We start from the raw sequence: 55,210 nt of genomic DNA on the forward strand, positions 1-55,210 counted from the left end.
GGCTTTTTCTTTCTTCCTTTCCCTTCGGGGGGKTAAAGGGCGAGACCAAGACGTCGATGCGCGCGTTGGCTCCGGCTTGGCTGGTCTCGATGGCCGTTTGCGCCTGCGCCCCGGCCAGGCCCAGCACCATCACCGAAACCCCGGCGGCCAGCGCCCGAGCAACACGCCCCGCGCACGCGCGCCAAGCAAGTGGCCAGGAAGTCAAAGCCAAAGCGATCTGAGACAAAGGGGCAAGGGGTTTCGAAATCATGGAAATAGGGGTGCTTTTTGGCTCAAAAAATGACGGCGAATTTGTAAAACATAGTACCCAATAAGTCCACAAAACGCCACTCGCCAATTGGAGTATTCTGTTGGTTTTGGTGTATTTATTTGTAAAATACAGCACATTTAAGAACTCACGATTTGCGATTCAAGGCAAACCGGCAGGGATTGTGATGAATTTGAGAATTTGAAACAGGCGCAGCTGGGCGCGTGATGAATCGGATTGGGTTTAATGAATTTGGTGATTTGAGGGGTGGGGGCCGTTCCCTGTCCCCTGTGGGAGCACCGCCCTCGGTGCGATGGGGGGTGGTGGTGTGCGGGGCTTGATCGCGGCGGGGGCGCCGCTCCTACAGGGGGGAGAGCAACGCGGCCTGGGCGGTGGCGGTGGTCTGAGGGGCGCTATCGCTGTCCCTTGTGGGAGCACCGCCCTCGGTGCGATGAGGGCGATGGTGGTTTGCGGGGCTTGATCGCGGCGGGGGCGCCGCTCCTACAGGGGGGAGAGCAACGCGGCCTGGGCGGTGGGGGTGGTCTGCGGGGCGCTATCGCTGTCCCCTGTGGGAGCACCGCCCTCGGTGCGATGGGTGGTGGTGTGCGGGGCTTGATCGCGGCGGGGGCGCCGCTCCTACAGGGGGGAGAGCAACGCTGCCTGGGCGATGGGGGGTGGTCTGCGGGGCTTGATCGCGGCGAGGGCGACGCTCCTACAAAGAAAGCACGAGACGCCATCGGGCTGGGTCAATAATCGGATGGCAGAACAACGCCACGAACTTGCGCAAACCGATGCCGTCACCGATTCAAAAAACAGCCCAATTGGGTGCCTTGGCCATTGCCGACGTCTGGTTGGCGGTGGCGGGGGTGTTGTATTTGGTGTTTGATCGCATCGAACACAACAGACAAGCCAGCCTGAAGCCCTATGCGCTTGACTCGGGTGATCTGGTCATTCCGCGCCAGCGGGATGGGCATTTTCATGTGGAGGGCGAGGTCAATCGCCAGCCTGTGCGCTTTTTGGTGGACACCGGGGCCAGCCATGTGAGCGTGAGCCAAGCGTTGGCCACTCAGGCCGGATTGCCTGCGGGCCAGAGCATCACCCTGCACACCGCCAACGGCCCCCGCCAGGGTCAGTTGGTGCGCAGCGTGCCGGTGCGTGTGGGAAATTTGGTGCTCAACGACACCAGCGTGGCGGTGGGTCTGAGTGGTCTGGAGCCACAGCAGGCGCTATTGGGGCAGGCCTTTTTGAGGCACTTTGATGTCGAGATTCGGCGTGACGAGATGGTGCTGCGCCAAAGGCTGTGAACTTGGGCGTCAGATCAGACCGCTTAACGACGCCATGGCTCGCGTTCGCGTTCGTCACGACCATGGCCACGCTCACCCTCTCGGCGTTCTCGCCCATCCCGAGCTTCACGGTGCCCGCCCTTGCCCACTTCGACAGGGTGTTTTGAACCCCACTGTGGTGCAGGCCGATGGACAGGACTGACATGAACAGGTGGCCTGTACAGCACCTGCGGGGGCGCTGGGTGGTACACCACCCGTGGGGGAGCAGACGGATAGACCACACGCGGTGGCGGTGACGGCAAATAAACAGGCCGTGGGGGCGGCACGATGAAGTGCGGTTGGGGGGCATGCGCGTGGACATGGCTGTATACCGGGCCATAAACAGGCGGGGGGCCTGTGCGCGAAGAGACCACCACATGAGGCTCCATCAACACCGGGTGGGCGCACCCCACTTGCGCCAAGCCCACAGCCAAACTGCCCCACACCGCCAGCTTGCGGCCCCCCGTGTTGAACCAATGATTGGACATGCGAATTTCTCCAAAATTGTGGGTGCAACGGTTACACCTGCATCTTTAGCGTTTTAAAGACCCCTTCGGTGCACAGCGGCGACTTCACAATCGTGTCTATTCGTAAGTTCAGTCCAAAGGGAATGGACTTTGGCAAGCCCTAAAATCGATCGCTATGAACGCCCCCACCCCCAAAGCTCCCGACACCAACGCCACCGCCGACCACAAAGTCAGCAACTTCCTGCGCCAAATCATCGAAAACGACCTGGACAAAGGCACCTATGCCACCCGCCGCTGGGCAGGCAGCCCGGGCGACGCCACTCACCATGCGGCGGGCCAACCCGACCCGGCCAAGATCCGCACCCGCTTCCCGCCCGAGCCCAACGGCTACTTGCACGTGGGCCACGCCAAAAGCATTTGCATCAACTTCGGGCTGGCCAAGGAATACGGCGGCGTGTGCCACCTGCGCTTTGACGACACCAACCCCGAAAAAGAAGACACCGAATACGTCAACAGCATCATCGACGCCGTGAAATGGCTCGGCTTTGACTGGGCGCAATTGGGCCAGGCCGCCGGAAGCGCCGCGCCCTACCAAGCCAGCGACTACTTCGACTTCATGTACCGCGCTGCCGAGGCGCTGATCGAAGCTGGCTACGCCTATGTGGACGAACAAAGCGCAGAAGACATGCGCGCCAACCGGGGCGACTTTGGCAAACCCGGCGTGGACAGCCCTTTCCGCAGCCGCACCGTGACAGAAAACCTGACGCGATTCCGCGAAATGCGTGACGGCAAGCTCGATGACGGCGCGGCCGTGCTCCGCGCCAAGATCGACATGGCGTCGCCCAACATCAACCTGCGCGACCCGGCCATCTACCGCATCCGCCGCGCCACCCACCACCACACGGGCGACACCTGGTGCATCTACCCGATGTACACCTTTGCCCACCCCATCGAAGACGCGCTGGAGCAAATCACCCACAGCATCTGCACGCTGGAGTTTGAAGACCAGCGCCCGTTTTACGACTGGCTGATGGAGCGCCTGTGCGAGTGCAAGCTGCTGGCCGCGCCCAGCCCCAAACAATACGAATTTGCCCGCCTGAACCTGACCTATGTGATCACCAGCAAACGCAAGCTGGCGCAACTGGTCAATGAAAGCAAAGTCAGCGGCTGGGACGACCCGCGCATGCCCACCATCGTCGGCCTGCGCCGCCGGGGCTACACGCCCGAGAGCCTGCGCCTGTTTGCCGACCGCATTGGCGTGACCAAAAGCGACAGCTGGATCGACTACAGCACCCTTGAGGGCTGCCTGCGCGAAGACCTGGAAAACAAAGCCCACCGCGGCATGGCCGTGCTCGACCCCGTCAAGCTCGTGCTGACCAACTGGGCCGAAGCCTTTGGCAGCGACGGCCACACCGAGGCCTGCAGCCAACCCGCCCTGCCCCACAGTGCGATAGCCGAGGGCCAAACACCCCCAGCCGACCGCACATTCCTGATCGGCAAAGAAGTGTGGATCGAGCGCGAAGACTTTGAAGAAGTGCCGCCCAAGGGCTACAAACGATTGTTCCCCGGCAACGTGGTGCGTCTGAAAGGCGGCTACGTGATCGAATGCACAGGCTGCGCACGCGACGCGGCGGGCAACGTGACCGAAGTGCACGCCAAAGTGATCCCCGGCACCAAGAGCGGCACACCCGGTGCCGACAGCGTCAAAGCCAAAGCCGCCATCACCTGGGTGAGCGTGGCCGACGGCGTGCAAGCCGAAGTTCGCCTGTACGACCGCCTGTTTGCCGAAGCGCACCCCGATGCAGGCGGCAAAGACTTCTTGCAGTCGCTCAACCCGGACAGCTTGAAGGTGGTCACCGCCTATGTGGAGCCGTCACTGGCCGGGGCGCAGCCAGACCAGAAGTTCCAGTTTGAGCGGTTTGGATACTTTGTGGCGGACCGCCTGGATCATGTGGCGGGGGCGAAGCCGGTGTTTAACCGGGTGACGGGGTTGAAGGACAGTTGGGGCAAGTGAATTGAGCTCACGCCCTCAAACCATCCAAATCTTCCTCCCGTCCGGCGACCCACGTGGTATGCGCGTGGCCGAGATCACGACTCGCATTGTTCGCGTGATCGAGGTGCCGCGCAGCCAACTGGCCGACTTCCTGAAGATGCCAGAGGCCCAGCAAGTGGGCGTGTACTTTTTGATGGGCGAATTGTCTGAGGCGGGTTTACCTCGCACTTACATCGGACAGTCAGGCAGTGTGGGCAAGCGCTTGGAGCAACACCATCAGAACAAAGATTTTTGGAACCGCGCTTTCGTGGTCATCTCGCTGACCAACAGCTTGACGCAAACGCACGCATTGTTTTTGGAATGGCTTGCCATTGCAGAAGCCACAAAGGCAGGACGTTATGGTCTAGAGAATGGCAACACCGGTTCGCAGCCCTACACACCTGCTCCTTTGCAAGCGGATTGTCATGAGATTCACGAAACCGCAGCCACTTTGTTGGCCACGTTGGGTCAGCCCATTTTTGAACCCTTGACCAGTGCCCCAACCGCCAAAGGCATCGTCGAATTGTTCTACTGCAAGGGCTCGGGGGCCGACGGCGTGGGCGAATACACCACCGAAGGTTTTGTGGTGCACAAAGGTTCGAAGGGACGAGCAGAGATTGTTCCTTCAATTCAAGGGACTTCTCACGAGCGCATGCGCAGCCAATTGATGACGGAAGACGTTCTGACCGAAATCGCTGGCAGTTCTGGATCTCTGCTGGTTTTCACACGCGATCACCTGTTTTCAAGCCCCAGTACCGCCGCCATGGCAGTCATGGGCCGATCAGCCAATGGCTGGGTCGAATGGAAAACAGCAGCAGGCAAGACTTTAGACGAGGTCAAGAGGCAAGGCGTCATCGGCACAGATGTCAACTGAACGCGCAACAACTGCCCCTGAAACGAACCCGTACTGAATAGCCACGCTGGTGCGTAAATCCACAAAGTGATGCAGCCCCACTACATCCTCCACTTTTGATTGACCGAACTCACCCCCAAGCACCACTTCGCCAAAGACGCCGCCCTGGACGAAGCCATCCGCGCCCGCTTCGGGGCCACGCTGGTAGCGACGGCGCGGTGTGAGTTGTTTGCCTGGCGTGCCACGCCCGAGGGGCGCTTGGCCGAGGTCTTGGTGCTCGACCAGTTCTCGCGCAACGTGTACCGCGACACCCCCCAAGCCTTTGCGCAAGACGCGCTGGCCTTGGCGTTGGCGTAAGAGCTGGTGGCAAGTGGGCAAGACCGCAGCTTGCCCTTGGCGCAGCGCAGCTTTGCCTACATGCCCTATATGCACAGCGAGTCCGCCCTGGTGCACACCCAAGCCGCCCTCCTGTTTGCGCAGCCGGGCCTGGAAGACACCCTGCGCTTCGAGCAGCGCCACCAAGCCATCATCGACCGCTTTGGCCGCTACCCCCACCGCAATGCCATCCTCGGCCGCCCCTCCACGCTCGAGGAGCTGGCGTTTTTGAAGGAGCCGGGGTCAGGGTTTTAGGTCGTCCGGTCAAACGAACTTTACGAAATTTTCAAATCATCCTAAAATAACGGGGCTGACTTCTTAAAGTAAGCCTCGTTTTTTTTGGAGAAGTCATGTCGACTTTGGATGAATCCGCTTCCTCAAGACCTAGAAGCACAAGCGTTAACAAGGTAATCATCGTGCCCCCTATAGAACGGAACGCGATGGTGGTCCCCTTTGATCGGGTCAAGATGCTTGAAGTCATGAAAAGCCTGTATGAGTCGTTGGTTAGACGATGCGTTGCAGAACCTGTTTACGTGACCGTTGGATGTGCCTATGAGTGGCTCCTGAACTTGTTCATTGAACATACAAAGCCACAACAGTCGATCTCACCAGAACACAAGACCAAAAAGGCAGGGAGCCTTGAACGCCCAAGGCATTTTTTCAGCGCCCAAAAGCTGAACATGCGCAACGCGCCATGAGCGTGGAACTTTGCAGAAACACACCATGAACACCCTCACCTTCCCTCTCTCTGCCATCCCAGATTTACCCCGTGACAAAGCCAGCGGCCAAGACCCTTACGCATCAGAAGCGCAAACCAATGCGCTGCTGCGCTTTGGCGCGCAGTACCGGCTGCAACGCATTCAGGCCGCTGACATGATCACCACCGACGAAGCGGCCACCCTGTCGGGCACCACCCGCGTGACCATGAACGCCTGGATCAAAAGCGGCCGCTGCATTGGTGTGTCGCACCTGCGCCGGGGCTACAAACTGCCCCGCTGGCAGTTCGAGCCGTTCATCTTTCCGGTCATCGCGCCCATGGCTGCAGCCTTGGGTTCGACCGACGGCTGGCAATTGCTGGCTTTCTTGGAAAGCCCGCACCCGGCACTGGACGGCCAGTCACCCCGCACCGCGTTGGAGCAAGGCACACCCGCCCAGCGCGTGATCAATCTGGCGACGGCAGAGGGGCATTAACCGCCTCTTTCCATGAAACTCAAAGACCTGCATCCACCCATCCTTGAACTGGCCCCAGGCCAGACCTTTCACCGCGTGCAGCTGACGCGTGCGCGTAAAACAAATATCCGCATCAACGGCTTTCTGTTGCCGCCCGTTGGCTTACTTGCAGACCGTTTTGATTTAACTGCTGAATCGACGGCCTACCTGGCTGACAGTGCCCATACCGCGCTCTATGAATCACGTTTCCGCCGCGAGGTTAAAAGCCGCTCCTTATCGGAGTTGATTCATCTGTCAATGGTTCAATTCGTAACTCGGGGGACTTTGCGTTTGGCTGACCTTCGCAGCTTGGCTGAGGCCTACCCGGTACTACAAGCACAGCGGTTCACCATCACTCAAGCCTTTGCTCTGGATTGTCGCCAACATAAGCTGGACGGTATCCTGTATGAGTCTGCTCAACATCCACACCATACTTGTGTTGTCCTCTTTGAGGCAGGCATTGCGAAGATGAAAAAAGTTGCATCCGAGTCTTTGGTTACACCAGACACATACAAATTGCGCACATACGTGACGGATGCAGCACGGCGTTCTGCAGTCCCATTATTGGATTTTCCTGATCAGGATACGTAAATGCATCGCAACCTCCGTATAACCAACATCGACTGGCAAGCCGGTTTGCGTGCCGCAGCCCAAGCGCCACGGCAAAGCACTTACAAAGGCGAGGTGCTCAACTTTGAAAGCCCCGGCCATTTCTTTGGTCAGCTGACCGAAAAGCGCTGGACGCTGGTGCGTACCGCACAAAGCAAAGGCGAGCTGTCGGTGCGAGAGCTGGCTAGGCTGGTGGAGCGCGATGTCAAGCGCGTGCAAGAAGACGTGGTGGTGCTGGCCGACCTGGGCCTGCTGGAGCGCACCGAATCTGGCGGTGTGCTCTGCCCTTACTCGTCCATGCACATTGACATGGTCCTCAAGGCGGCTTGAATGACCTCGGTCAATCGTGTTTCGGACCCATCTAACGAACGCAACCTCTCGCTGGACGAGCAATGGGCACAAGAAGCAGATAGCCGTCTGGCCGCTTACCACCGGGGTGAGGTTCAAGCCATCCCGCTGAACGAGGTCATGGCCCAATACCTAGTCAAATTGGCATGGGTTAAAATACCCAAATAAGGTATGATCAAACCCATTATGGGTATGAATGCCGCTTCAATCACCACTTCCATCGCCGACGCGCTGTTTTCAAAGGTACGTCAGCGCGTGCTGGCCGTGCTGTTTGTTGCGCCGGACCGCAGCTTCTACACCAACGAAGTCATTGGCCTGGCTCAGTCGGGCGCAGGGGCTGTCCAGCGCGAGTTGGCCGATCTGGCTGCAGCAGGTTTGCTCACGGTGCGCAAACAGGGCAACCAAAAACACTTTCAGGCCAACGCAGCTTCGCCCGTGTTTGCCGAGTTGCGCGCTCTGGTGCTGAAAACCATGGGGCTGGCCGATGTGCTGCGTACGGCACTTTTGCCGATTGCGCCGCAAATTTCGCTGGCGTTTGTGTTTGGCTCCATGGCCAAGCAGCAAGACACCAGCGCCAGCGATATCGACGTGCTGCTGGTCAGCGACACGCTGGGCTATGGCGATGTGTTTGGCGCGCTCGAAGCCGCCAGCCAAACATTGGGCCGCACAATCAACCCGGCGCTTTACACAGTGGCCGACTTCAAAGCCCGCCAACTGGGTGACAATGCCTTCATCAACCGCGTGATGCAACAGCCAAAGATATGGCTGATCGGCCAGGAGGAGTCACCGCAACATGAGCCCACCCACCCCACTTGAAAACCTGAGCGGCCCCAGCGGCTCGCTCAAAGCTGAGCCACCCGACGCCGCCGAAATCGCGGGTTTGCTCCGAACGGGCAACACCCGCTTGACCGATGCCACCAACGCCACACTGGCATTGGAAAGCCGCTTTGATCTGGCCTACAACGCGGCTCACGCCTTGTGTTTGGCCGCATTGCGAAAGAAAGGCTTTCGCCCGAGCAACCGCTACATCGTCTTTCAGGCATTGCCACACACACTGGGGCTGGGGCCTGAGGTTTGGCGCGTGCTGGACTTGTGTCACAACAAGCGCAACCTGGGCGAGTACGAAGGCATGATGGATGTCGATACACGCCTTGTCACCGATCTGATCGCCGCCGCCCAACGCGTTTTGATGGCCCTTCAATCCCCTGACTGAACAGCCATGCCCGTGACAGCGCTGGCGTTCTCGACAGCGCCGCCTGCAGCTGGAGACATTTTTCACATGCAACCCTAATCCATCCTCCACTTCTGGTTCAACGAACTCACCCCCAAGGACCACTTTGCCAAAGACGCCGAATTGGACGAAGCCATCCGCGCCCGCTTCGGCGCCACACTGGAGGCAGCGGCGCGGTGTGAGTTGTTTGCCTGGCGTGCCACACCCGATGGGCGTTTGGCCGAGGTCTTGGTCCTCGACCAGTTCTCGCGCAACGTCTACCGCGATACCCCCCAAGCCTTTGCGCAAGACGCGCTGGCCTTGGCGCTGGCGCAAGAGCTGGTGGCCAGTGGGCAAGACCGCAGCCTGCCCTTGGCGCAGCGCAGCTTTGCCTACATGCCCTACATGCACAGCGAGTCCGCCCTGGTGCACACCCAAGCCGTCGCCCTGTTTGCGCAGCCGGGCATGGAAGACACCCTGCGCTTCGAGCAGCGCCACCAAGCCATCACCCTGCGCTTTGGCCGCTACCCCCACCCTTTCATTCCAAATCTTTGCCATCTTGGGCCGCCCGTCCACGCCCGAGGAGCTGGCGTTTTTGAAGGAGCCGGGGTCGGGGTTTTGACATCGGCCTGAATACCCTTGGCCGCAGAACCTCGCTAAACTTGCCCGATGCATCCCGCCATTGCCCAACACCCCGAGTCGATTGATGCGGCGTGCCTCCCGCGCTTAGGAGTGTGATCCATGCCAACGATTGCCATCTTCTTCGGACATCGTGCGCATGTGGCACGACGATCACCAGCCACCGCATATCCATGTGGAGTACCAAGGGTTTGAAGCTTTGGTCGCGATTTAAACCGGCTTGGTCTCGCAAGGCGAGCTTCCACGAAAAGTCGCCAGCATTGTGAAAGACTGGTGCCTACTTCACCAAACGGAACTGCTCAATAATTGGGAAAAAGCCCAACACTTCGAACCTCTAGACCGCATACAAGGAGCCGACCGTGATTAAGTTGCTTGATGTAAAGACCATTGCAGCCCATCAATTGGAACTGACCTTCAGCGACCATAGGCAGGGCGTTTTTGATGGAGCCCGTTACTTGGCCGACCGCCAAGGTCCATTATTGGAGGCGTTGCGTGACCCGGCTTATTTTTCGAGATGCTTTGTAGATGCCGGTGCACTCTGCTGGCCCAACGGGCTGGAGCTTTCAGCCGCTCGACTGTATGAGCTGTCTCATGCCGTCAAAGCCGCTGCTTGATCAGAAACGATCTCAACTAGATAACGAACTTGGCGAGTTTTCCTAAAATCACGGGGCCGGCATCTAAGGTGCTGGCCCCGTTTTTTTGGTCAAGCGGGTGCACCAGGAAGAACATCATTAACACGCTAACTTCCCCCCTTTCGGCCGCCCCGGAAATGCCCCGCGACAAAGCCAGCGGCCAAGACCCTTATGCCTCAGAAGCGCAAACCAATGCGCTGCTGCGCTTTGGCGCGCAGTTCCGGCTGCAACGCATTCAAGCCGCTGACATGATCACCACCGACGAAGCGGCCACCCTGTCGGGCACCACCCGCGTGACCATGAACGCCTGGATCAAAAGCGGCCGCTGCATTGGCGTGTCACACCTGCGCCGGGGCTACAAGCTGCCCCGCTGGCAGTTCGAGCCGTTCATCTTTCCAGTCATCGCGCCCATGGCTGCCGCCTTGGGCTCGACCGACGGCTGGCAACTGCTGGCTTTCCTGGAAAGCCCACACCCGCCACTGGACGGACAGTCACCCGGCACCGCGTTGGAGCAAGGCACACCCGCCCAGCGCGTGATCAATCTGGCGATGGCGCAGGGGCATTGACCGCCTCTTTCCATGAAATTCAAAGACCTGCATCCAACCATCCTTGAGCTGGCCCCGGGCCAGACCTTTCACCGTGTGCAGCTGACGCGTGCGCGAAAAACGAGCGTGCGTTCAACGGCTTGTTGTTGGCACCCACCGGTTTGCAATCGGGGCGTTTTTGCTTGCCGTCCGAGCCCACGGCCTATCTGACCGACAGCGAGCACACCGCGCTTTATGAGTCGATTTTTCGGCGCGATGTGCACAGCCGCTCTCTCGACGAATTGGCCCGCAAGTCGCTGGTGACGTTCGCCAGCAAAGGCCGTTTGCGTTTGGCCGATGTGTGGGCGCTGGCCGAGCCCTACCCTGTGCTTCAAGCCCAACGTATCGCCATCACCCAAGCGTTTGCCCAAGAGTTCCGTGCTTTTTCCACTCGTCGGTCAGCTCCTTGCGAATCTCAATAATCTTGAGCCGCTGAGCCGCAAGATTTGCTCGGTGTCCGCCACATCGGTCGGGTATTTTTTGTCGACGGCGGGCAATTTCAATTGGTTAGTGGCACTAACCAACTGACTGCCTTCGGCGATCAGCAAGCGCTGGTGGCCAGTGGGCAAGACCGCAGCCTGCCCTTGGCGCAGCGCAACTTTGCCTACATGCCCTACATGCCCTACATGCCCTACATGCACAGCGAGTCCGCCCTGGTGCACGCGCAAGCGGTGGTCCTGTTTGCGCAGCCGGGCATGGAAGACACCCTGCGCTTCGAGCAGCGCCACCAAGCCATCATCCTGACGTGCCACCCGTCGTCAAGGCCAGGCTGAAATCCGGCCTCTCTCAAAGCCAATTCGCCAGCCTGCTCGGCGTTTCTGTGCGCACCTTGCAAGACTGGGAGCAAGGCCGCAGACAACCCAGCGGCGCAGCGCAGACCCTGATCACGATTGCAGAGCAACAGCCCAAAGTGCTCATGCAAGTGCTCAAAGCGCAAACACTTTGAAGACCTTGACCGCATACAAGGAGCCAACCGTGATGAAGTTGCTGGTCAGCGACAGGCTGGGCTATGACGATGTGTTCGCAGCGCTGGCGCCTGCCAGCCAAACGCTGGGCCGCCCGATGCCGCCGAAATCGCAGGCTTGCTGCGAACGGGCAGCACCCATCGCCCCGAGAGCGGGGCTCCCACAAAGCCCCCATCGTTGATCACTGTACCCAAGGCAAGCCTTCCACTTCAAACTTCTCAGGGCCGGATCAATCACTTAAGCCACCCAGCAAGTGTGGCAAGCTTGACAGAAGCCCTAAGGTCCAATCTCACTCACTGAATGCAAGCGTCCCTCCGATGACAAGCCCACACATCACCACCCTCCCCGCCCTGCGCCAGCTCTATGGTCCCGCCCGTGAGCGTGCGCTCAAAAAAGAAATCCCGTCACTCGACGCGCATGCGGTGCAGTTCATTGGTTTGTCGCCGTTTGTGGTGCTGGCCAGCAGTGATGCCCATGGGCAGATGGACGCGTCGCCGCGCGGGGGCGAGCCGGGTTTTGTCAAAGTGCTGGACGCGCAGACCATCTTGCTGCCCGATGCGCCGGGCAACAACCGACTGGACACGCTGGAGAACATCATTGCCACCGGCCGTGTGGGCACTTTGTTCATGGTGCCGGGTTTTGACGAGACTTTACGCGTGAATGGCCGCGCTGTGCTGTCCACCGACCCGGCCGATCTGGCGCTGTGTGCCGATGCACGGCGCACGCCCACGCTGGTGATCCGCCTGACGGTGGAGTCGGTGTACCTGCATTGCGCCAAGGCCTTCATGCGCTCGCAGCTGTGGGACGCTTCGCGCCAGACGGACCGGGCGCAACTGCCCAGCATGGCCGAAATGCTGCGCGACCAAATTCGCACCTTCAAGGGCGAAGAGATCGAGGTCGAAACCCAGGCCCAGATGCTGGCGCGTTATCAACAGAGCTTGTGAACACCCAAGTTGTCCCGCCCTCCTGTGCATGAAGCTGTGGACAAGCGCGGGGACATCCGTGCAAACCCTTATTCCATGCGGGCTGGAACGCGGTGCTTATTCAACAGGCAGTGGGCTCATGTGCCTTTGGATGTGATGGCTCGGCAAGGATGTCCAGGCCGTTTGCCTTCCCCATGTCTCAACGGAGTTTCAATGCGCCTGTTCCCAATTCGGACCAAAGCCCACTTCGGCCAGCAGCGGCACTTTCAGGTCGGCCACCCCCGCCATGATGCGCGGCACCTCGGTGCGCACCCACTCGACTTCTGACTCGGGCACTTCAAACACCAGTTCGTCGTGCACCTGCATGATGACCTTGGTGGCCTTGCCTTGTTCGTCCAGCGCTTTTTGCACGGCGACCATGCTCAGCTTGATCAAATCGGCCGCCGTGCCCTGCATGGGCGCGTTGATGGCGGCACGCTCGGCCCCAGCGCGGCGCGGGCCGTTAGGACTCTTGATCTCGGGCAGCATCAGGCGGCGACCAAACACGGTCTCCACATAGCCCAGCGCCTTGGCCTGCTCGCGGGTGGCGTCCATGTAGTGTTTGACACCCGCAAAACGCTCGAAGTATCGCGTGATGTAGTTTTTGGCGGCGGTGTTGTCGATGCCCAAGGCCTTGGCCAGACCAAAGGCGCTCATGCCGTAAATCAGGCCAAAGTTGATGGTCTTGGCGTAGCGGCGCTGCTCACTGGTCACGGTGTCGGGCGTTCCGCCAAACACCTCGGCCGCCGTGGCCTTGTGCACGTCCAGCCCTTCGTGAAAGGCCTTGAGCAAGGCCGCGTCGTCGCTCAGGTGCGCCATGATGCGCAGCTCGATCTGGCTGTAGTCGGCGCTGGCAATCACACAGCCTGCGGGGGCCACAAAGGCCTCGCGGACCTTGCGGCCCTCGGCGGTGCGCACCGGGATGTTTTGCAAATTGGGCTCGTTGCTCGACAGGCGGCCTGTCACGGCCACGGCCTGCGCGTAATGCGTGTGCACACGGCCCGTGCGCGGCAAAGCCAGCTGCGCCAGCTTGTCGGTGTAAGTGCCCTTGAGCTTGGCCAAACTGCGGTGCTCCAAGATGCGGGCGGGCAGCGGGTAGTCCTCGGCCAGTTTTTCGAGCACCTCTTCATCGGTGCTGCGGGCCCCGGTGGCAGTTTTCTTGACAACGGGCAGGCCCAGCTTGTCAAAAAAGATCTCGCCCAGTTGCTTGGGGCTGGACAGGTTGAAGGGCTGGCCTGCGATTTCATAGGCCTCGGTTTCGAGTTGCACGATGCGCTCGCCCAGCGCCTGGCTTTGCGCGGCCAGGGTCGGCGCGTCGATCAGCACGCCGTTGCGCTCGATGCGGTAGAGCGCTTCGCTGGTGGCGATTTCCAGGTCGTACACGTACTTGAGCCCCGCATGCGCCTCGATCTGCGGCCACAGCGCCAAATGCACGTCCAAGCACTGGTCTGAGTCTTCACACGAATAGTTTGCAGCTTTGTCCACATCGACCTGCGCAAACGGAATCTGGTGCGCACCCTTGCCGCACAGGTCTTCGTAGGTCACGCCTTTGCGGCCCACATGGCGCTCGGCAAGACTTGAAAGGCCATGCGGTTTGTGCACTTCGAGCACATAGCTTTCCAGCATCGTGTCGTGGGCGTAGCCCTGCACCTCGATGCCATGGTTGGCAAACACATGGCGGTCGTATTTGATGTTTTGGCCCAGTTTCAGGCGAGCCGGGTTTTCCAGCCAGGGCTTCAATTTGGCCAGCACTTCGGCCAAAGGCAGCTGCTCGGGGGCAGCCGGGCCGTTGTGGGCCAGCGGAATGTAGGCCGCCTCGCCGGGCTTGACGCTCAGGGAAATGCCCACGATCTCGGCACGCATGGCGTCCAGCGAGGTCGTTTCGGTGTCGATGGCGGTGAGCGGCGCTTGCTCGATGCGGGTCAGCCAAGTGTCGAATGCGACCCAGTCGAGCACCGTGTCGTATTTCAACTCGCCTTGCACCGAGCTGGCGGCGGTGTCGAGCTCGGGGGCTGCTGGTGGCTCGTCGTCAGCTGCCGATCCAAACAAATCCCCAGTGCCCGTGTCTTTGGGCTTGGCGGTTTTGGCTTTGGCCACAGGCGCAGGCACGGCCCCACCCAGCGACTGCACCAGCCCTTTGAAGCCATAGGTTTGGTAGAAGTTGAGCAATTTGTCTTTGTCAGGCTCGTGCAGGTGCAAGCTGGCCAGCGAGGGCAAATCGGGCACCCAGCCGTTCAGGTCGCAATCGGTTTTCATGGATACCAGGGCGCGGCCCTTGGGCAGCCAGTCCACCGCCTGGCGCAGGTTCTCGCCTGCCACACCTTTGATCTCGTGGGCGTGCACCATCAAATTGTCGAGCGAGCCGTATTCCATCAGCCACTTGGCCGCCGTCTTGGGGCCGACCTTGGCCACACCCGGCACATTGTCCACCGTGTCGCCCACCAGGGTTTGGTAGTCGATCATGAGCGACGGCGGCACGCCAAACTCGGCGGTCACACCCGCCACATCGCGCACCTTGCCGTTCATGGTGTCGATGATGGTGATGTGCTCGTTGACCAGCTGGCTCAGGTCCTTGTCGCCGCTGGACACGGTCACGGTGATGCCTTGCTGCGCGGCCACATGCGCCAGTGTGGCGATCACGTCGTCGGCTTCCACGCCCGGCACGTCAAGCACCGTCCAGCCCATGAGGCGCACCAGTTCGTGGATGGGCTCGATTTGGCTGCGCAAGTCGTCGGGCATGGGGCTGCGGTTGGCTTTGTATTCGGGGTACAGCTCATCGCGAAAAGTCGGGCCTTTGGCGTCGAACACACAAGCGGCATAGACGGTGGGCACGTCCTTGCGCAGGCGCTCCATCATGTTGATCATGCCGCGAATGGCGCCCGTGGCGGCACTCGTCGGGTCGCCGGGCACGGCCCGCAGGTCGGGCATGGCGTGGAAGGCGCGGTACAGGTAGCTGGAGCCATCGACGAGCAGCAAGCTCGGGGGCGTGGGGGCGGTGGCTGGGGCAGTGTCAGGGGTGTTTTCGCTCATCCCCCGATTGTGCACGGACCCACCCGACTGCAGCTGGCCGCTGCGGGCCAAAGCCGCTGATCAGCCTGGAATGTCGGGCTCCACCAAATGGGCCAGCTGCGCCAGCGACTCCTGCCAGCCCAGGACACACATCTCCAGAGGAATCATGTCCGGAATGCCCGATTGCGAGAGGCTCAGCTCGGTGCCGCACAGCACAGGCTTGAAGCGCACGGTCACCTCCAGCACGCCGGGCAGGCCGGGATCATCAAACTGGTCTGTGTAGCGGATCAGTTCGTGGGGGACCAATTCGAGGTACTCGCCCCCAAACGAATGACCGTCGCCTGTCGAAAAATTGTGAAACGACATGCGAAACGTTCCGCCCACACGCGGCTCCATGTGGTGCACCTTGCAGGTGAAACCAAAGGGCGGAAGCCATTTGCTGACCGCGTCGGCTTCGACAAAGGCGCGGTAAGCCTTCTCGGGTGTGGTTTTGAGCACCCGATGAAGGTGAATCGTTCGGTCGGACGGTTGGTCAGACATGGGTCACTCCTGTTGACGTTGGGCATGAAGTTTGAGAACTTAACACGCTCACACCCCACCCTTGTGCGGACTTGCCGGGCCTGTTGCTTGAATTTTGTGCCTGCTGCAAACACCAAGGACCGCCCTGGCCTGCAAAAGCGCCTGCCTGCCCCCGCCTACAATCACCGCTTTCATCCACCTTCCGGCCAGCCTACAGGCCCACCGATTGCAACCATGGCGGTATTCACCGAAGTCACCAAAGCCCAGGCCAATGTCCTGATGAAGTCCCTGAACCTCGGTCCTTTGACCGCTTTGCGTGGCATTGAGGGGGGGATTGAAAACACCAACTATTTCGCCACCACCGCACAGGGCGAGTACGTGCTGACTTTGTTTGAGCGCCTGACGCACGAACAACTGCCTTTTTATCTGCACCTGATGAAGCATTTGGCCAGTCGGGGCATTCCGGTGCCCGACCCCGCAGCCAACCGCGACGGCGACATCCTCTTCACGCTGAAAGGCAAACCCGCTGCGGTGGTGAACAAGTTGGCGGGCAAAAGCCAGTTGCAACCCCAAGCCGTGCATTGCGCCGCCGTGGGCGACATGTTGGCACGCATGCACCTGGCGGGGGCCGATTTCAACCGCAGCCAACCCAACCTGCGTGGCCTGCCCTGGTGGAATGAGACCGTGCCCGTGGTCTTGCCTTATATGGACGAATCGCAGGCTGCTTTGCTGCGCAGCGAGTTGGCGTATCAAAACCACATTTCCGAAAGTGCAGCCTACGCCGCCCTGCCCCGTGGCCCCGTGCATGCCGACCTGTTCCGGGACAACGTCATGTTCGACGGGGAGCAGCTGACCGGTTTTTTTGATTTTTACTTCGCAGGCGTGGACACCTGGTTGTTTGACTTGTCCGTTTGCTTGAACGACTGGTGCATCGACTTGCCCAGTGGTGAGCACGATGCCCACCGCGCCCAAGCCATGCTGCAGGCCTACAACCAAGTGCGGCCCCTGAGCGCCGCTGAGAGGGACTTGCTGCCTGCCCTTTTGCGTGCAGGGGCTTTGCGCTTTTGGATTTCACGCCTGTGGGACTACCATCTCCCCCGCGAAGCGTCCATGCTCAAACCGCACGACCCCACACATTTCGAGCGGGTACTGCGGGGCCGCATTCAACAACCTGTTTTGGCCTCGGCCTTTTTTTAACACCATGAAACTGAACATCGTCCCCGCGGGTGCTGGCCTCAAATGGGCACGCCAAGGCATGCGCACCTTTTGGCGTCAACCTTTGGCCATGTCCGGGCTGTTTTTCATTTTCATGGCCACCGTGTCCCTGGTGTCGGTTGTGCCGTTCATTGGCGGTGCCTTGGCTTTGGTGGTTTTGCCGGCCTTGACCTTGGGCATGATGGCCGCCACCCAAATTGCCACCGAGGGCAAGTTCCCCATGCCCTCGGTGTTGTTTTCAGCCTTCAAGGCAGGAGCGCACCGCAAAACCATGTTCCATCTGGGGGGTTGGTATGCCTTGATTTTTCTGGCCGTCATGCTGGTGTCCACACTGGTGGACGGCGGAACCTTTGCCAAAGTGTATTTTGGCGGGGCCCCCATGACGCCTGAAGTGGTGTCCACAGACTCGTTTCAAGCGGCCTTGTGGGTCTCGATGCTGCTGTACCTGCCTTTGTCGATGATGTTCTGGCATGCCCCGGCTTTGGTGCACTGGTATGGCATGCCCGCCGGCAAAAGCCTCTTTTTCAGCCTGATGGCCTGCTGGCGCAATCTGAAAGCCTTTGTGGTCTATGTCATCGTTTGGTTTGTGGTCTTCATGGCTGCAGGCATTCTTTCATTGGTGGTCACCAGTTTGCTGGGCGACCCCCAATTGATGATGGCGGTGTTCATGCCCATGGCCTTGATGGTGGCGGCCATGTTCTTCACATCGATGCTGTTTTCGGTGCGTGATTGCTTTTCGACCGAAGCGGTTGACGAGTCGAGCCGCCCACCCGCAGCATCCGACTGATCAGTGGTGGTGGCCGTGTGCACCGTGCGCATGGCGGTGGGTGATCTCTTCGGCTGAAGCGGCCCGCACTTCCTGAACGGTCAAGGTCAAGGTCAGGTGCTGCCCCGCCCAGGGGTGGTTGCCGTCCAAAATGACTTTGTCACCCTTGATCTTCAGCACGTTAAAAACCTGTTCGTGCCCATCGGCTGTGCGGCCGCGCAATTGCCCACCCACTTTCACACCCGGTGGAAATTCGGTCTTGGGAATGGTCTGCACCAAGCTCTCGTCGCGTTCGCCAAAGGCGTCGGCCGGGGCCAACTTGAGGGTCGTGGTGAAACCCACTTCCTGGCCTTCGAGTGCTTCTTCAATTTTGGGAAAAGTGTTGTCATACCCGCCATGCAGGTAAGCCGTAGGTTCTTGTGTCTTGTCGAGCAATTGGCCCTGAGCGTTCACCACTTTGTGGTGCATGGTGACAACGGTGTCTTTGGTGATTTTCATGAAAACTCTCTGGTTTGAATGTGAATAAAGCTTGAACTGCCTGGGGCCTCAATGAGGCCAACAGGGCCTATTTTTGAATCGCTGCGAATTCCCAAAGCACATGGGCCATGCCGCCACGCAACAGACCACGGTGCCAGCGTCGCAGGGTTTTGCGCCAAGACGGTTGGTTCAAATCATAAACATTGGCAGGGGCTTCCCAACGCACTTGCAAGACCTCAAAAGCCCCCTTAAAACCGTACATGGCGCCGCTGGGCTGGGGCCCCACAAAATACTCGTGTGTTTGATCGGTGATGAAGTTCACATGGGTGGGGTCGGTGAAGGCTTCCACTCTGGGGTAGGCGGGCGTGAAGGCCATCAAACGCCCACCCGGCACCAGCACCCGGTGGATCTCGCTCATGATGTTGATGAAGGGGTTGCTCACCTCGCCATTGGGCAAGACCATTTGCCTGGGAATGTGCTCCAGAAAATCAAAGGCCGAGACCGAGTCAAAAAAATTGTCAGGGTAGGGAATGGGCTCCACCACCAAATTGACACGCTTGTAATCAAAGCCAATTTTTTCCACCGCCAAGTCGATGTCGCGCACATCGCATCCGTAAGTTGCATCGGCACCGTAGGGGTTGCGCGGTTTTAAACCACAGCCCAAATCCAAATGTTTTGTCATCGTTGTCTTTGTCCTTGAGTTTCAACAAAAAGTCGCGTCCTGGAACCCCACAGGCCCTCGGACAGCACCGGGCATCGGTTCACACCACCGTGAGTTTGGCCACGCTCAGCGCCAGCCATTTCACACCATGGCGTAGAAAGTTGACCTGGGCACGGGCATCGACACCCACCCCCTCCACAGCCAAGACCTTGCCCTCGCCGAACTTGGTGTGGAACACATTTTTACCCGCCACGATGCCATGCTCGGGTGCGGCTTTTTGCACCGGAACGGGGGGGCTTTTGTAGGTTTCGGTGCTCAAGCTGCTTTGGCCCCAGGCCGGCCGGGCGTGGCGGTTAAAAGCCGGGGTTTGTGGCCAGCCGCCGCCCGAGGTGCCAGATCCCCCGCCCCCCGCGCTGCCCAGGTTAGAGAAGCCACCATTTTTGGGGGTCACCCACTTCAGGCACTCTTCAGGCAACTCCTCCAGAAAGCGGCTTTTGAGGTTGTAGCGGGTCTGGCCATGCAGCATGCGGGTTTGCGAATGGCTCAGGTACAGGCGCTTGCGGGCACGGGTGATGGCCACATACATCAGGCGGCGCTCTTCTTCCAAGCCGTCAAAGTCGTTCATGGCGTTTTCGTGCGGGAACAGACCTTCTTCGAGTCCTGTGATGAACACCGCGTCAAACTCCAAGCCCTTGCTGGCGTGCACGGTCATGAGTTGCACCGCGTCTTCGCCCGCTTGCGCCTGGTTGTCGCCCGCTTCAAGCGACGCATGGGTGAGAAAGGCCGCCAAGGGGCTCATGATCACACCGTCTTCGATGAATTCGTCCGTCGCTGCTGGCGCATCGCCACTCAAACCCTGACTGGCGGGACTTTGCGACAAGCCTTGTGGCAAGGCCACCGCACTGCGGCCAAAGCCCTCTTGGGTCACAAAGCTCTCGGCGGCGTTGACCAGTTCTTCCAAGTTCTCCACCCGGTCCGCGCCTTCTTTTTCGGCGCGGTAGTAGTTGACCAAGCCGGTCTTGTCCAGCACCAAGTCGATGATCTCGCGCAGCGTGAGCCCTTCAGTCTGCTCGCGCAGCACATCGACCATGGCCACAAAGGCGGCCAGATTGGCCCCGGCCTTGCCGGTGGTGGCACTGACCGCATCGTGCAGCGAACAGCCTGCGGCACGGGCAACGTCTTGCAGCTGCTCGATGCTGCGAGCTCCGATGTAACGCGGCGGAAAGTTGACCACACGCAAAAAACTGGTGTCGTCGTTGGGGTTCTCCATCAGGCGCAAATAGGCCAGCGCGTGCTTGATTTCGGCGCGCTCAAAAAAGCGCAAACCGCCATACACCCTGTAAGGGAAACCGGCGTTGAACAGCGCGGTCTCCAGCACCCGGCTTTGGGCGTTGCTGCGGTACAGCAGCGCCACTTCCTTGCGCTCAAAACCGTCTTGTTTGACCAATTGGCGCAACTCTTCCACCAGCCACTGCGCCTCGGCAAAGTCAGACGGCGATTCGACCACCCGCACCGGCTCGCCCGCGCCTTGGTCTGTGCGCAGGGTTTTGCCCAAGCGGGTCTTGTTGTGGCTGATCAGCTGGTTGGCCGAGTCGAGGATATTGCTGTAGCTGCGGTAGTTCTGCTCCAGCTTGATCTGGTGCTGCACCTGAAACTCGCGCACAAAGTCGGCCATGTTGCCCACACGGGCTCCGCGAAAGGCGTAAATGCTCTGGTCGTCGTCGCCCACGGCCAAGATGGCACATTCACCACCCTCGCCCGGCAAACCCGCCAGCTGCTTGAGCCAGGCGTACTGCAGCTTGTTGGTGTCCTGAAACTCATCCACCAAAATGTGGCGAAAGCGTCGGCGGTAATGCTCGCGCACATGCACGTTGTCACGCAGCAACTCATACGAGCGCAGCATCAGCTCGCCAAAATCCACCACACCTTCGCGCTGGCACTGTTCTTCGTACAGCTGGTACAGCTCCACCTTGCGGCGGGTCTCGTCGTCGCGCACCGGGACGTCATTCGGGCGCTGGCCGTCCTCTTTGCAACCCGAAATGAAATACTGCACCTGCTTCGGGGGGAAGCGGTCTTCGTCCACATTGAATTGCTTGCACAGGCGCTTGATGGCCGACAGCTGGTCTTGTGTGTCCAAAATCTGAAACGTCTGCGGCAAGCCCGCCAACTGGTAATGCGCCCGCAAAAACCGGTTGCACAGACCGTGGAAGGTGCCAATCCACATCGCGTTCACATTGACCGGGAGCATGGACTGCAGGCGCAGCTTCATCTCTTTGGCGGCCTTGTTGGTGAAGGTCACCGCCAAAATGCCGCCGGGTGAAACCTGCGAGGTCTGCAAAAGCCAGGCAATGCGGGTGGTCAGCACCCGGGTTTTGCCCGAACCCGCCCCCGCCAAAATCAGCGCGTGCTCGGGTGGCAAGGCCACGGCACGGTATTGCTCATCGTTGAGCTGGGCGAGCAAAGGGGAAGAAGTGTTCGGGGAGGTGTCTGACAGCATAGGGGGAGATTGTAGATACCGCTCCCATCCTCACCCCATCTTGCAAAGACTGTTCAACAGATCAATCCCAGTTCACTGAATTTGCAGCTCGAAGCTGATTTGGTAACCCTTGCCGCGCACAGACTTGATGGGATTGATTTCACCAATGTGCGGCTTGAGCTTGGCACGCAAACGGCTGATCAAGACCTCCAAGCGGAACTTGAATCTGGCGCTGCCTTCCTCGCCGTCCAAGCCATCGTCGAGCAGCAAAGTTTGGATGGTTTCGCTGTGAACACTGCCTTGGTTCAGCGCCAAAATCTTCAAGATCTCGTTTTCCATGTACGTCAAGGCAATGGGGGGCAATTTGTTGAATTGAAGCGTCATCATCTTCGTGTTCAAAACCCACCGATCTTGCGCTGGCGTGGGTGCCATTCGGCCATACAAATTCCTGAGCGCTGCGGCCAGCTCGGCGGGTCTGGCCGGCTTGGTCATGTAAACGTCGGCACCGCTTTCATAGCCCATCACTTTGTCCGAACTCATGGTGCGTGCCGTCAATATCAAAATGCGTACCGCAGGCAAACTGGTGCGAATGCGCTTGACAATGCTGATGCCATCTTCTTCGGGCAAGTTCAGGTCCAGTATCAAAACATCGGCGGTGCGTTTTTTGAGCGCCTGATCCATCGCCTCGCCGCAATCTGCGCAGCGCACATCAAAGCCTTCCTCACTCAGGTAAAGCTTGAGCTCTTCGCTCAGTCGGTAATTGTCTTCAACCAGCAGTACAGCCGGTTTTGCTTGGGTGGATGACATCATGACCGCTCCAACGTGAATTCAAAATGCACCCATTCATCATCACAGGTGCAGCGCAACTCGGTACCCAGTTTGGTGGCCAGTTGGTGTGCCAGCCAGAGGCCCAAGCCTGCACCCATTTGTTTTTTGGCACCTTCGGCTCGGTAGTAGCGGGTAAACACCTGAAGTGGATCGGGTCGACCCGCGCTGCCAATGGTGTTGGAGACCCTCAAGTTCATTCCAGAAGTGCTGCCCAGATGAACGGGCTCAACCGTCAATTGCACCGAACTCTCAGGCCATGAATACTTGAGCGCATTGGTGACCAGGTTGCTCAGAATGATTCGGGCGTACTGAAAATCGGTCAAAACCATGATTCGGTCAAAACCGATCAAGGTGACGCGCTCATACCCTGGGATCTGCTTCATCTCTGAGATCAAACTGCTCAGCGACACCGGTGCCTTCTTGGCTGGAACATCGCTTTGTTCAACTTTTTCGGCTTCCATGCATTGGTCAATGATGAAGTTCAAATCGTCTGCTGCCCGAGCAATGTTGTCCAAGCGTTGTGCGTCTGCGCTGCTGGGCGGTCTGTTGCGCAACATCGAAGCAACGGCAAACTGAATGATGGAAAGCGGCGTTTTGACCTCATGCATCAACATCGCCAAAAACTGCGCTTGCGTGGCCAAGCGCTTGCTTTGCTCTTGCATTTGCGCTTCTGAGACGGCCTTTTCAATCTGCTGTTGCAGCAGTTGTTGAGATTGTGAACGGTCGCGTTGCAACTGAATCCCAAGAATCGCCAGCGGGATGAATACCCCCCGCCAGTCCGGACTCCTCAACAAGAACTCACCACCTTCGATGACACCCACCACCTCCAGCATGGATCGGCAAACAAACAGAAAGAAGGAAATGACCAAAAGGCCTGTGATCAGACGGGTGCTCACTGAAAGCGTTTTATTTTTATAAATGTCCAATGTGAGTATTAAAAAAATACACATCAGCGCAATGATCACCATCGATCCAAACAAGGCATTCCATTTCAAAACCAGATGCCGATCGGCCACAAAAAACAAAACGACCACACACGCAAAACTCGCCGCAACACATCGTGTCCATTTCTGCAAGCGCATCCAGCCGAAATGGCCCTGCGCAGACTGCATGAACAGGAGAAAGCTCAATACATTGAGGATGATGGTCAGCCGGGTGGCTGTTTTCCCGTGTAACCAGTCCGCCGTGATCAAATGATCGATAAACCCGAACAGAAAAAAATACAAGACCACACAAACGAGCAGGTGAATGAATATAAACACCGTCAGACCGTCTCTGCGAATCCATACCAGCCCCAGCATCACCAAGGACATGACCGAATAAATGGACAAAACAGCGCCCAACTCCAAGGCCTCCTGAAGGTCTTGCTCGATGGCCGCGTCGTGAGTCAGCACTTCTGTCTTGATCAGCAAAACACCAATGGACTTGGCACGCAGATAAACGGTGCTCAAACCCGGTGGGAGTTCAATCCTGGTGTCTTTTTGCGCTGACCTTGCACTCACGTCGATGGCCAGTTCAGGCTCACCCCCTGCGGCGGCAGGGTAGTAAAGCGTCGCACTGTCCAGCAGTGTTGGCCGTATGCGCACCGCCAATGGGCCCGATCCTGCGGGAACATCCACCTTCAGCCGGACCCAAACAGCAGAACGGCTGTAGCCCTCGTTGATGACTTTCAAGGCCGGTGTGAATGTGACGTCTTGAATTTGAGACAGCCCCATCACGCCCGTGGTGTCTTCAAAAGTGGCGCGATCCACCACGAGGTCCTTCGCCACGGCCATCCCTGCACAAAGCCAAATGGCAAGGGCCACAAAAAACATTTTTGGCGTTTTCAACATTTTTTCATCTTAGTTGAACCAAGGTGCAAGCCTCTGCAAGAAATTGGCATCCGTGGCTCTGAAAATCGTCAAATCCAATGCGCATCGTGTCTGCAAGCTGACTCCAAAGCCACATGCCGAGGGTCTGGACGTGGCCAAGGTTCATGTGGCTAGACATCTGGTTTTGATGGTCTCCAACTTGGCCCATTGACACCGCTTGCCTGCGCAATGGCTGACGGGCCTTCTGATGAGGCGATCAGCTGCGTCAAGTTCGGGATTTGGCCTGCAAGGAAATGAAAGAAAACGCAAATTTCGAATGATTTAATTGAATTTGCTGCTTTAAAACTTCATTTGAACATCTGGAAATGGCTTTTTCAAGAATAGACCGGAGTCATGGACGTAAAAACGTGTACCCAAATAGAAAATCAATTTTCACAAATGATATAACTATTTTTTAACATCTTATCTATTAATAATCATTTCAAGCATCATTTTTAATAATTAAAATATTCATTATTAAAGCTGAAATTCATGAAATCACTCAATCAACCTCGTCACTCTTACATCTGCAAAGGTTGCGAGACGGCCAATGTATTTCAACCTTGGGCATTGGGAAAAAACCGCTTGTCCAAGTGCCCGCATTGTCGGCATCTGAACAAAGTTCCTTACATCCGCAACCCCAAGCAAGCCTGGCTCGCTTTGTTGTGGGTGGTCAGTTTGGTGCTGCTGCCTTCGCTGATGTGGACTTGGCTTTCCAAAGGCAGCATCGCCTGGATGTACTGAGTATTTGATGAAAATGCCACACACCACTGCCTTATGTCTCCCGATGCCGTCTGGTGAAACACTTCCCATTGCTTTTCATCCATCATGAATTTTTAAATTAAAGTCAATCAAAATGTTATTTACTAAATACCAAGAAATGATAAACAACGGCAATCAAAAAATTAAAAGTTACACGATTGGCACGGGAAAAGCGTCTGAAATACTGGGCTTATCGATTACCTCGGTCAAACTTTTGGTAGATAACCAAGAATTAATTGGCTGGAAAACCCAAGGTGGGCATCGCCGAATTGACATGGAATCGATTCGAAAGTATCAAAAAAAACTCAAAAAACCCATCGAATCCTCATCAAAACCCAAGCCCCTTCCGTCCATCAGTTTTATGCTTGAAGACACCTTGATGGCCAATGAACTCAAAAGCATTGGGGTGCAATGGCAAGAAATCATGGAATTCAACATTAAAAAATCCATTGCAGAAACTTATTTGTCTTTTTCTCAAAAAATACCCGACATCCTGATCATCCAAACCAGCATGCCTGTTGCCCAGCAAATTGCCATTATTTTGGATTTGAATAATTTTATTGACTCTTCTGAAAAGTACATATCGGTCATATTCTCAACCAACATCACTGATTTGGCATTGAGACTTCAAGGAAAATTGAATTCCGCCATTCAAATCTCGAACGACCCCCTGAATCACGAGTGGTTACGTGCCTTTTTCAACGGTGTCATGGCCAGCCCCGAATGGCGTACGGTCCACAAAAAAGAAATTTATCAGCATTGAGTGTGGGTGCATATTGGCAGCCACGTTCTGATATTTTGATGCGGAGCTTGCGCAGCAGAATCATGATGGCTGGATGTCGTCCGCTTTGAGACACATGGCGCGGCCCGTGCATGCCACGATGCAGGCTGCTCAAAGAACCCTCCGCCTGACCGCGCTCCCATGACATCACTCGCCCAGACCACGCCGACACCGCCCACTGGCCGTCTGGTTTGGGACGACAAAAAGGAGGCGGCATGAAGGTTTTTTATGGCTGGCGGATGGTGGGGGCAGCCTGCGGTATCCAGTTTTTGCTGGCTGCGTTTCTCACACAAGCGTTGGGTCTTTATATTGCCGTCTTGTCCGACGAAATGGGCTGGAGCAAAACCACTTTGTCGGGCGCAGCGGCCTTACAGTCGGTTGAGGCGGCCATCATCGGGCCGGTTCTGGGCTGGGTCATGGACCGCTTTGGGCCGCAAAAAATGATCCGGGTGGGCATGGTCATGTTCAGTGCGGGCCTGTTGTTGCTCAGCCAAGTCAACACCGTCACCACCTTCTACCTCAGTGCCATCCTGATGGCCATAGGTGCCAGTTTGGGGGGGTACTTTCCGCTGTCTGTGGCGCTGGTGCAGTGGTTCGAAAAATTCCGCGCCCGCGCTCTGTCCATCATGAGCCTGGGGCTGGCCATGGGCGGCTTGGTCGTGCCCTTGATGGCGTGGTCCATGCAACTGTGGGGCTGGCGGGCCACAGCGGCGGGGTCAGGCGTGCTGGTCTTGCTGACGGGGCTGCCCATGGCCAGCATCATCCGCAGACGCCCTGAAGACCATGGCGAACACATCGACGGGATTGACCCTGCCCAACGCGCCGCCGAGCGGGCCAATGGCACCCATGCCCCAGCACCCGCCATTGAATTCACTGTCGCCCAAGCCTTAAGAACCAGGGCTTTTTGGATGTTGGCCATTGGGCATGGTTTGGCGCTTTTGGTGGTTTCGGCGGTCAATGTGCACGCCATCACCCACATGAAAGAGGGTTTGGGCTATTCGGTGGCCACGGCCAGTTGGGTGATTTTGATCATGACATTTGGCCAACTGGTCGGGGTATTGATGGGGGCCAGCATGGGTGACTGGTTCGAAAAAAGGAAAGTGGCTGCGCTGTGCATGCTGGCCCATGGGGCGGGCATGCTGTGCCTGACCTACGGCTCCCACATGGCCATGTTGGTGGCGTTTGGGGTGTTCCATGGCATCGCTTGGGGGCTGCGTGGCCCGTTCATGCAGGCCATTCGGGCCGACTACTTTGGGCGCAATGCGATTGGCCTGATCCTGGGCCTGTCGGCCGCCATCATTGCCATGGGGCAAATTGCCGGTCCCATGATCGCAGGCGTGCTGGCCGACCTGACCGGCAATTACGAACTGGGCTTCTCTTTGCTGGCTCTGCTGGCGGCCCTGGGTTCACTGTCTTTCATGCTGGCCACCAAACCGGTGCTGCCGGACACCAAGGCTTAACAGCGCCACCGCCTAACCACCCGATGGGCGTCATGGCCAGCATCAGGGTGAAAGAGCATGCAAAACATGCATGTTCGAGGGTTAAAATTTCAACATTTCTAAACTTAAAGTGTTGAAAATGAAATTTTTATCTGCACTCTTGGCCTCGTCCTTTTCCTTGCTCTTGGCTGCATGCGGCGGCGGCAGTTCTGCGCCAGACACCACATCCCCCCTTGTCTCCAAGGTCAGCATCGGCCCCCTTGTCAATGGCCAAGTCACGCTCACGGCAGAGGCCAGCGATGCGGTCGGTGTGACCGCCTATTGCTTCAAAACAGAGTCTTCTGCACCGGCGGCCTCGAACAGTTGCTTCACGGCTTCCGCCTCCAAAGCCATTGCAGATCCGACAGCCAAAAACAAACAATACATCTGGGCCAAAGATGCGGCCAACAACGTCAGCGCTCTGTTCATGGTCGAAGGTCCTTTTTATACCGACACGACTGCCCCGGTCATCTCGGCCATCAATGTCTCGGCCCCCAGCAATGGGCAGCTCACCCTCACGGTATCGGCCAACGACGATTTGCGGGTCACAGGCTATTGCTTGAAAACCAATGCCACGGCACCTCTGGCCAGCGACGCTTGTTTCACCGCATCGGCCAGCCAAAGTGTGGCCACCCCTGCCACACCAACTCCTTATTTCGCATGGGCCAAAGACAGCGTCAACAACGTCAGTTCGGCCTTCAACCGCGTCGCGGGGGCCTGCTCCAATGAAGGGGTAACCGCCTCACAAACCGTCAACTTGCCCACCGTCTGCATCTCCACCAGCTTGGGAGAAATGGTCGTGGCGCTGGAGTCTTCCAAAGCGCCCATCACCAGCGCCAACTTTCTCAAATACGTCAACGACGGTTATTTCAGTCAGACCGTGTTTCACCGCGTCATCTCCAACTTCATGATCCAGGGGGGCGGTTTCACGGGCGTGCCCATCAGCTCTGCCAACGCCAAAAAAGGCACACTCTACGACCCTATTGAACTGGAAACCACCCAAAAGACCGGGCTGAGCAACACCGTGGGCACACTCGCCATGGCCAGAACCAATGTGCTCAACAGTGCCACCCACGAATTTTTCATCAACACCGTGGACAACACCTTTTTGAACGACAGCTCAGGTGGCTATGCGGTGTTTGGGCGTGTGATTTCGGGGCTGAACACCACGGTAGAAAACATCCGCAATGTGCCGGTGCAAAACAATGGCAGCGCTGAACGAAGCCAACCCCTGACGCCGCCAGTCATCAACTGGGCCTATCCGCTGAAATAAATCCATTTCTTGCCTTGCACCGGTTCAAAAAACAGCGCCACTGAGCCGGTCGCTTGGGATTCAAGTTTCTCACCCGCCATGGGCATGTTGTCAATTCAGACACCCTTGAAACGAGTAGAATCAGCCACCGGGCCCAAGATTCTTGCGCCCGGTTTTTTTTGCCCTGAACCTGCAACGGGTTCATGCCAAGGGCCAAAAAACCGGCCAGGCCAAGCGCTCACTCGTTCTTTCAACGAATCCTTTTTTGGAGCTTGGTTTTCTCATGGAAATTTTTGATTACGACAACATCCTGCTTTTGCCACGCAAGTGCCGCGTGGAAAGCCGTTCCGAGTGCGACGCCGGCGTCGAGCTGGGTGGCCGCAAGTTCCGCCTGCCGGTGGTGCCTGCCAACATGAAAACGGTGGTGGACGAGTCCATCTGCCTGTGGATGGCGCAAAACGATTACTTCTACGTCATGCACCGCTTTGACCTGGACAACGTCCAGTTCGTGCGCGACATGCACGCCAAAGGTGTTTACGCCTCGATCTCGCTGGGCGTCAAGGCCCCCGACCGTGCCACGGTGGACCAGCTGGCTGCCGAAAATTTGGTGCCCGAGTACATCACCATCGACATCGCCCACGGCCATGCCGACAGCGTGCGCGACATGATTGGCTACATCAAGGCCAAACTGCCCACGAGCTTTGTGATTGCAGGCAACGTGGCCACGCCCGAAGCCGTGATCGACCTGGAAAACTGGGGCGCTGACGCGACCAAAGTGGGCGTGGGCCCGGGCAAGGTGTGCATCACCAAGCTCAAGACGGGTTTTGGCACGGGCGGCTGGCAGTTGTCGGCGCTCAAGTGGTGCGCCCGTGTGGCGACAAAGCCCATCATTGCCGACGGTGGCATCCGCAGCCACGGCGACATCGCCAAGAGCATCCGCTTTGGCGCGAGCATGGTCATGATCGGCTCGCTGTTTGCGGGTCACGAAGAGTCGCCCGGCAAGACCGTTGAGGTCGATGGCGAGATGTTCAAGGAGTACTACGGCTCGGCATCTGACTTCAACAAGGGCGAGTACAAGCACGTGGAAGGCAAGCGCATTTTGGAGCCCATCAAGGGCAAGCTGGCCAACACGCTCATCGAGATGGAGCAGGACGTGCAAAGCTCGATCAGCTACGCCGGCGGCACCAAGCTGATGGACATCCGCAAGGTGAACTACGTGACATTGGGCGGCGACAACGCTGGCGAACATCTGTTGATGTAAACCCTCTGCGCGTTCAAAAAAAAGGGAGCCATGGGCTCCCTTTTTTGTGGATTCATCGTTAAGTCGGAGCTTCAGCTTCGACAACATGCAGCCGTGAACATGCACCGGTGAACCTGCATCGTCGGCGCTGAAGCGCCGACCTGCACAACCGTTATGACAAAGCCCGCAGCGTCAGCATCAAGCCGCTGACGACCAACAGGCCACAAATGATCTGGCGCAACCGCGCCACCGGCACCCGGTGGGCCACGCGGTGGCCCAGCCAGACGCCACACAAGGCCACACCCATCAGCACCAGCCAGCGTTGCCAGAGCACGTCACTGCTCAAACGCCCCTCCCAGCCCATGCCCACCAACACCGTGCTAGCGGCCACAGTGATGATCATGGGCGTGCTGGCACGCATTTGCTGCACATCGGCCACACGGCGGCTCAGCCAGGCCACCACGAGCGGCCCCGCGGTGCCAAACAGCATTTCCACCAAGCCAATGGCCGTGCCCACCGGATAAGCCCAGCGGGGTGCGGGCAGCCTTGTGCGCTTGGCAGCTGGGCGCAAAGCATTGACGCCCACAGCCGCCACATACAAACCCAACAGCAACAGTGGCCAACGGGCCTGCAAATGCGGCATGAGCCACAAGCCCAGCAAGGTGCCCAGCACCAGCCCGGGCACCAAACGCCCCAACTCACGCCACTGAACCTGCCGCCAGTTCAGCCCACTGTGAAACGCCGAAGCGGGCACATCCATCAGCAAAGTCAGTGCCACCACCTGTGGCAATGGCCACTGCCAAGCCAGCAGCGGCACGATGACCAGCGCAGAGCCAAATCCCGTCAGTCCCAGCACGGTGTAACCCAGTAAAACCACCCCCATGGGGTAAAGCCACTCTTGCATCCTGCTTCCTTTTTTGATGTCAATCGGTCAAATGCTGCTGCACAAAGTCGCGAAAAACGGACATGACGGGCAACTCGGTTCGCCCCATCAAGGTGATAAGGGCCAGTCGAGCCTGCCCTTGGAGGGGCGTGCACATGCCCAGTTCGACCAAACGGCCCTGGGCCATGCCCTCTCGCGCAGCCCCCACGATGCCCAGGTAAATCGCATCGGTTTGCCCCACCACATCGAGCAAGCTGGCGATGTCCTCGCACTGCAAGGTGGTCATTTGTGCCGGATTGGCCTTCGGCCCATAGTGGTCCACCAGCAATCGGGCCACTTCTTGCGACAAGGGGATGGAGGCGATGGGGTAAGCCAACAAAGCGTCGAAGGGCACACCAGTGGGATGAAGGCTGAGCAACGGGTGTCCATGGCGGCACACAAAGCCGGCTCGCATCTCCACCACATGCGTCATTTTCAGGTCTGGCGCGGCCTCCACCCGGCGCACGTCCACCACCAAGGCATCGAGCTGCCGCTCTCGCAACTGGGCCAGTTGCAACTCGGTCGACCCGCGTGAAACCGTGACCTGTACCGTTGGGTGGTTCTTGGCCATGTAGACCAGCCAGGGCGTCATCAGCATCGCCCCGGGACCCGAACCCAAGCCCACACGCAATGCACCCAAGCCACCTTGCTGAAGCAATGAAGCACCTTCTTGGAGCTCTTGGGCTTCATGCACGATGCGTCGCGCCCGCCCTAACACCGAGCGGCCCAGGGGCGTGAGCTCGTTTTTTTTGCCGATCCGGTCCACCAGCATCCCGCCCAGGTCATCCTCCAACGCCTGGATGCTGCGGCTCAAGGCCGACTGGGTGATGTGCAGTTTTTCGGCCGCGCGGCTGAAGGAGCCGGTTTCGGCCAGTGCCAGCCAATGCTCAAGGTGCCTGAGGTTCATGTATTCATTTTACGCATCAAAATCAGAAAAATAAGTCATTGGACACATTGGTTTTTCATTTTTACGATCCGTCGAATGGTCATTTCAGCCATACAGAACCCCAACCTTCAGGAGACAACATGAACGTTAAAACCCTTCTCGGCAGCCTGCTCGTGGCCGCCAGCGCTCTCAGCCCCGCCCTCGCGCAAACCTATCCCGCCAAAACGATCAACCTGATCGTGCCTTACCCGGCAGGTGGCCCCTCGGACTTTTTTGCCCGCAAGGTGCAGCCCGATGCTGCGGCCAAATTGGGCCAAACCATGATCATCGAAAACATCGGCGGCGCAGGCGGCGCGATCGGCATGGCCAAATTGGTCAACGCACCCGCCGACGGCTACACCCTGAGCTTGGGCAGCCCCATGGAGCTGGTGCTGGCCCCCATGGCCATTCAAGGTGTGAAGTACAAATCTGAAGACTTCAAACTGGTGGCGCAATTTGCCACCACCACGACCATCTTGGCCGTGCGCAACTCACTCAACGTCAAGACCGTGGACGATCTGCTGGCACTGGCCCGCAAGAACGCCAACAAGCCCCTGAGCTATGGCAGTGTGGGCCCGGGTTCGCTGTACCACCTGGTGGGCGAGAAGTTCTCGCAGTTGACCAAGGTAGAGATGCTGCATGTGCCCTACAAAGGCATTGCCCCTTTGATCACCGATTTGATGGGCGGGCAAATCGACATGGCTTTCTTGCCCATGGCCGGCTCCATTCCTCAAACCCTCATCGACGGAAAAATCCAGGGTCTGGCGGTCACGGCCAAAACCCCACACCCGCTGTTCAAGCAGTTCCCGGCCATGGCCGCCATGAAAGGGTTGGAAACCATGGACTTTGACATCTGGGCCGGTGTGCAGGTGCACAAAAACACCTCGGACGCGGTCGTCAACACCCTGAACAAGGCCTTTTATGCCGCCGCTGAAGTGCCCGAAACCCGCAAGGCCCTGGAAGCCAGCGGCAATGTGGTGCTGCCTTCGCGCACACCCGCCGAGCTGACTCGCATTTACCTTGGCGACATCGAGCGCTACCGCGCCATTGCCAAATCGATTAATCTGCAAGCTCAGTGATCCACTCCCCCAAGAGGCCTTTCATGAACGCACCCAGCGACGCTTTTCTGCACGACAAACTGCACGCCTTGCATGCCCAGGCGGATGAATTCATCGCGGTGCGCCGTGACATCCACAAGCACCCGGAGATGGGCTACAAGGAGTACCGCACCAGCGATCTGGTGGCCGAGCAGCTGACGGCCTGGGGCTACGAGGTGACACGCGGCCTGGGCGGCACGGGCGTGGTGGGTCAGATCAAAAAGGGCACGGGCAGCAAAAGCATCGGCATCCGTGCCGACATGGACGCCCTGCCGATTGACGAGGCCACGGGCCTGCCCTATGCCAGCTGCAATGTGGGCATCATGCACGCCTGTGGCCACGACGGGCACACGGCCATGCTGCTGGCAGCGGCCAAGCACATCGCGCAAAAAGGCGTCTTCTCAGGCACGGTCAATCTGATTTTCCAGCCGGCCGAAGAAGGCCTGGGCGGTGCCAAAAAGATGATGGAAGACGGCCTGTTCACCCAGTTTCCATGCGACGCCGTGTTTGGCATGCACAACATGCCCGGCCACCCTCAAGGCCAGCTGGTGTTTCGCGATGGATCGGCCATGGCGTCTTCGGACAACGTGACCATCACCATCGAAGGCACAGGCGGCCATGGCGCTGTGCCCCACCGCGCAGCGGACCCTGTGGTGGCTGGCTCGGCCATTGTCATGGGCCTGCAAAGCATCGTGGCCCGCAACATCGACCCGCAAGAAATGGCCATCATCACCGTGGGGGCCTTCAATGCGGGGGTGGCCAACAACGTGATTCCGCAACACGCCACACTCAAACTGAGTGTGCGTTCGCTCAACCGTGAAGTGCGCATCTTGCTGGAGCAACGCATCACCGAGCTGGTGCATGCCCAAGCGCAGAGCTACGGCGTGAAAGCCCACATCGATTACAAGCGGGGCTACCCGGTGCTGGTGAACCACTTGAAAGAAACCGACTTTGCCCGAGATGTCGGCGAGGAATTGGTCGGTGCAGACAAGGTCACGCGCCAAGGTCGCGCCCTGACCGGCAGCGAAGACTTCGCCTTCATGCTCGAAGAGGTGCCCGGCAGCTATTTGCTCATTGGCAACGGTGACGGGACTGGCGATGGCCACGGGGTCTGCATGGTGCACAACCCCGGCTACGACTTCAATGACCACAACGTGGCCATCGGCTCGGCTTACTGGTCCTTGCTGGTGGAACGGTTTTTGGCTGAACGCGAGCTTTGATCCTGCCCTGCGATGTTTGAAGTGCACGGCTTTTCTTGGGCACAACAATCGTTGCGGGAGCACCGCCCTCGGGGCGATGGGCGGTGGTCTGCGAGGCTCTATCGCTGCGAGGGCGCCGCTCCCACAAAAAAGCGTTCATGCCAACACCATCGGGCCGGATCCATGGGCCCGCAGCATGCCTAGACCTCTTGCGTGGCCTGGCACCATAGGGTCTGAGACAATCAGGGGGTGAACATGTACGACCTCATCCAAACTGTCCTGATTTATGCCCTGCCCGTGATCTTCGCCATCACCTTGCACGAAGCCGCGCATGGCTACGCGGCTTTGCGCTTGGGGGACAACACCGCAGCCATGCTGGGCCGTGTCACCCTCAACCCGCTGGTCCACATCGACCTGATGGGCACCATCTTGCTGCCACTGTTGCTGTATTTCAGCACCAGCGGGGCTTTTTTGTTCGGTTACGCCAAGCCGGTGCCGGTGCGGTTTGACCGACTGCACAACCCCAAACGCGACATGGTCTGGGTGGCTTTGGCCGGCCCGGGCTCCAATCTGGTGCAAGCCTTGATGTGGGGGGTGCTGCTTTACGTCTTGGCCGGCAGTGGCGTTTCAGAGCGTTTTTTCCTCGAAATGTGCAAAGCCGGCATGTTGACCAATGTGGTGATGTTTGCTTTCAACCTTTTTCCACTGCCGCCTTTGGACGGTGGCCGTATTGTGGTGGGACTGCTGCCTTGGCGTCAGGCGGTGATGTTTTCGCGGGTCGAGCCTTGGGGCTTTTTCATCGTCATGGCCTTGGTGCTCACGGGCCTCATCAGCGCCTGGTGGATGCAACCCCTGATGGGCGTGACCTTTGACTTGATCAAACTCACCCTGAGCCCCTTGGCCGCCTTGTTGCGCTGATTTTTCATTCGTTTTTGATTGTTTGCTTTTTCCATGACTTCCAAGACCCGCACCCGCGTTCTCACCGGCATCACCACCACAGGCACGCCCCACTTGGGCAACTACGTGGGCGCCATCCGCCCCACTGTGCAAGCGAGCCGCGACGCCAGCACCGATGGCTTTTACTTTTTGGCCGACTACCACGCCCTCATCAAATGCGATGAACCCGCCCGCATTCAGCGCTCTACACTGGAGATCGCTGCCAGCTGGATCGCCTCGGGGCTGGACCCCGAAAAAGTCACCTTTTACCGCCAGTCCGACATCCCCGAAATTCCTGAACTCACCTGGTTGCTGACCTGTGTCACGGGCAAAGGCCTGCTCAACCGCGCTCACGCCTACAAAGCGTCGGTGGACAAAAACCACGAAGCGGGCAAGGACACCGATGCCGATGTGACCGCAGGCCTGTTCATGTACCCGGTGCTGATGGGGGCGGATATTTTGATGTTCAAGGCGCACAAAGTGCCTGTGGGCCGCGATCAAATCCAGCACATCGAGATGGCGCGTGACATGGCCTCGAGCTTCAACCATTTGTATGGTGAACACTTCGTTTTGCCCGAAGCCGTCATCGAAGAGTCCGTGGCCCTGCTGCCCGGCCTCGACGGCCGCAAGATGAGCAAGAGCTACGACAACACCATTCCGCTGTTTGCGCCAGCTGCTCAGATGCGCAAACAGATCGCGGCCATCGTGACCGACTCCAAAGCCCCGGGCGAGCCCAAGACCACCGAAGGCTCGGCCCTGTTCCAGATTTACCAGGCCTTTGCCAGCCACGAAGAAACCGCCGCACTGGCCCAAGCCTATGCCGACGGCATCGGCTGGGGTGATGCCAAACAAATGCTGTTTGAACGGATTGACCGCGAAATCACCCCCATGCGCGAGCAATACCAGGCACTCATCAACAACCCCGCCCAAATGGACCAAATTTTGTTGGCCGGTGCCGACAAGGCCCGCCAATTGGCCACGCCCTTCATGCGCGAGTTGCGCCATGCGGTGGGCCTGCGCTCCTTGGCTTCAAGCGCCGCCACCGCCGCACCCGCCGACACCAAGGTGGCTCAGCCCAGCTTCAAACAATACCGCGACAAAGACGGACTTTTTTACTTCAAGTTCGTCGACGCCAAAGGCCAAGTCCTGCTGCAAAGCCTGGGCTTTGACTCACCCAAAGCAGCAGGGCAAACCATTGCCCAACTTCAGGCGATGGGCGCAGAAGGCCTGTCGGCTTTGAGCCACACCCTGGAACCGATTTCTTCCGAAATTCGGGCACAAATTGTCGAAAATTTACGTATTTTGTAAATCAATTAAAAAATATATTGCACTGATTTTGTTGTTTTCAACAAAATTTTACAAATAATCCCAAAAAACTGTTACCCTTATGTTTTCAGTTTAGTGTGGAGTTAACTTAATCATGACTGTCTACGTCATTGACGATCACCCTTTGATGCGGGATGCCCTGACCATGTTGGTCCACCGAGTCAAACCTGGTCTGAAAATCATCCCTGTCCAGAAGTTGAACGTGGTCGAGTCCACAGTGGAGAAGAACGGCCAAGCCGAACTCTTCTGCCTTGACCTGCAATTGCCCGACACCTTGGGCATTTCGGGCGTTCAGGTTCTGAAGGCGAAATTTCCAAACGTGCCCTTGGCCGTCATCACCAGCTCCAGCGCCAGCGAGTTCGAAGAACGCTGCATGGAAGCCGGTGCCGATGCCTTTATCGAAAAATCCAACAGCCCCACGCAAATCATTGCAGCTTTGCGCACCCTGCTGGTCAGCGATGAAGATGCCGCCATCGAAGATGCAGCTACCCCTTCAGGCCCGACCAAGCTCTCCAAGCGTCAAAAACAGTTGATTTTGATGCTGGACCAGGGCCTGTCCAACCGCGACATTGCCGACAAACTCGAAATCAGCGAGCACACCGTCAAGGTGCACTTCTGGCGTCTGTTCCGTCGTTTGGGCGTCAACAGCCGCACACAAGCCCTGCACTTCGCCCGAACCAACGGCTGGCTGGGCATTTAAAACCCTTCCACAAGGCTTTTACCCGCATGCCTGTCGTCTCCATCACGCTGCTGCCCGGCTATGACCCGGACACGCAGCACCGCATGGTCAACCGTGTGGCCAATGCGGTGCGCTCGGTCATCGCCACGCCCGAGGCCGGCACCACTGTGTTCATCAACGAGGTCAGCACCTACCGACGCGACGGCAAGGTGTTCAGTGGTGGCCGTGCCCCGCATCCGGTGGCCTCGGATCTGGTCAATGAATTTTTGCTGGCCATGCAAAATCGGGATCTGCAAGCGGCGCAATCTTTTTTGCACCCCGACTTTCAAATGTGCTTTCCCGGCGGCGTGGTCATGCACGCCTTGGCAGAGCTGGTGACCTGGGCGCAGTCACGCTACAGCCACATTGCCAAACAATACGAGCGCATCGAAGAAAGTTGGCAAGGCGATGTCACGGTGGTGTTTTGCCATGGCACCTTGCACGGCAGCTGGCTCAATGGCGAAGCTTTTGCGGGCATCCGTTTCATCGACCGGTTCGAGGTTCAAGACGGTTTGATCACACGCCAAGACGTCTGGAACGACCTGGCAGAGCACCGCCAAGCTTGACCTCTCAACCTCACGGGGTGCATTCGCCATGCCGTGATCGCCTTCTGCAGCGCTACTGTCTTAGTCTTTTTTCTTTTTGTTGACGATGTCGGGCGTGACCGCGTCCACCACATTGACCACGGTCTTCACGCCATACACCACGGTGGAGGCCGCCACGTCTGCAATGGCCAATACAGTGCAGCCCTGCAGGGTCAGGCACACAAAGAGCGCTGCGGCCAGCGTGAACAATTTCATGGAAGCAAGACCCCAAAAGTTGGCGGGAATTACCCAAAAAAAACCCGCAATTGAAATCAACTGCGGGTTTTGTTTTGGCGGAGAGGGAGGGATTCGAACCCTCGGTAGGGTCGCCCCTACGCCTGATTTCGAGTCAGGTACATTCGACCACTCTGCCACCTCTCCGGATTCGGTTTCGTTTGTCGAAGCCGATATTCTATCAGGCAATCAAGGTCTGCAGACCGCCCATGTAAGGTCGCAGCACTTCGGGCACGGTGACCGAGCCGTCGGCGTTTTGGTAGTTCTCAAGCACAGCCACCAGCGCACGACCCACAGCCAGGCCCGAGCCGTTCAGGGTGTGCACCAGCTCGTTCTTGCCTTGGGCATTTTTGAAACGCGCCTGCAAACGGCGAGCCTGGAAGGCCTCGCAGTTGGAGACCGAGCTGATCTCGCGGTAAGTGTTTTGCGCGGGCACCCAGACCTCCAGGTCATAGGTCTTGCTCGCGCCAAAGCCCATGTCGCCGGTGCACAGGCTCATCACGCGGTAGGGCAGGCCCAGCTTTTGCAAAATGGCTTCGGCGTGGCCGGTCATGGCTTCGAGCGCTTCGTAGCTGTGCTCGGGATGCACGATCTGCACCATCTCCACTTTGTCAAACTGGTGTTGGCGAATCAGGCCACGCACATCACGCCCGCCGCTGCCCGCCTCGGACCGGAAGCACGGGGTGTGCGCTGTCAGCTTGATAGGCAAATCGCTCTCGGCCAGCACCTCGTCACGCACCACGTTGGTCAACGTCACTTCAGAGGTGGGAATCAGGTACAGCGCTTGGCTTTCTTCGCCCTCTTGGCCGCCCTTGTTGGCGGCAAACAAATCGGCTTCGAACTTGGGCAGCTGGCCCGTGCCGCGCAGCGTATCGGCGTTCACGATGTAGGGCGTGTAGCACTCGGTATAGCCGTGCTCTTGGGTTTGCACATCCAACATGAACTGGGCCAGCGCCCGGTGCAAACGGGCCACCGGGCCACGCATGAAGGTGAAGCGCGAACCGGTCAGTTTGGTGCCGGTCTCAAAGTCCAGACCCAGCGGGCCGCCGATGTCCACATGGTCCTTGAGCTCAAAGTCAAAGCTGCGCACGGTGCCCCAGCGGCGCACCTCGACGTTGCCTTCTTCGCCCGCGCCCACAGGCACCGACTCGTGCGGCAAATTGGGCACCGCCAACAGCAGGGTCTGCAATTCGGTCTGGATCACCTCCAGGCGCTGGGCCGAAGCGTCCAGCTCGTCTTTGATCGCCCCCACCTGGGCCATGACCGCATCGGCCTCGGCGTGCTGGCCTTTGCCCTTGAGCATGCCAATTTGCTTGGACAGGCTGTTACGCTGGCTTTGCAGCTCTTCGGTGCGGGTTTGCAGGGTTTTGCGCTCGCCCTCCAAAGCACGAAAGGCGTCCACATTCAGGAAGAGTTGAGGATTTTTACGGGTCTGCAAACGCGCGACAACGGCGTCCAGATCTTTGCGGAGTAGAACAATATCAAGCATGGGGGGATTGTAGTGAGCCGGGTTCCGAGTTTTCTGTGGCGTCCAGCTTGAGGCCCTTGGGCAGCGGGAACTTGATGGTTTCCTGAATGCCGTCCAGGGTGCGCACCGACACCGCGCCCATCGCCCGCAAGCGTGCAATCACCTCTTGCACCAGCACATCCGGCGCCGAGGCACCCGCAGTCAGGCCTACCTTTTGCGATCCTTCAAACCAGGCTTCCTGCAAATCGGCCGCGCTGTCCACCATGTAGGCGGGCGTGCCCAAGCGGTCGGCCAGCTCGCGCAAGCGGTTGCTGTTGGAGCTGGTGGGGCTGCCCACCACAATCACCACATCCACCAGCGGGCTCATCAACTTGACGGCGTCTTGCCGGTTCTGGGTGGCATAACAAATGTCTTGCTGCTTGGGCTCGCGCACCTGTGGAAAGCGGGCTTTGACAGCGGCCACGATCTCGGCGGCGTCGTCCACGCTCAGCGTGGTCTGCGTGACCACCGCCAGCAACTCGGTCTGGGCGGGTTGCACTTTGGCCACGTCTTCCACGTCTTCCACCAAATGGATGCCGCTGTCGAGCTGGCCCATGGTGCCTTCGACCTCGGGGTGGCCCTTGTGGCCGATCATGATGAATTCGTAGCCTTCTTTGTGCAGCTTGGCCAGCTCCACATGCACCTTGCTCACCAGCGGGCAGGTGGCGTCAAAAATACGGAAACCGCGTCGCTCGGCCTCATCCTGAATGGCCCGGCTCACGCCATGTGCGCTGAAAATCAGCGTGGCCCCGGGCGGCACATCGGCCAGCTCTTCGATGAAGATCGCGCCTTTTTCCTTCAGGTCGTTGACCACATAGGTGTTATGCACAATCTCGTGGCGTACATAAATGGGGCGGCCAAACTTGGTGAGCGCGTGCTCGACGATGTCGATCGCCCGGTCCACCCCGGCGCAAAAGCCACGGGGTTCTGCCAACAGCACTTCAGACGTCATCACAGCACCCCAATCAGTTCGACTTCAAAGGTCACAGGCTGACCAGCCAAAGGGTGGTTGAAGTCAAACAAGACCGCACCCTCTTCGTTCACTTGCAGCACCGTTCCGGCGTACGAACCCAAGCCGTCCGGCGTGGGGAACTGCACCACATCGCCTGACGCGTATTTTTCAGTGGGGTCGCCCAGTTCGTTCAATAGCTTGCGGGCCACCCATTGCTGCATCTCGGCGATGTGGTCGCCAAAAGCTTCACCCGCCGGGATGTCCATGACCGCCCGGGTCCCTTCGGACAGGCCCAACAAGCGCTGCTCCAACGCGGGCGACAAGGTGCCCGAGCCTAGGGACAAAGTCGCCGGTTTTTCGTTGAAAGTGTTGATGATGTCCCCCTGCGGCCCGGCCAGGCGGTAGTGAAGGGTCAAAAAGGAACCGGGTTCGACAATGGACATAAGGGTTTTCTGGAATGCCGCCAAAGCGGTGAAACAGGCATAAAGAAGGCACTATTGTAAAAAGCTTGACCAACCTGCCTGACCTCAGGGACAAAAAGGGGCAAGCAGGACTCCAGGCAGCTCCGGGGAGGGGCGTTCAAATGAGCATCAAAGACTTGCCACTCGATGCGCGTCCGCGCGAAAAACTGCTGGCCAGAGGCCCTCAGGCGCTGAGCGATGTGGAGCTGTTGGCCATCTTGCTGCGCACCGGCATGGCGGGTAAAAACGTGTTTCAGCTGTCCGAAGAGCTGTTGGGCTCAGATGGCATTGCGGGCTTGCTCAATGCCACCGTGCCATCGCTACAACAGGTCAAGGGTCTTGGGCCTGCCAAGCAGGCCGAGCTGCTGGCTGTGTTCGAGATGGCCCGCCGTGCACTGAGCCAGCGCCTCAAGGAACGCGAGGCTTTTCACACGCCCGGCGCTGTCAAACAGTACCTGCAGCTGCAGCTGGCACACAAAAACCACGAGGTTTTTGCAGTGTTGTTTTTGGACAGCCAAAACCGCATGCTGGCCATGGAAGAGCTTTTTCGCGGCACGCTCAGCCAGACCTCGGTCTATCCCCGCGAAGTGGTCATGCGCGCCCTGCACCATCAGGCTGCGGCGGTGGTGCTCAGTCACAACCACCCCAGTGGCTCAGTGCAGCCCAGTCGCGCCGATGAACACCTGACCCAAACCCTCAAGGCCTCGCTGGCCTTGGTGGATGTGCGCGTGCTGGACCACATCATCGTGGGGCAAGGGCAGGCCTTGTCCATGGCCGAGCAGGGTTTGATGTGAGTCCCCGCTAAACTCGATGGTTTTGAATCTTCATACTGGCCATGTCCCACTACCACCTCTACGCCATCGGCAACGCCCTGGTCGATACCGAATACGAAGTCTCTGACGCCTTGCTGCAGACCATGGGCGTGAGCAAGCGCCACATGACCCTGATCGACACCGCCCAACGCGCCGAACTGCTCACCCATGTGCAAGGCCTGCACGCCCGCCGCACGGGTGGCGGCTCGGCGGGCAACACCGTGGTGGCGCTGGCCCAACTGGGGGGCAAAGCGTTTTATTCGTGCCGCGTGGCAGACGATGAACTTGGCGCCTTCTACAGCCAGGACCTGCAAGCCAACGGTGTGGCCACCAACCTGAGCCACACCGCTGCGCAAGCAGGCCAGACCGGCAGCTGCATGGTGCTGGTCACGCCCGATGCCGAGCGCAGCATGTGCACCTTCCTCGGTGCCACCTCGCAACTGGACGCCAGCGCCCTGCACCCCCAAGACATCGCCAAGTCCAAGATTTATTACATGGAGGGCTACCTGGCCGCTTCGCCCACAGGCCTCGAAGCCGCCGTCAAAGGCCGCCAAATCGCCACCGAGCACCAAGTGCAAACCGCGCTGACCCTGAGCGATGTGAGCATGATCAACTTCTGCCGCCAAGGCCTGGAAGCCATGATCGGCGACGGTCTGGATTATTTGTTTGCCAACGAAGAAGAAGCACAAACCTGGTGCGGCGCGACCGATCTGGACGCCATCATCACCCAGCTGTCGGCTTTGGCCAGCACGGTCTGCCTGACACGCGGCCCCAATGGCTGCATCGTGGTGCAAGGCGCTCAGCGCATCGAAGTGCCCGCCGTGCCCACCCAAGCGGTGGACACCAATGGCGCAGGCGACATGTTTGCCGGGGCCTTTTTGTACGGCATCACCCACGGCCAAAGCCCGGCGCAAGCTGCAGCACTGGCCAACCGCGCCGCGGCGGCCGTGGTCAGCCAACACGGCAACCGCCTGACGGCCGCCCAACTGCAAGGCATTGCCGCCCAAGCTGCAACCGCCTGTTAACCTGCGTCTGCCTGTAGGCGCGACGCCTCCGTCGCGAAAACCCTCGCAGACCACACACCATCGCCCGGAGGGCGGGGCTCCTACACAGTGCAGGGCATGCCCTTTGTGGGCTCGACGCCCCCGTCGCGATCAAGTTGCAGGGCATACCCCCTGTAGGAGCGACGCCCCCGTCGCGAAAACCCTCGCAGACCACGCACCATCGCCCCGAGGGCGGGGCTCCCACACAATGCAGGGCATACCCTTTGTGGGCTCGACGCCCCCATCGCGATCAAGTTGCAAGGCATACCCCCTGTAGGAGCGACGCCCCCGTCGCGAAAACCCTCGCAGACCACACACCATCGCCCCGAGGGCGGGGCTCCTACACAATGCAGGGCATGCCCTTTGTGGGCTCGACGCCCCCTTCGCGATCAAGTTGCACGGCATGCCCCCTGTAGGAGCGACGCCCCCGTCGCGAAAACCCTCGCAGACCACGCACCATCGCCCCGAGGGCGGGGCTCCTGCACAGTGCAGGACATGCCCGTTGCACGACACTTCATCAAACTCGACTCAATCCGTCTGGATCAGGCCATCCACCACCTGGATGGTCTTGTCGCAGCGCCTGCCCAGCTCGGGGTTGTGCGTGACCAGCAGCACGGTGGTGCCCTGCTCTTGGTTGATGCGGCGCAGCAGCGCAAACACGGCATCGGCGCTCTTGGTGTCCAGGTTGCCGGTGGGCTCATCGGCCAGCAGCAAAGCCGGGTTCATGGCCAAGGCCCGCGCCAAAGACACGCGCTGCTGCTGACCACCGCTCATGTTGTTGGCCATGTTGTTTTTCCAGGGCGTCAGACCTACGCTCTCCAGCAGGGCCTCGGCCCGCTCGCGCATCTCGCGGTTAGGGAAACCGGCCGCGCCCAGCAGGGGCATCATCACGTTCTCAAGCGCGGTAAAGGCCGAGATCAGGTGGTGGTACTGGAACACAAAGCCAATGTGGTGCCCGCGCAAGCGCGTCAGGGCCTGGTCGGCCAGCAGCGTGGTTTCTTCGCCTGCCATCTGCAGCAAGCCCGAGGTAGGCCGGTCCAGCAAACCGATGATGTTGAGCAAGGTGCTCTTGCCCGAGCCCGATGGCCCCATCACCGCACAAAAGTCGCCCCGGTGCAGCGTCAAGTCAATGCCGTGCAGCACCTCGGTCTCGATGCCGGTGCCCACATTGAAGGCCTTGCGCACGCCTTGCAAGCGCACCACCACATCCGCGCTAGCCATGGATGGCCTCCACCGGGTCCAGACGTGCCGCCCGCAAAGCTGGTGCGTAAGCGGCAGCCAAGCCCGTCAGCGTGGCCAGTCCCAGCGCCAGCACAAACAAGGTCGGGTCGAGCACCAGCGCAAACAGCGGCGTGCCATCGGCGTTCAAGGCCAGGTGCTGCCACAGCACCAGCCCCAAAGCACCCACCACGCAGCCCAGCACCGCGCCGCCCCAGCCCAGCAAACCGCCTTGCAACAAAAACACGCGCAATACCTGCCCGCGTGAAATGCCCATGGCACGTAGGATCCCGATCTCGCGCGACTTTTGCACCACCGACACCACCAGCACACTGGCAATACCAAAGGCCACCGACAAGCCCACAAAAAACCGGATGGCCGTGTTGGCGGTGCTTTGCGCACTCACGGCAGCGAAAAACTGTGCCCCGGTCTTGATCCAGCTGTCGGCCTGCACCCCGGTGGCCGCCTGAATGCGCTGGGCGATGACTTCGGCCGCGTACACATCGCGCACGGTGACTTCGATGCTCGTCACCCCACCCAGCAAACCCAGCAGGCTTTGGGCCGTACGCAGCGCCACAAAGGTGCTGCGCTGGTTGGCTCCTTTGTTGCCCAGGTCAAACACGCCGCTGATGGTCAAGGTGGTGGCCACGCCTGCGGCATTGGTCACGCGCAGTTTGTCGCCCACATCCACGCCCAAGTCGCTGGCCAGATCGGTGCCGATCAGCATGTCTTGCCCCGTCAGGCGCGGGGTGCCACGCACGATTTTCTCGGGCAGCTTGACGATCTGGAAATAGCCCTCAGGCTCCACCCCGGTCAGGCCGATCGCCCGGCTGGCACTGCCGCGCACCGCCAGCGCCGAGCCACCGACCACGGGCGAGACCACCGTCACATCGGGCATGTCGCGCACCGTGGTGATCAAGGATTGCCATTGGTCAATCGATTTGAGCCTTTGCAAAGGCGGCTGCACGATGGCGGCATTCACCTCGCTGGGCGTGGCCGTGTGCAAAGTGCGGGTGAATTCTTGGGGCGGCAAAAGCTGAATGTGCGCCTGCGCCGACAGCACCCGCGCAATGAAGTTGCCCTGCAAGCCCGCCATCAGCGCCGACATGAACACGATCACACCCACCCCAATGGCCACGCCCACCAAAATGAAAACCGTCTGCATGCGGCCTTCACGCAAAAAGCGGATGGCCACAATCCATTCAAAGGGCACCCAAGGCTTGAACATGCTGCGGCCCGATCAAGGTTGCGCACGCAGGCGCTGGCCTTGACGCAGCGCATTCGTCAAACCCTCAGGCACCAGGATCACAGCGTCGCCCTCGCTTAAACCGTCCAGCACCTCCACCCACGCGCCACCGCGCAAGCCCAGCCGCACCGGGCGGCGCACCGCTCGGCCCGCATCGTGCAGCCACACCCAAGGCGCGGGCCCGTTGATGTCGTTGATGTGCCCCACTTGCAAGGCCAACACCTGCGCTTTGCGTGCCACCACCAAGTCCACCGACACGGTCATGTCCTGCCGCAAGTTGGGCTGCGGTTCAGTCACATCGAGCTTGACCTCCACCGCGCCCGTCTGGGCATTGATGCCGGGGTTGATGTAGGCCACCTGGGCCTTGAATTTTTGTTGCGGATAGGCATCGGCCGAGGCCAGCGCCTGCTGCCCCAATGCGATCAAACGCAGGTTTTTTTCATCGATCTGCACCACCAGCTGCGTGGCCCCTTCGGGCGACAAAGTCATCAACACCTTGCCCGCTTGCACCACATCGCCCACCTCCACACTGCGGCCAATCAGCTGCCCGCTCACGGGGGCTTGGATCACCGCATAGCGGGCCTTGGCGCTGACGGCTTCGGCGTTGGCCTGCGCCTCGGCCACAGCACCCACGGCCAAGCTGTGCTCTGCGCCGCCAGCCTGGGTCGAGGCCACTTGCTTTTGAGCGGCCAACACCTGGGCGTCGGCCAAGGCCAAGGCCTTGCGCGACTCGTCCAGCGCCGCCTGGCCGATGAAGCCCTGCTCAAACAAAGCCAAACTGCGCTGCCCGCTGGCCCGCGCCGCGTCCAGACTGGCCTGGGCCTGGCGCAGCGTTTGCTGCACCACCGGCCCCTGCAAGTCGTTCAACTGCCGCAGTCGGCCCTTGGCCTGCATCACAGTCTGCTCGGCCTGCCGCTGGGCAGAAGCCAACTCGGTGCTGACCAATTCAATCAGCACATCGCCCGCCTTGACCACCTGCCCTTCGGCCACAGGCACACGCGCCACCGTCCCTGTGATTTGCGCACCGATGTCCACCCGGTGCGGTGTCTCTACGCGGCCACTGGCCACCACGGTTTGCAGCAAATCACGGGGTTGCACCGCCTCGGTCTGCACCTGAGGCCCCACCCACCAACGCAGTGCGGCAGCGCCCAAAAAAAGGAACAGCACGCCCCACAACAATTGGCCGCCATGTTGGCGAATCCGGGTCCAAACAGCATTCATGCGGCCCATTGTGGGGACCGGTGCGGTTTGCCCCCATGATCCAGGTCAAGATCGGTACATCTGCAGGCTGTGTGTCAGGCAACTGAGCAACAATGAGGGACTTTGTGCTCTCTCTACCCTTCTTATCCCCATGAAAAAAATACTGCTTTTGGGTTCTGGTGAACTTGGCAAAGAATTCGTCATCAGCGCCAAACGCCTGGGCTGCCACGTCATCGCCTGCGACAGCTATGCCGGTGCCCCCGCCATGCAAGTGGCCGACGAGTTTTGCGTGTTCAGCATGCTCGACGAAGCCCCACTGCGCGCCGCGATTGCCCAATACCAGCCCGATTTGATCGTCCCTGAAATCGAAGCCATCCGCACCGAAGTGCTGCTGGACGTGGAAAAACAAGGCTTTGAAGTCATTCCCAGCGCCCGCGCCGCCAACCTGACCATGAACCGCGACCGCATCCGCGACGTGGCCGTGGGTCTGGGCGTGCGCACCGCCAAGTTCAGCTACGCCGATTCGGCCGCCGAACTGCTGGCCCGCGCCACCGACATCGGTTTTCCGGTCGTCATCAAGCCGGTCATGAGCTCATCGGGCAAGGGCCAAAGCGTGGCCAAAACAGCGGCCGATGTGCAAACCAGCTGGGACTATGCCTGCGCGGGCATGCGCGGTGACCGCCAAAAAGTCATCGTCGAAGAATTCATTCACTTTGACTATGAAATCACCCTGCTGACCGTGCGTCAGCGCAAAGGCCCCACGCTGTTTTGCCCGCCGATTGGCCATGTGCAAGAGCGCGGCGATTACCAGTACAGCTGGCAGCCTCAGGGCATGAAACCCGAGCACCTGCTCGCGGCGCAGCAAATGGCCGAAAAAGTCACCACCGACTTGGGCGGCGCAGGCCTGTTTGGCGTGGAGTTTTTTGTCACGCCCACCGAAGTGATCTTCAGCGAGCTCAGCCCCCGACCACACGACACCGGCATGGTGACACTCATCAGCCAGAACCTGAGCGAATTCGATTTGCACGCCCGCGCCATTTTGGGCCTGCCGATTCCACAGATCGACTGCGTGGAAGGCGCCAGCGCCGTGGTGCTGGCCGACAAGGAAGGCACACACCCCCGCTTCACCGGCGTAGAAGAGGCGCTCAGCGAGCCCGGTGTCGATGTGCGTTTGTTTGGCAAGCCCACCACCCGGCCTTACAGGCGCATGGCCGTGGCCTTGGCCCAAGGCCCCAACGCGCTGCAACGGGCGCGCGACGCGGCTGGCAAAATCTCCGTGGTGGTTTGAGCGACCATGTCCAAAACCATTCTCATCACGGGGGGTGCGGGCTACATCGGCTCGCACACTGCCGTTGAACTCCTGAACGCGGGTCACCGCGTTGTCATCGTGGACAACCTGGGCAACAGCAGCATCGAGGTGCTGGGCCGCATCCAAGCGCTGGCCAGTGGGCACTTGAGCTTTGTGCAGGCCGATGTGCGCGATGGTGCGGCACTCGATCAGATTTTCAAAGACCACCCCATCGAGGGCGTGATCCATTTTGCTGGCCTCAAAGCCGTGGGTGAATCGGTGGCTCAGCCAGTGCGCTACTTTGACAACAACATTGGCAGCACCCTGTCCCTGCTGCAAGCCATGGACCGAGCAGACGTTCGCCGCATCGTGTTCAGTTCATCGGCCACGGTGTATGGCGACCCCGATCAGGTCCCCATCCACGAAGCCAGCCCTTTGCGCGTGACCAACCCCTATGGGCGCACCAAACTCATGTGCGAGGACATCTTGCGCGACCTGCAGGCCTCAGATGCCCGCTGGCAAGTGGCCATCCTGCGTTACTTCAACCCGGTGGGGGCGCACATCAGCGGCCGCATCGGTGAACACCCCAACGGCATTCCCAACAACCTGATGCCCTTCATCACCCAGGTGGCGGTGGGTCAACGCGAGTTTTTGAGCATTTTTGGCCAGGACTACCCCACGCCCGATGGCACGGGCGTGCGCGACTACATCCATGTGGTCGATCTGGCCTTGGGCCATTTGGCTGCGCTGAATTACCTGGAAAAGCAGCAAGCCAGCATCACGGTCAACCTGGGCACTGGGCGCGGTGTCAGTGTCAAGGAATTGGCCGACACCTTTGCACGCGTCACAGGTGTGCCCGTGCCCTACCGGTTTGTTGCACGCCGCCCGGGCGATGTGGCGGCCTGCTATGCCGACACCGAGCTGGCCCGCCAAGCTCTGGGCTGGCAGGCCCAGTTGGGTGTGGAGCGCATGTGCGAAGACGCATGGCGCTGGCAGTCGCAAAATCCCAAGGGGTATTGAGAGCCAGCTTCAGGCAAATTTTTCGGCTTGGTCCCACAGGTGCGCTGCTGCGTCTTTCGCCGCCAATTGAGGCAGGCCCTGCATGGGCCACTCGATGCCAAGGGTGGGATCGTCCCAGCGCAGACTGCGCTCGTGCGCGGGGTACCAATAATCGGTGGTTTTGTACAAAAATTCGGCCGTTTCACTCAGCACCACAAAGCCGTGTGCAAAGCCTGGTGGCACCCACAGTTGCTGGTGTTTGTCCGCATCCAGGTACACCCCCACCCATTGGCCCAAGGTGGCTGAGCTTTGGCGCAAATCCACCGCCACATCAAAAACCCGGCCCTGCACCACCCGCACCAGCTTGCCTTGGGGGTTTTGAATCTGGTAGTGCAAACCGCGCAGCACGCCTTGTGCCGACTTGCTGTGGTTGTCTTGCACAAAAGGCAGGTTCACACCGGTCTTCTCGGCAAAGTCACGCTGGTTAAAGGATTCGAAGAAAAAACCACGCGCATCACCAAACACCTGGGGTTCCAGGATCAGAACTTCAGGGATGGCGGTGGGGGTGACGGTGTAAGGCATGACGTGGAACCTGCGAGGTCGGAGGCCAATGCCCCGAGATGGATTTTTCAAACACGCAAGTCGGCGTTCAAACCACCGACTTGCGAGGCATTCATTTGAGCAAGTTCAGCAAATACTGACCGTAGCCGTTTTTGGCCAAGGGGGCCGCCAGTTTTTGAACGGCCGCCGCGTCGATCCACTTTTGCGTGAACGCAATTTCCTCAGGGCAAGCCACCATCAGGCCTTGGCGCTTTTGCAGCGTGGCAATAAAGCCCGCGGCTTCGAGCAAACTGTCATGTGTGCCCGTGTCCAGCCAGGCATAGCCACGACCCATGATTTCGACGTTCAATTGACCCAGTTCCAGGTAGCGTTTGTTCACGTCGGTGATTTCAAGCTCGCCGCGTGGCGAGGGCTGGATGTCAGCGGCGATGTCGCACACCTGTTGGTCGTAGAAATACAGGCCCGTGACGGCATAGTTGCTTTTGGGCGTCTTGGGCTTTTCTTCGATGGTCAGTGCCCGCTGCTGTGCGTCAAAATCCACCACACCATAGCGCTCAGGGTCGTGCACATGGTAGGCAAACACGCTGGCTCCGCTGCTGCGCTGGTTGGCATTGGCCAAGAGCTTGACCAGGTCATGGCCGTAATAAATGTTGTCGCCCAACACCAAGGCGCTCGGATCGTTGCCCACAAAATCCTTGCCAATGATGAAGGCTTGCGCCAAACCGTCGGGGCTGGGTTGCACCGCGTACTGGATGTTCATGCCCCACTGGCTGCCGTCGCCCAGCAGCTCGGCAAAACGTGGCGTGTCTTGCGGCGTGCTGATGAGCAGCACATCGCGGATGCCCGCCAGCATGAGCGTGGTCAGCGGGTAATACACCATGGGCTTGTCGTACACCGGCATGAGCTGCTTGCTCACCGCTTGGGTCACGGGGTACAGGCGGGTGCCGGAGCCGCCTGCGAGGATGATGCCTTTTCGATTGATCATGATTCATTTTATATGAATGGCCTGCTGTGACGGCCTGGCGGTCTTCACACTTGAACCGCGTTTTTGCAGTGCTCTCTCGCCCTCGGATTAAAACCATTTGAAATAAAGAAATTGACTTATAGTCAAAAGAGGAATATGATCAAGTCCTTCTGGTGGTTTTCATAGGCTTTATGGTCTGAAATGTTGCCAGATTGTTTTTTTCGATTGAACTCGAACTGCACGTCTTGCTGAGCTGCAAGACCTGTATTTTTCTCAACAGCTCTCAGCAAACCCCTGGATGGTTTGCCATTTGTTTGATTTGATTTCTCAGCTGACTCCCCGCACCGGCACCACCGTCGCTTTGCCGCCGACATCTCCGTTCAATGGGGTCCACGCCCGCAAGCCAGCGCGTTGCCTTTCTCGGCATGTGTTGGCAAGTCTGCAAGGCCTGGACTTGAAGCACAACGAGGGCCCCAAACCATGTGCCTCAACCCAACTGGCGGCACGTCGGGTTCTTGACCTGACACGCGACTGGCTACAAACAAGCCCAAGCACCCCATAAATGTGCCCATGCCGCAAGGCAAGGCACTTTTCCTGGCGGAATCTTCTCAGAAACCGCTTTTCCCCTGCAAGCCGTTTTGTCCTCAAAACTGGCTTGCCACTCTCTGAAAGGCTCAACCATGAGCAGCAAAATTTACGTAGGCAACTTGCCTTACACCATCGACGACGCCAGCTTGCGTCAAAATTTTTCCGAGTTTGGCGGCGTCTTGTCAGCCAAAGTCATGATGGACCGTGACACCGGTCGCTCCAAAGGCTTCGCTTTCGTTGAAATGTCCAGCGCTGAAGAAGCGCAAGCTGCCATCACAGGCCTGAATGGCATGTCGGTCGGTGGTCGCTCCATTGTGGTGAACATCTCCAAGCCCAAAGAGCCCAGCACAGGCTACGGCAGCGGTTACCGCGACAACCGCAACTGATCTTTTTCAGTTGCCCCAAAAAGCCGCTGCAAAGCGGCTTTTTTTCGGGCGTGCAAGCCTGACCCGCAGGCCAAGGCCCTCAGTGAACGGCGTTGAACTGCAGCGCTGCGAGGCTGGCATACAAGCCGCCTTTGGCTTGCAACTCGGCGTGTGTGCCCTGCTCCATCAGCCGGCCACGCTCGAGCACCCAGATCACATCGGCGCGTTGCACCGTGGCCAGGCGGTGGGCAATGACCAAGGTGGTGCGCCCAACCATGGCTTTGTCCAGTGCGGCTTGCACCATTTTTTCGCTTTGTGCATCCAGCGCACTGGTGGCTTCGTCCAACAGTAAAAGTGGGGGGTTTTTGAGAATGGCCCGCGCAATCGCGATGCGCTGGCGCTGCCCACCCGACAAACGCACGCCCCGGTCACCTAAATAGGTGTCAAAACCCTCGGGCAGCTCGCGGATGAACTCTTGCGCATAAGCCGCCTCGGCAGCGGCGTGCACCTCTTCCAAGCTGGCCTCGGGTCGGCCATAGCGGATGTTCTCGATGACTGTGCCCGAAAAAATCACTGGCTCCTGGGGCACGATGGCCATGCGGTGACGCAAGTCGTGCAGGTCCATTTGCTCAATCGGCACGCCATCGAGGACGATGCGGCCCGATTGCGGGTCGTGAAAGCGCATCAACAAATCAAACAAAGTGGTTTTGCCGGCACCACTGGGGCCCACCACGGCCACAGTCTGCCCGGAGTGGATCTGGCCTGAAAGCTGGTCCAGCGCCCAGGTGTCGGGGCGCGAAGGGTAATGAAATCGGACCGACTCGAGGTGCAAGGATGAGCCCCCTTGCGGCCAGAGCGCTTTTTGCGGCTGAGCAGCCATCTTGAGGTTGGACTCGGTGTGCAGCAACTCCATCAAGCGCTCGGTCGCACCGGCTGCTCGCAACAAATCACCATAAACCTCGCCCAGCACCGCAAAGGCACTGGCCAGCAAGATGACGTAAAACACCGTCTCGCCCAGCTGGCCCGCCGTGCTGGTACCTGCCCGCACGGCCAGCGTGCCCATGTACAAACCCCAAAGCAGCACGGCACTGGAGGCCATGATGATGAAGCCCACCAGCACTGCGCGTGCCCGAATGCGCCCCAGCGCCGTGCCCAAGGCCCGTGCGGTGGACGCTACAAAACGATCGGTTTCACGGCCCTCGGCGGTGTAACTTTGCACCACGCTGATGGCATTGAGCACTTCAGAGGCAATGGCGCTCGAATCGGCCACCCGGTCCTGGTTGGCTCGCGACAAACGCCGCACGCGTCGGCCCAAATACACGCTCGGAAAAATGACCGCTGCCAACACGGCCACCACCTGCAACATGAGCACCGGGTTGGTCCACACCAGCATGATCAGCGCCCCCGCTCCCATGACCAGATTGCGCAAGCCCATCGAGAACGAAGACCCCACCACGGTTTGCACCAAGGTGGTGTCATTGGTCAGCCGCGAGAGCACTTCGCCCGACTGGGTGGTTTCAAAAAAGGCAGGACTTTGCTTGAGCACATGGCCGTAGACCGCATTACGCAGGTCGCCTGTGATGCGCTCACCCAGCCAACTCACGGTGTAGTAGCGCCCCGAAGAAAAAACCGCCAAAGCCACGGCCACACCAAACAGCTGCAAAAAATTGCCGGACAACTGCTCGGCCGAAGCACCACTGGCCAAACCCTTGTCAATCAACTGCCGCAAAACCCAAGGGAACGCCAGTGTGGTCGCTGCCGCCAGCAACAAAAACAAAGCGGCAAAGCCCATGGCCATGCGGTAGGGCTTGAAAAACGGGGCCAGGCCCGAAAGCGATTTGGGAGATGTAGCCATGGACGATCAAAAACCAATGCAAAAACAAGGAACACAAGCAGCCCGTCAAGCATAACGGCAAACCCAGCCCCATTGGGGTCTACCCCCCCAAGCCGATGGCGGGAGTGCCGCGCTGTGCTGTGCGGGCGGCCAGATCCATCAGCGCCAAGCAGGGCTCACAGATCGATCACCACATTGCCCACCGTTTGCCCGGCTTCAACCGTGACGTGCGCCTGGGCCACTTGGTCCAGCGCAAACCGCGCCCCGATGCTGTGCTGCAATGACTGAGCAGCCAAGAGCCCGGACAAGCGGGTCACCGCCCTTTGGCGATCCGCAGGCGTCAGGTCATAGACCAGGAAAAATTTGACACCCATCGATTGGTACAACCAAGGCCGAAACGGCAGCGGAACAGACAGCGCGTTGGAGCCGTAGCACACCACTTGCCCGTGCGCAGCCAAAGCCCCCTCACTGGCCCAAGCCGCTGTGGTCGAAAAATCCATGTCGATGATCACATCGGCACCTCGGCCTTGGGTCAAGGCCTTGACCCGCTCAGGCACTGACTCAGTTTTGTAAAAAATCGCCTCTTGCAGGCCTGCAGCTTGGGCATGGGCCGCTTTGGCCTCAGAGCCAACGGTGCCCATCACCCGAGCTCCAAGCTGCGTCACCATTTGGGTGATGTAGTGGCCCACGGCCGATGAGGCCCCCGTGACCAGCACCGTCTGCCCACGCAAATCGCCACTCAAGCGCTCCGCCAAAATCACCGCCTGCACCGCCGTCAAACCGGGGATGCCCATGCAGGCTCCAGCGGCAAAATCGACGCTGTCAGGTAGTTGCACCGCCTGCGCGGCGGGCACAGCGATGTAGTCGGCGCAAGTGCCCCAAGGGCGCTGCCACTGACCATTCCAGATCCAGACCCGCTCACCCACTCGCGTAGCGGGCACGCCCTCACCCACGGCTTCGATCACGCCGGCCCCATCGCTGTGGGGCACGATCAAAGGGTCACTCACAGGGCGTGCGCGGCGCGACTTGACGTCCGAGGGGTTGACACCCGAAGTCGCCAAGCGCACCAGAACCTCGCCAGCTTGCACGCTGGGCTTGGGCAAATCGCCCAACACCATCACATCTTGGGCTTCGCCATTGCGGCTGTACCAGGCTGCTTTCATGAAAATCTCCTCGTTGTAATAAAAATGCTGGCTAACGCAAGCCATCCCACAAGAGCTTGCACCCCGTGAGGAACATGCCCAAGCGGATCAAGCGATAAAAAAGAGCGGGGTTGATGCGCCGAGCCAAGCGAACACCCAACCACACCCCCAAGGGGGCCAAGGGCAAAAGCACCAGCGACGTGGCGAAATTGCGCAGATCCAGCAAACCCAGCCACGCGTAAGGCAGCCACTTGGCCATGTTGATGAAGAAAAACAAAAATGCCATGGTGCCAGTGAACAAAATCGGCTTGAGCTTCAAGCGCATCACATACGCATTGACCGGTGGCCCACCCGCGTGCGAGATGAAACTGGTGAATCCCGCCGTGGTCAACAAAACAGCGCCCAACCAAGGAGGCGGCGGTGGGCTGTCAGAGCGCGGCTTGAACAGCATTTGCTGTGCCAAAAACAGCAAGGTGAAAGCCCCCACAATGGCCGCCACCAGCTTGGCGTCCAGCAGTTTGAACAACAGGGCCCCGATCACAATGCCCAGCATGGCAAAGGGCAGCATGAACCGCAGCAAAGCCTTGTCCACATCCTTGCGAAACGCCGCCATGCCCAACAAGTCCATGACCAACAAGACGGGCATCAAGATGGCAGCCGCCTGGGGCACAGTGACCGTCAGCGCCATCAGGGGCACCGCCAGCGATCCAAAACCTGCGCCAAAACCGCTTTTGCTCAAACCCAGCATCACCACCGCAGGCGCGGCAATGGCGTAAAAATAGGGATCAGTGATCAGCGGAAAGTTCATGGTGCGACAGCTTTGAAATGATCTTACTGGCCCCACACACCTGCAGCTGTCATGTGTGTATCTGCCTACTTGGCTCCAAAAACCCTGCACCGTGGGAACCTATTGCCCGCGTGTGACACAGCAACACACCCAAGCACCACACAATAGTGCGATTGCTCACTTTTTATTTGGAATCCCATGACTCGCTCCGGCTTGAATGTTCTCGGTGGCGAATTGATGCCTTGCTCTTATGACCCACTCACCGGTTATTTCAGGGACGGTTGCTGCAACACCAGCGACGAAGACGTGGGAACCCATGTGATTTGTGCCAAAGTCACCCAAGCCTTTTTGGATTACTCCAGCGCCCGTGGCAACGACTTGATGACGCCTCGCCCATCGCACCGTTTTGCGGGACTGAAAGCCGGAGACCGCTGGTGTCTTTGCGCCTTGAGATGGCTCGAAGCGTTTCAAGCCGGTGTGGCACCCCATGTGGTCCTTGAAAGCACCCACCAAAAAGCCTTGCAGTTCGTGACC

57 protein-coding genes, 1 tRNA gene and 4 pseudogenes (1 of these 62 cut by a window edge) are annotated in these 55,210 nt (G+C 59.0%); 38 read left to right on the forward strand and 24 right to left on the reverse strand.

What is annotated here, in order from left to right:
* Positions 1 to 250: hypothetical protein (locus tag AMM41_RS22155; RefSeq protein ID WP_228769064.1), on the reverse strand; the 250-nt coding region annotated here is incomplete at its 3' end.
* 788 nt (positions 251 to 1,038) lie between these two features.
* On the opposite strand from AMM41_RS22155, the gene AMM41_RS02300 reads away from it, so the two are divergent.
* Positions 1,039 to 1,551 (forward strand): retropepsin-like aspartic protease family protein, encoded by a 513-nt coding sequence (locus AMM41_RS02300; RefSeq protein WP_089952670.1) that lies wholly within the window; start codon positions 1,039 to 1,041, stop codon positions 1,549 to 1,551.
* A gap of 23 nt (positions 1,552 to 1,574) precedes the next feature.
* On the opposite strand, the gene AMM41_RS21715 is transcribed toward AMM41_RS02300, so the two are convergent.
* Positions 1,575 to 2,057 carry a hypothetical protein gene (locus AMM41_RS21715; protein WP_146186350.1) on the reverse strand — a complete coding sequence of 161 codons (483 nt, stop codon included), beginning with the start codon at positions 2,055 to 2,057 and terminating at the stop codon, positions 1,575 to 1,577.
* A 154-nt stretch (positions 2,058 to 2,211) separates the two neighbouring features.
* Here AMM41_RS21715 and AMM41_RS02305 point away from each other — a divergent pair, with 154 nt between their 5' ends.
* From AMM41_RS02305 to AMM41_RS02390, 18 genes and pseudogenes are all read left to right on the forward strand, one after another.
* Positions 2,212 to 4,050, forward strand: a complete 1,839-nt coding sequence (locus tag AMM41_RS02305; protein ID WP_194944576.1) for a glutamine--tRNA ligase/YqeY domain fusion protein — start codon at positions 2,212 to 2,214, stop codon at positions 4,048 to 4,050.
* A gap of 1 nt (position 4,051) precedes the next feature.
* The gene (locus AMM41_RS02310) at positions 4,052 to 4,942 is read left to right on the forward strand and encodes a GIY-YIG nuclease family protein (RefSeq protein ID WP_194944577.1); all 891 of its coding nucleotides are present in this window, start codon (positions 4,052 to 4,054) and stop codon (positions 4,940 to 4,942) included.
* Between the two features lie 99 nt (positions 4,943 to 5,041).
* Positions 5,042 to 5,551: pseudogene (locus tag AMM41_RS02315) on the forward strand (DUF924 family protein).
* A 95-nt stretch (positions 5,552 to 5,646) separates the two neighbouring features.
* Entirely contained in the window at positions 5,647 to 5,994 is a 348-nt protein-coding gene (locus AMM41_RS02320) for a hypothetical protein (protein ID WP_089952677.1), read from the forward strand.
* Positions 5,995 to 6,019: 25 nt separating this feature from the next.
* Complete coding sequence (locus AMM41_RS02325) at positions 6,020 to 6,487, forward strand: helix-turn-helix domain-containing protein (protein ID WP_089952679.1); 468 nt, start codon at positions 6,020 to 6,022, stop codon at positions 6,485 to 6,487.
* Positions 6,488 to 6,499: 12 nt separating this feature from the next.
* Positions 6,500 to 7,096: an RES family NAD+ phosphorylase gene (locus tag AMM41_RS02330; protein ID WP_089952681.1), complete on the forward strand. Its 597-nt coding sequence runs from the start codon at positions 6,500 to 6,502 to the stop codon at positions 7,094 to 7,096.
* Positions 7,097 to 7,444 (forward strand): HVO_A0114 family putative DNA-binding protein, encoded by a 348-nt coding sequence (locus AMM41_RS02335; protein ID WP_089952683.1) that lies wholly within the window; start codon positions 7,097 to 7,099, stop codon positions 7,442 to 7,444.
* Positions 7,445 to 7,630: an addiction module protein gene (locus AMM41_RS02340; RefSeq protein WP_089952685.1), complete on the forward strand. Its 186-nt coding sequence runs from the start codon at positions 7,445 to 7,447 to the stop codon at positions 7,628 to 7,630.
* 3 nt (positions 7,631 to 7,633) lie between these two features.
* Positions 7,634 to 8,278 (forward strand): nucleotidyltransferase domain-containing protein, encoded by a 645-nt coding sequence (locus AMM41_RS02345; RefSeq protein ID WP_089952687.1) that lies wholly within the window; start codon positions 7,634 to 7,636, stop codon positions 8,276 to 8,278.
* Positions 8,256 to 8,675 carry a hypothetical protein gene (locus AMM41_RS02350; protein ID WP_089952689.1) on the forward strand — a complete coding sequence of 140 codons (420 nt, stop codon included), beginning with the start codon at positions 8,256 to 8,258 and terminating at the stop codon, positions 8,673 to 8,675. Before AMM41_RS02345 ends, AMM41_RS02350 begins: the two co-directional genes overlap by 23 nt.
* Before the next feature lie 81 nt (positions 8,676 to 8,756).
* Positions 8,757 to 9,294, forward strand: a pseudogene (locus AMM41_RS02355) (DUF924 family protein).
* 156 nt (positions 9,295 to 9,450) lie between these two features.
* Positions 9,451 to 9,678 (forward strand): annotated as a pseudogene (locus tag AMM41_RS22440) (DUF4160 domain-containing protein).
* Positions 9,671 to 9,925, forward strand: a complete 255-nt coding sequence (locus AMM41_RS02365; protein ID WP_089952691.1) for a DUF2442 domain-containing protein — start codon at positions 9,671 to 9,673, stop codon at positions 9,923 to 9,925. The pseudogene AMM41_RS22440 and the gene AMM41_RS02365 overlap by 8 nt, the downstream one beginning before the upstream one ends.
* A gap of 155 nt (positions 9,926 to 10,080) precedes the next feature.
* Positions 10,081 to 10,509 (forward strand): MerR family transcriptional regulator, encoded by a 429-nt coding sequence (locus tag AMM41_RS02370; RefSeq protein ID WP_089952693.1) that lies wholly within the window; start codon positions 10,081 to 10,083, stop codon positions 10,507 to 10,509.
* A 113-nt stretch (positions 10,510 to 10,622) separates the two neighbouring features.
* Positions 10,623 to 10,949, forward strand: a pseudogene (locus tag AMM41_RS02375) (RES domain-containing protein); the annotation flags it as partial.
* A gap of 24 nt (positions 10,950 to 10,973) precedes the next feature.
* Positions 10,974 to 11,300 (forward strand): DUF924 family protein, encoded by a 327-nt coding sequence (locus AMM41_RS22445; protein ID WP_194944579.1) that lies wholly within the window; start codon positions 10,974 to 10,976, stop codon positions 11,298 to 11,300.
* The gene (locus tag AMM41_RS02385) at positions 11,273 to 11,473 is read left to right on the forward strand and encodes a helix-turn-helix domain-containing protein (RefSeq protein ID WP_089952697.1); all 201 of its coding nucleotides are present in this window, start codon (positions 11,273 to 11,275) and stop codon (positions 11,471 to 11,473) included. The genes AMM41_RS22445 and AMM41_RS02385 overlap by 28 nt, the downstream gene beginning before the upstream one ends.
* Positions 11,474 to 11,809: 336 nt before the next feature.
* Positions 11,810 to 12,436 (forward strand): pyridoxamine 5'-phosphate oxidase family protein, encoded by a 627-nt coding sequence (locus AMM41_RS02390; RefSeq protein WP_089952699.1) that lies wholly within the window; start codon positions 11,810 to 11,812, stop codon positions 12,434 to 12,436.
* 189 nt (positions 12,437 to 12,625) lie between these two features.
* Here the strand turns inward: AMM41_RS02390 and polA are convergent, their stop codons facing one another.
* Positions 12,626 to 15,484, reverse strand: a complete 2,859-nt coding sequence (gene polA / locus AMM41_RS02395; RefSeq protein WP_089953541.1) for a DNA polymerase I — start codon at positions 15,482 to 15,484, stop codon at positions 12,626 to 12,628.
* A 60-nt stretch (positions 15,485 to 15,544) separates the two neighbouring features.
* Positions 15,545 to 16,003: an SRPBCC family protein gene (locus AMM41_RS02400; protein ID WP_089952701.1), complete on the reverse strand. Its 459-nt coding sequence runs from the start codon at positions 16,001 to 16,003 to the stop codon at positions 15,545 to 15,547.
* Positions 16,004 to 16,216: 213 nt separating this feature from the next.
* Here AMM41_RS02400 and AMM41_RS02405 point away from each other — a divergent pair, with 213 nt between their 5' ends.
* Positions 16,217 to 17,179: a homoserine kinase gene (locus tag AMM41_RS02405; RefSeq protein WP_089953544.1), complete on the forward strand. Its 963-nt coding sequence runs from the start codon at positions 16,217 to 16,219 to the stop codon at positions 17,177 to 17,179.
* A 4-nt stretch (positions 17,180 to 17,183) separates the two neighbouring features.
* Complete coding sequence (locus AMM41_RS02410) at positions 17,184 to 17,984, forward strand: BPSS1780 family membrane protein (RefSeq protein ID WP_089952703.1); 801 nt, start codon at positions 17,184 to 17,186, stop codon at positions 17,982 to 17,984.
* Here AMM41_RS02410 and AMM41_RS02415 read toward each other — a convergent pair whose 3' ends face one another.
* The 5 genes from AMM41_RS02415 to AMM41_RS02435 all read right to left on the reverse strand — a co-directional run bounded on the left by AMM41_RS02415 (position 17,985) and on the right by AMM41_RS02435 (position 24,174).
* Positions 17,985 to 18,461: an FKBP-type peptidyl-prolyl cis-trans isomerase gene (locus AMM41_RS02415; RefSeq protein WP_089952705.1), complete on the reverse strand. Its 477-nt coding sequence runs from the start codon at positions 18,459 to 18,461 to the stop codon at positions 17,985 to 17,987.
* A 67-nt stretch (positions 18,462 to 18,528) separates the two neighbouring features.
* On the reverse strand, positions 18,529 to 19,122 hold the full coding sequence (locus AMM41_RS02420) for a class I SAM-dependent methyltransferase (protein WP_089952707.1): 594 nt from the start codon (positions 19,120 to 19,122) through the stop codon (positions 18,529 to 18,531).
* A gap of 79 nt (positions 19,123 to 19,201) precedes the next feature.
* Positions 19,202 to 21,598, reverse strand: a complete 2,397-nt coding sequence (locus AMM41_RS02425; protein WP_089952709.1) for a UvrD-helicase domain-containing protein — start codon at positions 21,596 to 21,598, stop codon at positions 19,202 to 19,204.
* A 72-nt stretch (positions 21,599 to 21,670) separates the two neighbouring features.
* Positions 21,671 to 22,387, reverse strand: coding sequence for a response regulator transcription factor (locus AMM41_RS02430; RefSeq protein ID WP_089952710.1), 717 nt, complete (start codon positions 22,385 to 22,387; stop codon positions 21,671 to 21,673).
* Entirely contained in the window at positions 22,384 to 24,174 is a 1,791-nt protein-coding gene (locus AMM41_RS02435) for a sensor histidine kinase (RefSeq protein WP_194944580.1), read from the reverse strand. Before AMM41_RS02435 ends, AMM41_RS02430 begins: the two co-directional genes overlap by 4 nt.
* 573 nt (positions 24,175 to 24,747) lie before the next feature.
* Between AMM41_RS02435 and AMM41_RS02445 the strand changes: the two genes are divergently transcribed.
* The 5 genes from AMM41_RS02445 to AMM41_RS02465 all read left to right on the forward strand — a co-directional run bounded on the left by AMM41_RS02445 (position 24,748) and on the right by AMM41_RS02465 (position 29,789).
* Positions 24,748 to 24,999, forward strand: a complete 252-nt coding sequence (locus AMM41_RS02445) for a hypothetical protein (protein ID WP_089952717.1) — start codon at positions 24,748 to 24,750, stop codon at positions 24,997 to 24,999.
* 136 nt (positions 25,000 to 25,135) lie between these two features.
* A complete protein-coding gene (locus AMM41_RS02450; protein ID WP_228769065.1) occupies positions 25,136 to 25,780 on the forward strand; it encodes a MerR family transcriptional regulator in 645 nt (214 codons plus the stop codon).
* A 233-nt stretch (positions 25,781 to 26,013) separates the two neighbouring features.
* Positions 26,014 to 27,258 (forward strand): MFS transporter, encoded by a 1,245-nt coding sequence (locus AMM41_RS02455; RefSeq protein WP_089952721.1) that lies wholly within the window; start codon positions 26,014 to 26,016, stop codon positions 27,256 to 27,258.
* A gap of 118 nt (positions 27,259 to 27,376) precedes the next feature.
* A complete protein-coding gene (locus tag AMM41_RS02460) occupies positions 27,377 to 28,549 on the forward strand; it encodes a peptidylprolyl isomerase (RefSeq protein WP_089952723.1) in 1,173 nt (390 codons plus the stop codon).
* A 262-nt stretch (positions 28,550 to 28,811) separates the two neighbouring features.
* Entirely contained in the window at positions 28,812 to 29,789 is a 978-nt protein-coding gene (locus AMM41_RS02465; protein WP_089953547.1) for a GMP reductase, read from the forward strand.
* 151 nt (positions 29,790 to 29,940) lie between these two features.
* Here the strand turns inward: AMM41_RS02465 and AMM41_RS02470 are convergent, their stop codons facing one another.
* Together AMM41_RS02470 and AMM41_RS02475 are read right to left on the reverse strand one after the other, a co-directional pair.
* Positions 29,941 to 30,672, reverse strand: a complete 732-nt coding sequence (locus AMM41_RS02470; protein WP_089952725.1) for a sulfite exporter TauE/SafE family protein — start codon at positions 30,670 to 30,672, stop codon at positions 29,941 to 29,943.
* Positions 30,673 to 30,691: 19 nt separating this feature from the next.
* Positions 30,692 to 31,597: a LysR family transcriptional regulator gene (locus AMM41_RS02475; protein ID WP_089952727.1), complete on the reverse strand. Its 906-nt coding sequence runs from the start codon at positions 31,595 to 31,597 to the stop codon at positions 30,692 to 30,694.
* A gap of 119 nt (positions 31,598 to 31,716) precedes the next feature.
* Between AMM41_RS02475 and AMM41_RS02480 the strand changes: the two genes are divergently transcribed.
* The 6 genes from AMM41_RS02480 (at position 31,717) to AMM41_RS02505 (ending at position 37,457) form a co-directional block, all read left to right on the forward strand.
* On the forward strand, positions 31,717 to 32,694 hold the full coding sequence (locus tag AMM41_RS02480) for a tripartite tricarboxylate transporter substrate binding protein (RefSeq protein WP_089952730.1): 978 nt from the start codon (positions 31,717 to 31,719) through the stop codon (positions 32,692 to 32,694).
* A 23-nt stretch (positions 32,695 to 32,717) separates the two neighbouring features.
* Positions 32,718 to 33,932, forward strand: a complete 1,215-nt coding sequence (locus AMM41_RS02485; RefSeq protein WP_089952731.1) for a M20 aminoacylase family protein — start codon at positions 32,718 to 32,720, stop codon at positions 33,930 to 33,932.
* Between the two features lie 234 nt (positions 33,933 to 34,166).
* Complete coding sequence (locus AMM41_RS02490) at positions 34,167 to 34,829, forward strand: site-2 protease family protein (RefSeq protein ID WP_304438323.1); 663 nt, start codon at positions 34,167 to 34,169, stop codon at positions 34,827 to 34,829.
* Between the two features lie 33 nt (positions 34,830 to 34,862).
* Positions 34,863 to 36,155 (forward strand): tryptophan--tRNA ligase, encoded by a 1,293-nt coding sequence (locus AMM41_RS02495; RefSeq protein ID WP_089953550.1) that lies wholly within the window; start codon positions 34,863 to 34,865, stop codon positions 36,153 to 36,155.
* 112 nt (positions 36,156 to 36,267) lie between these two features.
* On the forward strand, positions 36,268 to 36,873 hold the full coding sequence (locus tag AMM41_RS02500) for a LuxR C-terminal-related transcriptional regulator (protein ID WP_089952736.1): 606 nt from the start codon (positions 36,268 to 36,270) through the stop codon (positions 36,871 to 36,873).
* Between the two features lie 26 nt (positions 36,874 to 36,899).
* On the forward strand, positions 36,900 to 37,457 hold the full coding sequence (locus tag AMM41_RS02505) for a nuclear transport factor 2 family protein (protein ID WP_089952738.1): 558 nt from the start codon (positions 36,900 to 36,902) through the stop codon (positions 37,455 to 37,457).
* A 60-nt stretch (positions 37,458 to 37,517) separates the two neighbouring features.
* On the opposite strand, the gene AMM41_RS21725 is transcribed toward AMM41_RS02505, so the two are convergent.
* The 5 genes from AMM41_RS21725 to AMM41_RS02525 all read right to left on the reverse strand — a co-directional run bounded on the left by AMM41_RS21725 (position 37,518) and on the right by AMM41_RS02525 (position 40,611).
* On the reverse strand, positions 37,518 to 37,691 hold the full coding sequence (locus AMM41_RS21725) for a hypothetical protein (protein WP_194944582.1): 174 nt from the start codon (positions 37,689 to 37,691) through the stop codon (positions 37,518 to 37,520).
* Between the two features lie 75 nt (positions 37,692 to 37,766).
* A tRNA-Ser gene (locus AMM41_RS02510) sits at positions 37,767 to 37,856 on the reverse strand.
* Between the two features lie 34 nt (positions 37,857 to 37,890).
* On the reverse strand, positions 37,891 to 39,198 hold the full coding sequence (gene serS / locus AMM41_RS02515) for a serine--tRNA ligase (RefSeq protein WP_089952739.1): 1,308 nt from the start codon (positions 39,196 to 39,198) through the stop codon (positions 37,891 to 37,893).
* Positions 39,191 to 40,168, reverse strand: a complete 978-nt coding sequence (gene ispH, locus AMM41_RS02520; RefSeq protein ID WP_089952741.1) for a 4-hydroxy-3-methylbut-2-enyl diphosphate reductase — start codon at positions 40,166 to 40,168, stop codon at positions 39,191 to 39,193. Before ispH ends, serS begins: the two co-directional genes overlap by 8 nt.
* Positions 40,168 to 40,611 carry an FKBP-type peptidyl-prolyl cis-trans isomerase gene (locus AMM41_RS02525; RefSeq protein WP_089952742.1) on the reverse strand — a complete coding sequence of 148 codons (444 nt, stop codon included), beginning with the start codon at positions 40,609 to 40,611 and terminating at the stop codon, positions 40,168 to 40,170. The genes ispH and AMM41_RS02525 overlap by 1 nt, the downstream gene beginning before the upstream one ends.
* 140 nt (positions 40,612 to 40,751) lie before the next feature.
* Between AMM41_RS02525 and radC the strand changes: the two genes are divergently transcribed.
* Both radC and AMM41_RS02535 read left to right on the forward strand, forming a co-directional pair.
* Positions 40,752 to 41,423, forward strand: coding sequence for a RadC family protein (gene radC / locus AMM41_RS02530; RefSeq protein ID WP_089952744.1), 672 nt, complete (start codon positions 40,752 to 40,754; stop codon positions 41,421 to 41,423).
* A gap of 41 nt (positions 41,424 to 41,464) precedes the next feature.
* Positions 41,465 to 42,466 (forward strand): adenosine kinase, encoded by a 1,002-nt coding sequence (locus tag AMM41_RS02535; RefSeq protein WP_089952746.1) that lies wholly within the window; start codon positions 41,465 to 41,467, stop codon positions 42,464 to 42,466.
* 546 nt (positions 42,467 to 43,012) lie between these two features.
* Here AMM41_RS02535 and AMM41_RS02540 read toward each other — a convergent pair.
* Genes AMM41_RS02540 through AMM41_RS02550 form a run of 3 tightly spaced genes read right to left on the reverse strand, consistent with a single transcriptional unit; the run spans position 43,013 to position 46,169 of the window.
* The gene (locus AMM41_RS02540; protein WP_089952747.1) at positions 43,013 to 43,705 is read right to left on the reverse strand and encodes an ABC transporter ATP-binding protein; all 693 of its coding nucleotides are present in this window, start codon (positions 43,703 to 43,705) and stop codon (positions 43,013 to 43,015) included.
* The gene (locus AMM41_RS02545; protein WP_089952749.1) at positions 43,698 to 44,930 is read right to left on the reverse strand and encodes an ABC transporter permease; all 1,233 of its coding nucleotides are present in this window, start codon (positions 44,928 to 44,930) and stop codon (positions 43,698 to 43,700) included. Before AMM41_RS02545 ends, AMM41_RS02540 begins: the two co-directional genes overlap by 8 nt.
* Before the next feature lie 12 nt (positions 44,931 to 44,942).
* Positions 44,943 to 46,169, reverse strand: coding sequence for an efflux RND transporter periplasmic adaptor subunit (locus AMM41_RS02550; RefSeq protein ID WP_194944583.1), 1,227 nt, complete (start codon positions 46,167 to 46,169; stop codon positions 44,943 to 44,945).
* A 130-nt stretch (positions 46,170 to 46,299) separates the two neighbouring features.
* On the opposite strand from AMM41_RS02550, the gene purT reads away from it, so the two are divergent.
* Both purT and galE read left to right on the forward strand, forming a co-directional pair.
* Positions 46,300 to 47,436, forward strand: coding sequence for a formate-dependent phosphoribosylglycinamide formyltransferase (purT, locus tag AMM41_RS02555; RefSeq protein WP_089952752.1), 1,137 nt, complete (start codon positions 46,300 to 46,302; stop codon positions 47,434 to 47,436).
* A 6-nt stretch (positions 47,437 to 47,442) separates the two neighbouring features.
* Positions 47,443 to 48,456 carry a UDP-glucose 4-epimerase GalE gene (gene galE, locus AMM41_RS02560; RefSeq protein ID WP_089952754.1) on the forward strand — a complete coding sequence of 338 codons (1,014 nt, stop codon included), beginning with the start codon at positions 47,443 to 47,445 and terminating at the stop codon, positions 48,454 to 48,456.
* Between the two features lie 9 nt (positions 48,457 to 48,465).
* On the opposite strand, the gene rfbC is transcribed toward galE, so the two are convergent.
* Entirely contained in the window at positions 48,466 to 49,017 is a 552-nt protein-coding gene (gene rfbC, locus AMM41_RS02565) for a dTDP-4-dehydrorhamnose 3,5-epimerase (RefSeq protein ID WP_089952756.1), read from the reverse strand.
* Between the two features lie 91 nt (positions 49,018 to 49,108).
* Positions 49,109 to 49,978: a glucose-1-phosphate thymidylyltransferase RfbA gene (rfbA, locus tag AMM41_RS02570; RefSeq protein WP_089953553.1), complete on the reverse strand. Its 870-nt coding sequence runs from the start codon at positions 49,976 to 49,978 to the stop codon at positions 49,109 to 49,111.
* Between the two features lie 662 nt (positions 49,979 to 50,640).
* Here rfbA and AMM41_RS02575 point away from each other — a divergent pair.
* Positions 50,641 to 50,934, forward strand: coding sequence for an RNA recognition motif domain-containing protein (locus AMM41_RS02575; protein ID WP_089952758.1), 294 nt, complete (start codon positions 50,641 to 50,643; stop codon positions 50,932 to 50,934).
* 79 nt (positions 50,935 to 51,013) lie between these two features.
* On the opposite strand, the gene AMM41_RS02580 is transcribed toward AMM41_RS02575, so the two are convergent.
* From AMM41_RS02580 to AMM41_RS02590, 3 genes are all read right to left on the reverse strand, one after another.
* The gene (locus AMM41_RS02580; protein ID WP_089952759.1) at positions 51,014 to 52,768 is read right to left on the reverse strand and encodes an ABC transporter transmembrane domain-containing protein; all 1,755 of its coding nucleotides are present in this window, start codon (positions 52,766 to 52,768) and stop codon (positions 51,014 to 51,016) included.
* Positions 52,769 to 52,923: 155 nt separating this feature from the next.
* The gene (locus AMM41_RS02585; RefSeq protein ID WP_089952761.1) at positions 52,924 to 53,910 is read right to left on the reverse strand and encodes an NADPH:quinone reductase; all 987 of its coding nucleotides are present in this window, start codon (positions 53,908 to 53,910) and stop codon (positions 52,924 to 52,926) included.
* A gap of 31 nt (positions 53,911 to 53,941) precedes the next feature.
* A complete protein-coding gene (locus AMM41_RS02590) occupies positions 53,942 to 54,697 on the reverse strand; it encodes a sulfite exporter TauE/SafE family protein (RefSeq protein WP_089952763.1) in 756 nt (251 codons plus the stop codon).
* A 177-nt stretch (positions 54,698 to 54,874) separates the two neighbouring features.
* Between AMM41_RS02590 and AMM41_RS02595 the strand changes: the two genes are divergently transcribed.
* Positions 54,875 to 55,210 carry the 5' portion of a DUF2237 family protein gene (locus AMM41_RS02595; protein ID WP_089952765.1) on the forward strand. Its footprint extends 39 nt past the window's final position, so 336 of the gene's 375 nt are visible here — the first part of the coding sequence; the start codon lies at positions 54,875 to 54,877; its stop codon lies beyond the right edge, outside the window.

Origin of the sequence: Limnohabitans sp. 2KL-3 (genome assembly GCF_001269405.1) — a bacterium.
GTDB lineage: Bacteria > Pseudomonadota > Gammaproteobacteria > Burkholderiales > Burkholderiaceae_C > Limnohabitans_A.

What these genes read in the sequence shown, in the direction of transcription:
- AMM41_RS02300 (WP_089952670.1), top strand. Translation starts at nt 1,039, where the DNA reads ATGCCGTCACCGATTCAAAAAACAGCCCAATTGGGTGCCTTGGCCATT.
- AMM41_RS21715 (WP_146186350.1), bottom strand. Translation starts at nt 2,057, where the DNA reads ATGTCCAATCATTGGTTCAACACGGGGGGCCGCAAGCTGGCGGTGTGG.
- AMM41_RS02305 (WP_194944576.1), top strand. Translation starts at nt 2,212, where the DNA reads ATGAACGCCCCCACCCCCAAAGCTCCCGACACCAACGCCACCGCCGAC.
- AMM41_RS02320 (WP_089952677.1), top strand. Translation starts at nt 5,647, where the DNA reads ATGTCGACTTTGGATGAATCCGCTTCCTCAAGACCTAGAAGCACAAGC.
- AMM41_RS02325 (WP_089952679.1), top strand. Translation starts at nt 6,020, where the DNA reads ATGAACACCCTCACCTTCCCTCTCTCTGCCATCCCAGATTTACCCCGT.
- AMM41_RS02330 (WP_089952681.1), top strand. Translation starts at nt 6,500, where the DNA reads ATGAAACTCAAAGACCTGCATCCACCCATCCTTGAACTGGCCCCAGGC.
- AMM41_RS02335 (WP_089952683.1), top strand. Translation starts at nt 7,097, where the DNA reads ATGCATCGCAACCTCCGTATAACCAACATCGACTGGCAAGCCGGTTTG.
- AMM41_RS02340 (WP_089952685.1), top strand. Translation starts at nt 7,445, where the DNA reads ATGACCTCGGTCAATCGTGTTTCGGACCCATCTAACGAACGCAACCTC.
- AMM41_RS02345 (WP_089952687.1), top strand. Translation starts at nt 7,634, where the DNA reads ATGATCAAACCCATTATGGGTATGAATGCCGCTTCAATCACCACTTCC.
- AMM41_RS02350 (WP_089952689.1), top strand. Translation starts at nt 8,256, where the DNA reads ATGAGCCCACCCACCCCACTTGAAAACCTGAGCGGCCCCAGCGGCTCG.
- AMM41_RS02370 (WP_089952693.1), top strand. Translation starts at nt 10,081, where the DNA reads ATGCCCCGCGACAAAGCCAGCGGCCAAGACCCTTATGCCTCAGAAGCG.
- AMM41_RS02390 (WP_089952699.1), top strand. Translation starts at nt 11,810, where the DNA reads ATGACAAGCCCACACATCACCACCCTCCCCGCCCTGCGCCAGCTCTAT.
- polA (WP_089953541.1), bottom strand. Translation starts at nt 15,484, where the DNA reads ATGAGCGAAAACACCCCTGACACTGCCCCAGCCACCGCCCCCACGCCC.
- AMM41_RS02400 (WP_089952701.1), bottom strand. Translation starts at nt 16,003, where the DNA reads ATGTCTGACCAACCGTCCGACCGAACGATTCACCTTCATCGGGTGCTC.
- AMM41_RS02405 (WP_089953544.1), top strand. Translation starts at nt 16,217, where the DNA reads ATGGCGGTATTCACCGAAGTCACCAAAGCCCAGGCCAATGTCCTGATG.
- AMM41_RS02410 (WP_089952703.1), top strand. Translation starts at nt 17,184, where the DNA reads ATGAAACTGAACATCGTCCCCGCGGGTGCTGGCCTCAAATGGGCACGC.
- AMM41_RS02415 (WP_089952705.1), bottom strand. Translation starts at nt 18,461, where the DNA reads ATGAAAATCACCAAAGACACCGTTGTCACCATGCACCACAAAGTGGTG.
- AMM41_RS02420 (WP_089952707.1), bottom strand. Translation starts at nt 19,122, where the DNA reads ATGACAAAACATTTGGATTTGGGCTGTGGTTTAAAACCGCGCAACCCC.
- AMM41_RS02425 (WP_089952709.1), bottom strand. Translation starts at nt 21,598, where the DNA reads ATGCTGTCAGACACCTCCCCGAACACTTCTTCCCCTTTGCTCGCCCAG.
- AMM41_RS02430 (WP_089952710.1), bottom strand. Translation starts at nt 22,387, where the DNA reads ATGATGTCATCCACCCAAGCAAAACCGGCTGTACTGCTGGTTGAAGAC.
- AMM41_RS02445 (WP_089952717.1), top strand. Translation starts at nt 24,748, where the DNA reads ATGAAATCACTCAATCAACCTCGTCACTCTTACATCTGCAAAGGTTGC.
- AMM41_RS02450 (WP_228769065.1), top strand. Translation starts at nt 25,136, where the DNA reads ATGATAAACAACGGCAATCAAAAAATTAAAAGTTACACGATTGGCACG.
- AMM41_RS02455 (WP_089952721.1), top strand. Translation starts at nt 26,014, where the DNA reads ATGAAGGTTTTTTATGGCTGGCGGATGGTGGGGGCAGCCTGCGGTATC.
- AMM41_RS02460 (WP_089952723.1), top strand. Translation starts at nt 27,377, where the DNA reads ATGAAATTTTTATCTGCACTCTTGGCCTCGTCCTTTTCCTTGCTCTTG.
- AMM41_RS02465 (WP_089953547.1), top strand. Translation starts at nt 28,812, where the DNA reads ATGGAAATTTTTGATTACGACAACATCCTGCTTTTGCCACGCAAGTGC.
- AMM41_RS02470 (WP_089952725.1), bottom strand. Translation starts at nt 30,672, where the DNA reads ATGCAAGAGTGGCTTTACCCCATGGGGGTGGTTTTACTGGGTTACACC.
- AMM41_RS02475 (WP_089952727.1), bottom strand. Translation starts at nt 31,597, where the DNA reads ATGAACCTCAGGCACCTTGAGCATTGGCTGGCACTGGCCGAAACCGGC.
- AMM41_RS02480 (WP_089952730.1), top strand. Translation starts at nt 31,717, where the DNA reads ATGAACGTTAAAACCCTTCTCGGCAGCCTGCTCGTGGCCGCCAGCGCT.
- AMM41_RS02485 (WP_089952731.1), top strand. Translation starts at nt 32,718, where the DNA reads ATGAACGCACCCAGCGACGCTTTTCTGCACGACAAACTGCACGCCTTG.
- AMM41_RS02490 (WP_304438323.1), top strand. Translation starts at nt 34,167, where the DNA reads ATGTACGACCTCATCCAAACTGTCCTGATTTATGCCCTGCCCGTGATC.
- AMM41_RS02495 (WP_089953550.1), top strand. Translation starts at nt 34,863, where the DNA reads ATGACTTCCAAGACCCGCACCCGCGTTCTCACCGGCATCACCACCACA.
- AMM41_RS02500 (WP_089952736.1), top strand. Translation starts at nt 36,268, where the DNA reads ATGACTGTCTACGTCATTGACGATCACCCTTTGATGCGGGATGCCCTG.
- AMM41_RS02505 (WP_089952738.1), top strand. Translation starts at nt 36,900, where the DNA reads ATGCCTGTCGTCTCCATCACGCTGCTGCCCGGCTATGACCCGGACACG.
- AMM41_RS21725 (WP_194944582.1), bottom strand. Translation starts at nt 37,691, where the DNA reads ATGAAATTGTTCACGCTGGCCGCAGCGCTCTTTGTGTGCCTGACCCTG.
- serS (WP_089952739.1), bottom strand. Translation starts at nt 39,198, where the DNA reads ATGCTTGATATTGTTCTACTCCGCAAAGATCTGGACGCCGTTGTCGCG.
- ispH (WP_089952741.1), bottom strand. Translation starts at nt 40,168, where the DNA reads ATGACGTCTGAAGTGCTGTTGGCAGAACCCCGTGGCTTTTGCGCCGGG.
- AMM41_RS02525 (WP_089952742.1), bottom strand. Translation starts at nt 40,611, where the DNA reads ATGTCCATTGTCGAACCCGGTTCCTTTTTGACCCTTCACTACCGCCTG.
- radC (WP_089952744.1), top strand. Translation starts at nt 40,752, where the DNA reads ATGAGCATCAAAGACTTGCCACTCGATGCGCGTCCGCGCGAAAAACTG.
- AMM41_RS02535 (WP_089952746.1), top strand. Translation starts at nt 41,465, where the DNA reads ATGTCCCACTACCACCTCTACGCCATCGGCAACGCCCTGGTCGATACC.
- AMM41_RS02540 (WP_089952747.1), bottom strand. Translation starts at nt 43,705, where the DNA reads ATGGCTAGCGCGGATGTGGTGGTGCGCTTGCAAGGCGTGCGCAAGGCC.
- AMM41_RS02545 (WP_089952749.1), bottom strand. Translation starts at nt 44,930, where the DNA reads ATGTTCAAGCCTTGGGTGCCCTTTGAATGGATTGTGGCCATCCGCTTT.
- AMM41_RS02550 (WP_194944583.1), bottom strand. Translation starts at nt 46,169, where the DNA reads ATGAATGCTGTTTGGACCCGGATTCGCCAACATGGCGGCCAATTGTTG.
- purT (WP_089952752.1), top strand. Translation starts at nt 46,300, where the DNA reads ATGAAAAAAATACTGCTTTTGGGTTCTGGTGAACTTGGCAAAGAATTC.
- galE (WP_089952754.1), top strand. Translation starts at nt 47,443, where the DNA reads ATGTCCAAAACCATTCTCATCACGGGGGGTGCGGGCTACATCGGCTCG.
- rfbC (WP_089952756.1), bottom strand. Translation starts at nt 49,017, where the DNA reads ATGCCTTACACCGTCACCCCCACCGCCATCCCTGAAGTTCTGATCCTG.
- AMM41_RS02575 (WP_089952758.1), top strand. Translation starts at nt 50,641, where the DNA reads ATGAGCAGCAAAATTTACGTAGGCAACTTGCCTTACACCATCGACGAC.
- AMM41_RS02580 (WP_089952759.1), bottom strand. Translation starts at nt 52,768, where the DNA reads ATGGCTACATCTCCCAAATCGCTTTCGGGCCTGGCCCCGTTTTTCAAG.
- AMM41_RS02585 (WP_089952761.1), bottom strand. Translation starts at nt 53,910, where the DNA reads ATGAAAGCAGCCTGGTACAGCCGCAATGGCGAAGCCCAAGATGTGATG.
- AMM41_RS02590 (WP_089952763.1), bottom strand. Translation starts at nt 54,697, where the DNA reads ATGAACTTTCCGCTGATCACTGATCCCTATTTTTACGCCATTGCCGCG.